This is a genomic window from Thermus altitudinis, assembly GCF_022760835.1.
Taxonomy (GTDB): domain Bacteria; phylum Deinococcota; class Deinococci; order Deinococcales; family Thermaceae; genus Thermus; species Thermus altitudinis.
Genome location: NZ_JAKTNQ010000008.1, coordinates 1 through 53,024 on the forward strand (window position 1 = coordinate 1; position 53,024 = coordinate 53,024).

The following is a 53,024-nucleotide window of genomic DNA, read 5'->3' on the forward strand; positions in this document are numbered from 1 at the left end:
CTCTTGTGGTACTCTTCTCCATCGGGACGTGGCCGCGGCAGTGAACATCTTGGTTAAGGCCTGGACGGAGCCTTCGGTGACGGGTTTACACCTGGAGCCGAGAAGCCCCGCTCTTTAGAGCGGGGAGTCGTCACGGCATGGGATGGGCTAAGGCGAGCCGCCTAACCTCCTCCCTGAGGGCCTCGGAGGGTCCCTCCATCAGGGTGCGGTCAATGAGTTCCGCCACCAGGGGCATCTCCTCGGGGGTGAAGCCCCGGGTGGTGATGGCGGGGGTGCCGATGCGGATGCCCGAGGTGACCCGGGGGGGCTTGGGGTCAAAGGGGATGGCGTTCTTGTTGACGGTGATGCCCACGGCGTCCAGCCTCTCCTCCGCTTCCTTGCCCGTTAGGCCCTTGGGGCGTAGGTCCACCAGGAAAAGGTGGTTATCGGTGCCTCCGGTGACCATGCGGTAGCCCCTTTGGGCCAGCTCTTCCGCCAGGCGCTTGGCGTTTTCCACCACCAGGCGGCTATACTCCTGGAACTCGGGTTGCAGGGCCTCAAAGAAGGCCACCGCCTTGCCGGCGATCACGTGCTCTAAGGGCCCTCCTTGGATACCGGGGAAGATGAGCTTGTCTATCCTCTTGCCCAGCTCCGGATCGTTGGAAAGGATGAGCCCGCCCCTTGGCCCCCGGAGGGTCTTGTGGGTGGTGCTGGTGACCACGTGGGCGTGAGGGAGGGGATTCGGGTGGAGCCCGGCCGCCACCAAGCCGGCGAAGTGGGCCATGTCCACCACCAGGTAGGCCCCCACCTCCTCGGCGATCTCCCGGAAGGCCTGGAAGTCCCAGAAGCGGGGGTAGGCGCTGGCCCCGGCCACGATCACCTTGGGGCGGTGCTCCAGGGCCAAACGGCGCACCTCCTCCAGGTCAATGAGCTCGGTGTCGGGCCGGACCCCGTAGGAGACCACCCTATAGAGCTTTCCCGAGAAGTTCACCTTGGAGCCGTGGGTGAGGTGGCCCCCCGCGGCCAGGTCCATGCCCATGAGGGTATCCCCCGGCTCCATGAGGGCCATGTACACCGCCATGTTGGCCTGGGAGCCGGAGTGGGGCTGGACGTTGGCCCAGGCGGCACCGAAGAGCTCCTTGGCCCGCTCTATGGCCAGGCTTTCCACCTGGTCTATGATCTCGCACCCCCCGTAGTACCGGGCCCCGGGGTAACCTTCGGCATACTTGTTGGTGAGAACGCTTCCCACCGCCTCCCGCACCTGGGCGGAGACGAAGTTCTCGCTGGCAATGAGTTCCAGGCCTTCCCGCTGCCGCTTTTCCTCCAGGGCGATGAGCCGAAAGAGGGCCTCGTCCCTTAAGCTGGTCCTGACCATAGGCCGATTATAGGGCCTGGGCCAGGATGGGGCTAGGTTCCCCCTTCCTGGATCCCTTGCCTTAAGGGTTGGATGGACCCCAAGGAGGGCGCTTCCCTTGGTAAGCTGGGGTTATGAAAGGAAGTGTTCTTCCGATTTTGAAGTGGGGGCTTGCGCTGACCCTGGTTATCCTGCTCTTGGCCATTATCCTCATCAACTTCACCTCTAGCCGCGACCTACCGGAGCTGGTCCGGGTCCAGGTGGAGCGCTATGCGGTGTGCAGCTACTGGTTCTTCGGCTGGCACCTGGCCTCCACGGGCGCCTTTGCCTTTATCTTCCTCCTTTTGGGCTTCCTGGTGGGCCTGGGGACGGGGTTTTTCCTTAGGCGGGGCGTGGCCAGGGGGTAGCCCTTTGGCTAGAGGGTTTCCAGGGCCAGTTTTTCCCCTTCCAGGGGCACCCCGGCTGGGTAACGGCCGTTGAAGCAGGCCAGGCACACGGGGCTTCCTATGGCCCTCCTCACCCCTTCCTCGGAAAGGAAGACCAGGCTATCGGCCCCGATGTAGGCCCGGATCTCCTCCACGCTCTTTTGGGCGGCGATGAGCTCCTTGCGGGCGGCGGTGTCAATGCCGTAGTAGCAGGGGAAGCGGATGGGGGGGCTGGAGACCCGGAAGTGGACCTCCACGGCTCCGGCCTCCTTCAGCATGGCCACGATGTGACGGCTGGTGGTGCCCCGTACGATGGAATCGTCAATGAGCACCACCCGCTTACCCTTTACCGCCGAGGTGGGGGATAGCTTTAGGCGGGTTTTCAGGTCCCTAAGCTCCTGGGTGGGCTGGATAAAGGTACGGCCCGCATAGGGGTTCTTGTAGAGGCCGTACTCCAGGGGAAGGCCGCTAGAGCGGGCGTAGCCCACCGCGGCCCCGATGCCGGAATCGGGGACGGGTACCACCATGTCCGCCTCCGCCGGGGCCTCCCGGAAAAGCTCCATGCCCATGCGCACCCGGGCCTCGTAGGCTTCCACCCCATCCAGCAGGCTGTCGGGCCTTGCGAAGTAAATCCATTCAAAGGCGCAAGGGGCGGGATTTGGCGGGAGGGCTTGGAGGCTTTTGAGCTCGCCTTCCTCCACCCAGACCACCTCCCCCGGGCGCACGTCCCTTAGGTACTGGGCCCCCATGAGCTCCAAGGCCGGGGGCTCGGAGGCCAAGGCAAAGCCCTGGGGGAGTTTGCCGATGGCCAGGGGCCGGACCCCATGGGGGTCTCTCAGGGCCACCACGGTTTTGCGGTCCATGAGGAGGATGGCATACCCCCCTTCCAGGGCCTTCATGGCCTCGGCGGCCGCTTGGGGGAGGGGAAGGTGGCCCAAGCGGGCCAGGAGGAGGAGCATTACCTCGGTGTCCGAGGTGCTTTGGAAGGTGGCCCCTTCCTTAAGGAGCCGGTCACGAAGGGGCTTGGCGTTGGTGAAGTTGCCATTGTGGGCGATGGCCAAGACCCCGTGGGCGGTGCGGGCGGTGAGGGGCTGGGCGTTAAAGCGCAGGTTGGAGCCGGTGGTGGAGTAGCGGGTGTGGGCCAGGCCCAGCCTGGCCCCGGGAAGCCTCAGGCGGGAAAGCCTTTCCTCGGTGAAGACCTGGTTCACCAGGCCCAAATCCTTTTCCACCAAGAACTCCCTCCCGTCCGATACGGCTATGCCCGCGGCCTCCTGCCCCCGGTGCTGGAGGGCGAGGAGGCCCAGGTGCAAAAGCCCGGCCATGTCCAGGGGCTCTTGGCTATAGATTCCCAGGACCCCGCATTCTTCCCGTGGCTTATCCATCCAAGACCTCCCTGAGGGGCTTCTTCCAGGCCTCCACCAGGTCCTGCACCCTCCACTCTAGCACCCCTTCCGGGGTGAGGACCGTGAGGGTCTGCCCCCCGGTTTCCCCCAGCACCCGGTAGGGCAGGCCCAGCTCCTCCAGGCGGAAGGTGGCCTCCTTGAGGTGTTCTTTGGCCACGGTGAAGAGGATGCGGCTTGGGGCTTCCCCAAAGAGGGCCTTTAGGCCGGGGGTGCGCACCTCCACCGTGGCCCCTAGGCCATAGGGGAAGGTCATCTCCGCCAGGGCCACCAAAAACCCCCCTTCCGCCAGGTCGTGGGCGGTGCGGGTGAGGCCCAGGGCGATGAGCTCCCGGATGGCCTCCTGCACCCTTCTTTCCCGCTCCAGGTCCAGCCGGGGTGGATGGCCCGCCTCGAGGCCCGCAAGCAGGTACAAGACCTCGCTGCCCCCAAACTCTCCCCCTTCCTCCCCCAGGAGGACGATCACCTCTCCGGGGCGGCGGAAGCCCATCTCCGCCCGCCTCCTCACGTCCAAGACCCCCACCACCCCCACCATGGCCGTGGGGGGGATGCGCCGGCCCCCGCTTTCGTTGTAGAGGGAGACGTTCCCGGAAACCACCGGCACCCCCAGGGCCTCGCTGGCCTCGCGGAGGCCGGCGATGGTTTCCTGAAGCTCGTGGTACCCTTCTGGGGTCTCCGGGCTTCCCAGGTTGAGGCCGTCGGTGTAAGCCAAAGGCCTTGCCCCCACCACGCTCACGTTGCGGCAGGCCTCGGCCAGGGCGTGCATGGCCCCAAGCCGGGGATGGAGGCGGCTATACCGGGGGTTCTGGTCCACCTTGGCGGCCACGGCCAGGTGGGTGCCCTTGATCCAGAGGACCGCCGCATCCCCCTTGCCCGGCACCAGGGCGGTGCGGGTTCCCACCTGGTGGTCGTAGCGCTCGTAGACCGCCTCCCGGCTCGCCAGGTTGGGGGAGGCGAGGAGCCGGGGGAGGACCTCCTGGGGATCGGCGGTGAGGGGGGGAAGGGGCGTTTCCCGGAGCCTTTGGATCTCCGGGTCCTCCCTTCCTATGCGCACGTAGGTGGGGGCCTCGGCCAGGGCCTCGGTGGGGACTTCCGCCACCACCTCGCCCCGGTAGAGGACGCGGAAGACCCTTTCCGGGATGGTCCGGGCCACGGGCACGCAGTCCAGGCCCCACTTCTTAAAGATCTCCTCCAGCTCCTTTTCCTTGCCCTCCTTGGGCACCAGGACCATGCGCTCCTGGCTTTCGGAGAGGAGGAGTTCTATGGGCCCCATATCCCTTTCCCGGGTGGGGACGCGGTCCAGGTCCAGCTCCACCCCCAGGCCCGACTTGTGGGCCAGCTCCGAGAGGCTGCTGGTGAGCCCTGCGGCCCCCATGTCCTGGACGCCTTCCACCAGGTCCTTCTCAATGGCCTCCAGGGTGGCCTCCATGAGAAGCTTCCCCAAAAAGGGGTCCCCCACCTGGACCGCCGGCCGGTCCTCCTCCTTGTCCGCGGCCAGCTCCCGGCTGGCGAAGGCGGCCCCCCCGATCCCGTCCCTTCCCGTCTTGGCCCCCGCATAGTAGATGGGCCGGCCCAGGGAGGCCTGGCTCCGCCTAAGGTGCTCCTCCCGGAGAAGCCCCAGGCACATGGCGTTCACCAGGGGGTTTTCCCGGTAGCCCTCGTGGAAGTAGAGGTCCCCGCCCACCGTGGGCACCCCGATGGCGTTGCCATAGTGGGCGATGCCGGAAACCACCCCTTTGAGGAGGTAGCGGCTACGGGGATCCTCCGGGGGACCAAAGCGCAAGGAGTCCAAAAGGGCGATGGGCCGGGCCCCCATGCTCATGATGTCCCGGATGATCCCTCCCACCCCGGTGGCAGCTCCCTGGAATGGTTCCACTGCGGAGGGGTGGTTATGGCTTTCTATCTTGAAGGCCACGGCGAAGCCTTCCCCGATGCGCACCACGCCGGCGTTTTCCCCGGGGCCTTGGAGAACCGCCTCCCCCTCCTTGGGAAGCTGCTTCAGGAGGGGCCGGGAGTTCTTGTAGGCGCAGTGCTCGCTCCACATCACCTTGAAGAGGAAGAGCTCCACCTGGTTGGGCTCCCGCCCAAGCCGCTTCACCATTTCCCGGTACTCGGTTTCCGGGATGCCGATTTCCTGGGCCAGGGTCTCCATCACTGGAGAAGGGGAAGGAGTTCCCGGTGGCTTTTCACCTTGGCGGTGGGCTTGACCTCCCCATTCACCTCCCTTAAGCCCACGTACTGGACCGCCCAGGGGTAGCCGGTGGCGAAGGCCCCTTTGATGTCCGTCTGGGGCAGATCCCCCACGTGCAGGGCTTCCTCCGGGGGGATGCCTAGGGCCTCGAGGGCCACCTTAAAAGCTTCAGGCCGGGGCTTTACGTACCCGGTTTCGTCGGAGAAGCTGTAGGCCTGGAAGACGTCCAGCCCCTGCCGCCTTAGGTGCTCCCGGATGAGGCGGCCCGGGGTGAGGCCGGTGTCGGAAACCAAGGCCAGGGGGTACCTGCGGGCCAGCTCCTTCAAGACCTCTACTCCCGGAAGGGGCTCCAGGTCCACCAAAAGGGAGCTTTCCTCCAGCTTCCTGGCAGTTATGGCGATGAGCCCAGGGTCGTGGGGGGCCCCAAGGAGAGCGAAGATGCGGGCCACCCGGTCGTATACGGACATGTGCTCCCCGGCCTTCCACGCTTCCTCAAAGGCGATGGCCGCCTGCCGGTAGGCCTCCCGCACCTCGTGCTCCTCCGCCGGATGCCCAGCCTCGGAAAGAGCGTCCAGAAGGATCTCGTACCGGGCGGGCATGACCTTTTCCAAAAACGCCTTTCCCTCGGTGAAGAGGGTGCCCCAGAAGTCAAAGGTGATGGCCTTGGGTTTCATGCCGTTACCTCCTCTAAAAGACCTAAGAACAAGGGGAGCCCATCCGTACCGCCCAAAACCTCATCCACCGCCCGCTCGGGGTGGGGCATCATCCCCAGGACGTTGCCCCTTTCGTTGGTGATGCCGGCGATGTCGTTTAGGCTTCCGTTAGGGTTGTAATCCGCTTCCCCCCTTAAGGGGGCGTAGCGGAAGACCACCAGGCCTTCTCCCTCCAGCCGGGCCAGGGTTTCCGCATCCGCATAGTAGCGGCCCTCGGCGTGGGCGATGGGAAGCCTAAGCACCTGCCCCTTCTGGTAGAGGCGGGTGAAGGGGAGGTCCGTGCGCTCCACCCGCACCCCCACCTCCTTGCAGGTGAAGTGCAGGTTCAGGTTGGCCAGAAGGGCCCCGGGGAGGATCCCGGCCTCGGTGAGCACCTGGAAGCCGTTGCAGACCCCGAGCACCCAGCGGCCCTCCCGGGCAAAGCGCTTAACCTCCTCCATCACTGGGCTTTTGGCCGCCAGGGCCCCGGCCCTCAGGTAGTCCCCGTAGCTGAAGCCTCCCGGCAGGAAGACCCCGTCAAAGCCCTTTAGGCTGGTCTCCGTGTGCCAGACGTATTCCGCCTTTATGCCCGCCTTCTCCAAGGCGAAGCGGGCGTCCTCGTCGCAGTTGGAGCCGGGAAAGCGGACGATGGCCCACTTCATGGGAGTTCCTTTAGGGCCTCGAGGGTATAGACCTCCATCACCGGGTTGGTGAGGAGTCTTCCCATGGCCTTAGCCCTTTCCTCCGCCTCCAGGAGGGTTTCCGCGGGGAAGACAATCTCCAAAACCTTCCCCACCCGCACCGACTCCACGGGATGGCCCAGGTCCTGCAAGACCCCTTCCACCGCCCGGCCTTGCGGGTCCAGGATGCCGTCTTTCAGCTCAATGAGCAAAGTAGCCTGGTACCTGGGCATGGCTACACCTCTAGCACCCGCCTGAGGACCTCCTGGTAGGCCTCCTCCACACCCCCCAGGTCCTTGCGGAAGCGGTCCTTGTCCATGGGCTCCCCTGTCTTCTGGTCCCATAGGCGCATGGTGTCGGGGGAGATCTCGTCGGCCAGGAGGATCTCCCCATCCCGTTTCCCGAACTCCAGCTTGAAGTCCACCAGGTCCAGCCCCCTTTGGGCGAAGAAGGTCCGCAATAGCTCCCCCACCTTCAGGGTGGTGGCCCTCACCTGGGCAAGCTCCTCCTCCCTGGCCAGGCCCAGGGCCAGGATGGCCTCAGGGCAGATCAGGGGGTCGCCCAGGGGGTCGCTCTTAAGGGAGAACTCCACCAAGGGGGTCTTTAGGGGGGTGCCCTCCTTTACCCCGTAGCGCTTGGCGAAGCTCCCCGCTGCCCGGAAGCGGAGGATGATCTCTAAGGGAAGGATCTCCACCCTTAAGACCCGCATCTCCCGGTCGGAAAGTTCCTCCAGGAAGTGGGTCTTTACCCCATGGGCCTCCAGGTAGCGGAAGAGGGCAGCCGAAACCTTGTTGTTCACCACCCCTTTCCCAGGGATGATCCCCCGCTTTTGCGCATTGAAGGCCGTGGCCTCGTCCTTGAAGTAGACCCGAAGGGTGTCTGGCCCTTCGGGGTAGAGGATTTTTGCCTTCCCCTCGTATAGCTTTTCCATGTGCCTCCAGTTTGGGACCCCCGTCCCGTCTGGCCTTCATTTTAAGCCCAAGGGATGCCAGAATCGGGAAGGCCTGGCCCCACCCCTGGACCTTTTGCGTCCTGTAGGGGGGAGGAAGCTTTAGCTCCTTTGGGAGCGGAATCCCGGCTGTCCGTTTGGGGGGGTTGCCGGAGGGGAGGCTTGGGGTGGGTTCCTGGGAAGGGCAAAGCGGCCAGCGGGGCCATCCCGTCCCCTGACACCTCTTGGGTTGAAGGGGGGCGCGGGGAAGCCTTGTCGGAGGAGGAAAGGGAAGGCTATTCCTCTGGACCCGGAGCTTCCCGGACCTGCCCTCCGCCTACCCCCTTGGGGCAGGGTTTTCCCCGGAGGCCTGCTTCCCGCCTCCACCCAGGCGCTCCCGTTAGAGCCCAAAGCGGGCGTAGATGGCGTCCACGTGCTTGAGGAAGGGGGCCGGGTCAAAGAGGGCCCTTAGCCTTTCCCCCTCGAGGGGATTGTCCGGGTCCTTTTCCAAAAGCTCGGCGAAGCTTTGCCCCTCCTCCCAGCTCCTTAGGGCATTGCGCTGCACGATGGCGTAGGCCTTGTCCCGAGGGAGGCCCTCCGCGATGAGGGCGTTCAGCACCTGCTGGGAGTAGACCAGGCCCCGGGTGAGGTCCAGGTTCCTTTTCAGGTTTTCTTCAAAGACCACCAGGCCCTTCAGGATTCCCCGAAGCCGCCTTAGGGCGTAATGGCCGGCGGTGGTGGCGTCGGGGAGGACCACCCGCTCCACCGAGGAGTGGGAGATGTCCCGCTCGTGCCACAAGGCGATGTTTTCCAGGGCTGGTCCCAGGTAGCCCCTTAGGAGCCTCGCCATCCCGGTGAGGTTTTCCAGGCCCACAGGGTTTTTCTTGTGGGGCATGCTGGAGCTTCCCGTCTGCCCTTCCCTAAAGGGTTCCTGGACTTCCAGGACCTCTGTGCGCTGCAGGTGCCTTAGCTCCACCGCCACCCGCTCCAGGTTCCCTCCCAGGATGGCCAAAGCGGCCAGGGCCTCGGCGTGCCGGTCCCGGGGCACCACCTGGGTGGAGAGGGGTTCGGGGCTGAGGCCAAGCCGCCGGGCCACATGGGCCTCCACCTCTGGGGGCACGTGGGCGTAGTTGCCCACCGAGCCCGAGAGCATGGCCACGCCCATGGTCTTCTGGGCCCGCTTTAGCCTTTCCTCGTCCCTCTGAAAAGCGGCGTAGAAGCTCAGGAAACGGAGGCCGAAGCTGGTGGGCTCGGCATGGACCCCGTGGGTGCGGGCAATGGCGGGGGTGTGCTTGTACTGGAGGGCTAGCCGCTTGAGCTCCTCCTGCACCCCGGCCAGCTCCTCAAGGATCAGGTCCAAGGCCTTCACCAGAAGGGCGTTTTGTGCCGTGTCCACGATGTCCGAGCTGGTGAGGCCCAGGTGCAGGTAGCGCCCCACCTCCTCGTCCCCGGTCCACTCCACCAGGGCCCGGGTGAAGGCCACCAGGTCGTGGCGGGTCACCTCCTCCAGCTCCGCCACCCTCTGGGCGAAGCGGGCGTCCAGGGGGTGCGCCTCCAGGTGGCGCAAAAGCCTTTGGGCAAGGCCCTGGGGCACCTGGCCCAGGGCCTCCCAGGCCTCGAGGGCATAGGCCTCCACCAAAGCCCACATGCGGTAGCGGTTTTCCTCCGACCACAGCCCGGCCATCTCTGGGGTCTGGTAACGGGGGACCATGCCTTAAGGGTACTAAAGGGTTGTGGTTCCCGCACCCTATAGCGGGCTTCCCCAGCGGCCACCCCCAAGCTTTGGGCCAGGGCCGGGACCCGTAAGCGTAGGAAGAGTGCCCACCTACCCCCTTTAGGGTCCCATTGAAAGGGGCCTGGAGGGGGGCTGGGTATAGACTGGGACCATGGTCCAGGCGGTTTTCTTTGATGTGGGCAACACCTTAATCCTGGCAAGCCCCCGGTTTTGGCTGCTGCCCTTTTTACAGGAAAGGGGGCTAAAGCCCAGGAAGGACCCCAAGGGGGCGGCCTTGGCGGCCTTTCGCTTTTACGAGGAACACCATTTGGAAGCCCGCGACCTGGAGACCGCCTTGGGGCTTTGGCGGGAGTTCCACCGCAGGCTCTTTACGGGGATGGGCCTCGAGGAGCACGCCGAGGCCCTGAGCCGGGAGTTGGTGGAAAACTGGAAAGATCCCCGTTTTTGGCCCCTAACCCCGGGGGCTAAGGAAACATTGCAAGCGCTACGGGAGCGGGGTTATGCCCTGGCGGTGGTCTCCAACTGGGATGCCACCTTGCCGGAGATCCTGGAGGTGGTGGGCCTAAGGCCCTACTTTCAGCACCTTTCCGTAAGCGCCCTCTCCGGGGTGGCCAAGCCCGATCCCAGGCTCTTCCAGGAAGCCCTTTCGGCCCTGGGGGTTAGGCCGGAGGAAGCCCTGCACGTGGGGGATTCGGAGGCGGATGTGGCCGGGGCCAGGGGAGCTGGGGTTAAGCCTCTCCTCTTTGATCCCCTGGGGGAGAACCCAGAGGCCCTCCATCGTCTGGAAGGGGTGCTAGACTACCTGCCATGAGCGTGCGGCGGGCCATCTGGGGGGAGAAGGAGGAGGCCATAGAAAAGGCCCTCAAGGAGGTGGACGAGGACCTTTTCCGCTACATCCGCGATTTCGCCTACGAGGAGGTTCTGGCCCGGCCGGGGTTGGACCTCAAGACCCGGGAGCTTCTGGCCATCACCGCCCTCATCGCCTTGGGTAGCCCCAAGGAGCTGGCCACCCATCTGGAGGGGGCCTTGCGGGTGGGGGCCAAGGAGGAGGAGGTGCGGGAGGCCATCCTGCAGGCCGCCATTTTCCTGGGGTTCCCCCAGGCCCTGGCGGCCATGAAGCTTTTCCATAAGGTGCTGAAGGGCCGTGGTCCTGCTCACCCGGGGGAAGGATAGGGCGCTTTTAGAAAGGCTCCGCGCCTTAGGGGTGGAGGCGGCGGAGGTGGCCCTTTTGGAACAGGTGGACCTGCCGGGTCTTGAGGCACTTCCCGGGAGGCTTCTTAGGGCCGACTGGGTGGCGGTTACCTCCAAGGAGGGGGCAAAGCGGCTTCTTTGGGCTTGGGAAAGCGTGGGGAGGCCTCTGCTGAAGGTGGCGGCGGTGGGGGAGGGGACGGGGGAGGTGTTGCGCCAGGGGGGGCTCACCCCGGCCTACACCTCCCCCCGGGCCACGGCCCGGGACCTGGCCCTGGGGTTCCCCCAGGCGGAAAGGGTGCTTTTTGTGGCCGGGGACCTGGCGGGGAAGGACCTCGAGGAAGGCCTGAGGGCCCGAGGGGTGGAGGTGGAAAGACTGGAGGTCTACGCCACCCGGGAGCGGGCCCTGGCCCCAAAGGAGGTGGCCCTTTTGCCAAAGGCCCAGGTGGTGGCCTTTTTCAGCCCAAGCGGCGTCCGGGCCTATGCCCGTTGGACCGAGAGGCGACCCAAGGCGGCTTGCATTGGCCCCAGCACCGCCAAGGAGGCCCGGGCCTGGGGCTTCCCCGTGGTGGAGGCCAAGGAGCCGGGCCTCGAGGGCCTCTTCCAGGCCATCCTGCGGGCGCTCCCATAGGATTTCGGTTAAGGCTTGTTCCCAAGCAGGTTTTGTGCCCCTGTGCGGGTGGCGTATACTGACGGAAGCCTATGGCCCTGCCCCTTTACTTGGTGGGCCTTTCCCACAAGACCGCTCCCCTGGAGGTGCGGGAGCGGGCGGCCTTGGACCCCGTGGTGGCCCTGCCTGCAGCCCTGGCCACCCTGGGCAAGGCGGTGGTGCTTTCCACCTGTAACCGCACGGAGATCTACGGGGTGGGTAGCGCCCAGGAGGCCAAGGCCCTTCTTTTCTCCCGGGGGGTGGAAGCCCAGCACCTCTATCAGAAGGAAGGGATGGAGGCCCTGCGGCACCTCTTCCGGGTGGCAGCAGGCTTGGATTCCCTGGTGATGGGGGAGGCCCAGATCCTAAGCCAGGTGCGGGAGGCCCTGTTCCTGGCCCGCAAATATGGGGCCACGGAAAGCCTCTTGGAGAAGGCCTTCCAGTCGGCCATCGCCCTGGGCAAAAGGGCCCGGAGCGAGACCGCCATTGGGGCCGGGGCGGTGAGCGTGGCCTATGCCGCCTTGGACCTGGCCTTGGCGGTCTATGGGGACCTGACCGGCCTGGCGGTGGCGGTCTTGGGAGCTGGGGAGATGGCGGAGCTCTTCCTCACCCACCTGAAGGCCCACGGGGTGGGGAGGGTCTTGGTGGTGAACCGCACGGTGGAAAGGGCCAAGGCTTTGGCGGAGCGGTTTGGTGGCCAGGCCTTTGGCCTGGAGGCCCTGCCCCAGGTCCTGCGCCAGGCGGATCTGGTGGTGGCCTCGGCGGCTGCTCCCCATTACCTGGTGCGTCCGGAGGACCTCCCCAGGAGGTCCAAGCCCCTTTTCCTCATTGACATCGCCCTACCCCGGAACATCGATCCGCGGGTGGGGCGCCTTTCCCAGGCCTACCTCTACAACCTGGACGACCTGAAGCGGGTGGTGGAGAAGAACCTAAGGGCCCGCCAGGGGGAGGTACCCAAGGTGGAAGCCCTCATTGAGAGGGCCCTAGGGGAGTACCTGGAGTGGTACGCTGGCCACCGGGTGCGGGAGGCCATCCGGGCCCTGGAGGGCTGGGCCTATAGGGTGGTGGTGCGGGAATACCCTGAGGCCGATCCCCTTACCTGGCACAAGGAGGCGGGGCGTAGGGCCCATCCTTGGATCCTGGCGGTGAAGGCGCGGACCCAGGAGTTCCTGCAGGGCCCTCCATGCCCCAGGGAGTGTCCCCTCCTGGCCTTCCGTCCCCCACGGCTATGACCGGTGCTTCCCTTTTGGCCTTGGTGGGGGTCCTCCTCTTGGCCGTGGGTTTGTTCTGGCCTCGAGGGCTTTCCCTAGGGGCCTTCCTTTACCTGGGAGCTGCCTTGGCCGATGCCCTGGCCAAGGGGTTTTTCTCCGGGCCAGCCCAGCCCGCCCTGGTCCTGGGGGGGCTTTTGGCCTTACGTGGGGAAAGCCTCCTCCTTAGACCCCGGCTGACCCCCTTGCGCCGCTATCTGGTCCTCCTGGCCATGCTTTTGGGCCTCTTTGCCCTCAAGGCCTTGCCCCATCCGGGCGGGAGTCTGCCTCCCCTTCTTACCTTGGTGCATGCCGGGGCTTTCCTGGTAGCCTACCTGGCCCTGGCAGTGGGGGTGGGAGCGGGGGTGATGTGCGCCCTTCAGGACCTACGCCTGCGGTCGGTGCCGGAAAAGGCCTTGCTCTCCGCTCCCCTTTGGAGCCTGAAGCGGCTGGAGCAGGGGTACTTGCGGGTGGGGTATCTGGCCACCACCTTGGGCTTGACCAGCGGCATGGCCTGGGCCTGGGGTTATTTCGGCAGTCCCTTGGCCTTGGATCCCAAGGAGATCTCTGTGCTGTTGGGTTGGTTTGGCCTTACCCTGTACTTTTTGCTGGAGGAAAGGCTCCGGGGCTATGTGCGCATGGCCCTCCTCCTTTCGGCCTATGCCCTTTTGCTCTTTGCCTTTATAGGTGCCCCCTTCCTGGGTTCCCGCCATCCCTCGGGGTTAGGTTTCTAATATGTTAACTTATACTTGACAACATGTAAAGCTCCGGTTTATAATCCCTGATAAGGAGGCAGGGATGTGGTGCCTGTGGTGGGACCCGGAAGCGATGGGGAGGCGGCATGAGGAACTCCTCCAGGAGGCGGAGCGGGAAAGGCTTCTTAAGCCTCTTCGCTTCCCCTGGCGTCTAAAGCTGGGCCGGCTCCTCCTCGGCTGGGGCCAGCGGCTGGCCCCGGAGCTTGCGGCAGAGCCCCCGGAGGTTTCCTATGGAGGATAGGAAAAGGGAAAAGACGTTGGTGTCGGACTCCTGCCCCTTCCGGCCAAGGCTGGGCTCTGGTCCAGGTACGGCCAGGCTTGGGGCTTGGGTGAGTAAGCACCAGCGGCAACTGGAGGTTTAGAATGGAAGAGAAGCGGCGGATTCTAGAGATGGTGCGCTCGGGGGAGATCGGGGTGGAGGAGGCCTTGGCTCTCCTTCAGGCGTTGGAGGAACCTAGGGCCCAGGCCCAGGCTTCAGCTAGGCTTCTTCGCGTGAGGATTAATGCCCAGGATAAGGGCAAGCCCGTGCGGGTCCAAGTGAACCTACCCCTGGCCTTGGCGGAGCTTTTGGAGAAGTTCCTTCCCGAAGAGGCCAAGCTCACCCTGGAGGACCGGGGGGTTCATCTGAAGGACCTTTTGCGCCTGGTGCGGGAAGGGGTTCCTGAGGGGAAGCTGGTGGAGATTGAGGCGGAGGAGGAGGGCCATCCGGTGCAAGTACTGGTGGAGGTGGTGTGAGGCCAAAAAGGGTACCCCTGCGCCCCCGCTTCCTCTACCTTTGCCTTTGGGTGCGGGGGCCTTGGCCCCTGCCCCTGGTCCTCATCCTTCCCCTTTTCGCCCTGGAGTGGGGCCTGATGCTGGCGGTTCTGCTCCAGAAAACCCGGAGGCTTTCCCGGCCAGTGCCCTTTGGGGCCTTTTTCGCCCTGAGGTCTCTCCCTCCCGTGGCCCTGGTATGGGTTCAGGCGGAGGGGGTGGAGGTAAAGGTGGGCCTATGGTGACCAAACCCATGCCCGTACGCTGTCCGGCCTGCGAGGCCCCTTTGGCGGTGAGGGTCCTGTACTGCCCCTCCTGCGGCAGTGAGGTACATGGCCGCTTCCAGCCCAATGAGTTCGCCCTATTGCCCAAGGAGCACCTGGATTTCCTTCGGCTTTTCGTGAAGACCCGGGGGAACCTGAAGGAGGTGGAAAGGATCCTCGGGGTCTCCTACCCCACGGTGCGGGCCCGGCTGGATGCCCTCTTGAGGGCCTTGGGCTACGAGGCGGAGGAGGGGGAGGGAGGGGATAGGCTTAAGGTTTTGGAGGCCTTGCGCCGGGGGGAGATCAGCGTGGAGGAGGCGGTGGCGCGGCTGAAGGGAGGGAAAAGCTGAAGGCCGTGCCTTTGCCCACCTCGCTTTCCACCCAGATCTCCCCCCCGTGGGCCTCGAGGATGGCCTTCACGATAGCCAGGCCCAGCCCCGACCCCCCCCGCTCCCGGTCCCGGGCCTTGTCCACCCGGTAGAAGCGCTCAAAAAGGTGGGGAAGGTGCTCCTTAGGGATGCCCTCCCCATCGTCCTCCACCCGGACCACCACCTTTTCCCCCAGGTCAAAGGCCCTAAGCCAGATGTGCCGGGCCCTGGCCTTGATGGCGTTGGAAAGCAGGTTGGCCAGGACCTGGTGGAGCCGGTCGGGGTCGCCTTGCACCCAAAGCTCCGGGGAGGTTTCCACCTCTATGGCTCCCTCAAAGCTTTTGGCAAACTCTTCCTTTACCTCCTCCAAGAGGTCCAGCACCCGCACCGGGGCAGGTTCCATGCGCCAGGTGCCGCTTTGGGAGAGCTCCAGAAGGTCGGAAACCAGCTTCCCCATGCGCTCCGCTTCCCGCTTCACCACCTCGAGGCTTTCCCTTTGGGCTTCCGTGAGGGGGGTACGCCTTAGGAGGTAGCCCACGTGGCCCAGGATGGCGGTGATGGGGGTCCTGAGCTCGTGGGAGGCGTCCTGCAAGAAGCGGGTCTGGGCCACAAAGGCCTCCTGCATCCGGGAGAGCATCCCGTTCAGGGTCCGCACCAGGGTGGCCACCTCATCCCGCCCTTCAGGTTCCGGCAAGGGTTCGGGGCGGGTGGTGATGGCCTCGGCCCGCTTGGCCACCCACTCCAAGGGCTCCAGGGCCCGGGCCACCAGGTTCCTGGCCAGGAGGATGGCGAGGAGGAGGACCAGAAGCGCCGTCCCCGTATAGATGCGGGCGAACTGGGTGAGGGTGCTCTCCAGGCTTTCCACAGGCCTTCCCACCAGGAGGGCTCCTTTCCACACGGTTCCCCCCAGGTTCACCTCCACCTGTCGGGCATGGACCAGAAGCCTGAGGGGGGGTCCTTCCCGGGGTAGCTCGGCGTAGGCCCAGGCCTCGCCCCGCTGCAAAAGGGCGCGGTAGTCCGCCTCCTTTAGGAGGAGGCGCTGGGCTCCCAGGGCGGGGCTTTTTTGCAGGCTGATCCCGCCTTCCTGAGCCAGAAGGGCGGGGTTTTCCTCGGGGAGGAGGATCAGCTCCGCATACAGGTTCGCGGGAAGCCCCGCTTCCAAAAGGGCTTGTCCGCCCAGGTTCAGAAGGCGCACCACTTGGTTGCTGGCCTCCTGGAGCTCCTGGCGGAGGGAGCGGTAGAGGAAGTTGCGTAAAAGACCCTCCAGGGCAAGTCCCAAGACCAAGAGGGCCACCAAGAGCAGGCCTGCGGTGAGGAGGGTGATGCGGAAGCGCAGGGTCATACCGCCCCGCCCTGGCTTCGCCCCGGTGGGGCCCCCGGCGAAGGGGTGCGGGGGGAGCGCATCCGAACCCCCTCTAGGCTAGCCAGGGTCTTCCTGACCAGGGGCATGGCGGATGGCGCCTCAGTCCTCGCGGAGTACGTAGCCCACACCCCGCACCGTGTGGATGAGGCGCCTTTCCCCCCCGGCTTCCAGCTTCTTGCGCAGGTAGCCGATGTAGACGTCCACCACGTTGCTCCCACCTTGGTAACCAGGCCAGACCTTCTCCTCTATCTCGTAGCGGCTGAAGACCTTGCCCGGATTTCTGGCCAGGAGTTCCAGGAGCTCAAACTCTTTGTTGGAAAGCTCTATGCGCCTTCCGCTGCGGAAGACCTCCCTTCCTTCCAGGTTGATGATGAGGTCGGCCACCCGGATCTCCCCGGTGATGGCCGGGCTCACCCGGCGCAGGTGGGCCCGCACCCGGGCGAGAAGCTCCTCAATGGAAAAGGGCTTCACCAGGTAGTCGTCGGCCCCAGCATCCAGGCCTTCCACCTTGTCCTCCACGCGGTCCTTGGCGGTGAGGATGAGGATGGGGACGTTGGAGGTCTTGCGGATGCGCTTGGCCACCTCAATCCCGTCCATGACGGGAAGCATCAGGTCCAGGATCACCAGGTTGGGGTTCACCTCCCGGAAGCGGGAAAGGCCCGTGATGCCGTCGTAGGCCACCTCGGTGCGGTAGCCTTCGGCTTGGAGTTCCAGTTCTATGAAGCGGGCAATATCCTTCTCGTCCTCCACGATTAGGATTAGAGGGGGTTCCATACCCCCTAGGATACTCACTTTCTCATGAGAAAGCTAGGTGTACAGGCTTAGAACCGCCAGGTACATACAAAGGCTTCCCAGGAGGACCAGGAGGTGCCACAGACCGTGAAATCCCATGCGCTCCGGCCAGGGGTTGGGTTTCCGCTTCCCGTACACCCAGGCCCCCAAGGTGTAGAAGGTCCCGGAGAAGGCCATCAGGGTGAAGGTGGGAAGGGGCAGGTGGAGCTTGGGGAGAAAAAGGACGGAAAGCCATCCCAGGACCAGGTAAGCCAGGGTATAAAGCCAACGGGGCGCCCGCAGGAAGAAAAGGCGGAAACCCACACCTAGGAGGGCTAGGCCCCACACCAGGCCTAGGGCGAAGGGCTTCCAGCTTTCCTGGAGGCCTTCCACTAGAAAGGGAGTGTAGCTTCCGGCGATGAAGAGGAAGATGGCCGCATGGTCCAGCCGCCTGAGCCAGGCCAGGGCCCGATTCCCCACCCGAAGGGCGTGGTAAAGGGCGCTGGCCCCAAACATCAGGGCCATGGTGAGCCCAAAGGCCAAAAGGCCCGGCCAAGACTCCTTAGGGGCATGCAGGAGAAGAAAAGCGCTTCCCAGAAAGGCCAGGGGTACTCCCAGGGCATGGCTCAAGGCGTTAAAGGGTTCACGGACCATGCCCCAGGGTACCCCATCGGGCCTCAGGAGCCTGGGCCCAGGGCAGCTTCGATCTCCGCCACCTTCTTCACCGTGCGCAGGAGGGCGTCGGGGTTGAGGCTTAGGGAGTCTATGCCCTTTTCCACCAGGAAAGCGGCGAACTCCGGGTAATCGGAGGGACCCTGGCCGCAGATCCCCACCTTCTTCCCCTTGGCGTGGGCTTTTTCCAAAAGCATGGCGCAGAGGGCCTTGACCGTCTCCCGCCTTTCGTCAAAGAGCCAGGCTACCCTTTCCGAATCCCGGTCCAGGCCCAAGGCCAGCTGGGTGAGGTCGTTGGAGCCGATGGAAAACCCGTCAAAGAGCTCGGCAAAGGCCTCGGCCTCGAGGATGTTGGAGGGGATCTCCGCCATCACGTAGACCTCCAGCCCCCCCTCTCCCCGCCTCAAGCCCCCTTCCGCCATCACCTCCAAGACCCTGGCCCCCTCCTCCGGGGTGCGGCAGAAGGGCACCATGACCATGAGGTTCTTCAAGCCCATCTCCTCCCGCACCTTCCTCACCGCCTGCACCTCGAGGAGAAAGCCCTCCTTGTAATCAGGATGGTAGTAGCGGCTGGCCCCCCGCCAGCCCAGCATGGGGTTTTCCTCCTTGGGCTCAAAGAGGTGCCCCCCGAGGAGGCGGGCGTACTCGTTGGTCTTGAAGTCGGAGAAGCGGAGGATTACGGGCCTGGGGTAGAAGGCGGCGGCGATGAGGCCAATGCCCTGGGCCAGGGTGTCCACGAAGTAGGCCCGCTTGTCCGGGTAGGCCTCCGTGAGCTCCTCCACCTGGCGCTGGACCTCCTTGGGCAGGGTTTCAAAGCGGGTTAAGGCCAAGGGGTGGATGCGCACGTGGCTGGCGAAGACGAACTCCATGCGCAAAAGCCCCACCCCATCCGTGGGTAGGAGGCTTACCCTGAGGGCCTCCTCCGGGGTGCCCACATTCACCATGATCCGGGTGCGGGTTTGGGGCAGGGTTTCGGGCCGGACCTCCTCCACCTCAAAGGGCAGGGCCCCCCGGTAGATGCGCCCCACCTCCCCCTCGGCGCAGGACACCGTGACCACCTCCCCCTCGGGGATGAGGCGGGTGGCCCCCAAGGCCCCCACCACCGCGGGCACCCCCAGCTCCCGGGCCACGATGGCGGCGTGGGAGGTGCGCCCGCCCCGCTCGGTGACGATGGCTGAGGCCCGCTTCATGATGGGCTCCCAGTCGGGGTTGGTGGTTTCCGTGACCAGGACCTCGCCTTCCTGGAAGCGATCCATCTCCTTGGGGTCTTGGAGCACCCGGGCCCTTCCCGTGGCGATGGCCTCGCCCACGGCCAGGCCTTCGGCCAGGACCTCCCCCCTTTGCAAAAGGCGGTAGATGCGGAGCACCGGGGCCTTTTGCGAGTGGACGGTTTCGGGGCGGGCCTGCAGGATGAAAAGCTCCCCCGTGGGCCCGTCCTTGGCCCACTCAATGTCCATAGGGGTGGGCGCTCCCCGTTTTTTGCTGTAATGCTCTTCAATCTTGAGGGACCAGTCGGCCAGGAGGAGAGCCTCGTGGTCGGAAAGGGCAAACTGCTTGCGAAGGTAGGGGGGAGTGGGGCGGTTTCTGAGGCGGCCTTCCCTGGGGTCAAGGGCCAGGGTAAGCTCCTTGGGGCCCAGCTTTTTGTGCACCAGGGCCCGGTAGCCCGCCTTCAGGGTTTCCTTGTGCACGTAGTAGGCGTCGGGCCCCACCCGCCCCTGGACGATGTTTTCCCCAAGGCCGTAGATGGCGGTGATGTAGACAAAGCCCCGGTGGCCGGTGTCGGGGTCCAGGGTGAAGATCACCCCGCTGGTGCCGGTATCGGCCCGCACCATGCGCTGCACCCCCACGGAAAGGGCCACCTTCAGGTGGTCAAAGCCCATGTGGGCCCGGTAGCTGATGGCCCGGGCGGTGAAGAGGCTGGCCATGGCCCGCTTCACGTGGAGAAGGAGGTCTTCTTCCCCTTGCACGTAGAGGTAGCTTTCCTGCTGCCCGGCGAAGCTGGCGGTGGGGAGGTCCTCGGCGGTGGCGCTGCTGCGCACGGCCACGGGGAGGGCCTCTTCCCCCGCCTCTTGGGAAAGCTGCCGGTAGGCCAGGCGGATCTCCTCCTCCAGGTCCTTCGGGTATACCCCCTTCAGGATCAGGTTCCGCAGGCGGCGGCTGGCCTTTTGCAAGGCCAGGGGGTCGTCGGGGTCTAGGTTCTTGAGTTCCTGGCGGATGGCCTCCTCGAGGCCATTGGCCTTGAGGAAGTACCCGTAGGCCTCGCTGGTGGTGGCAAACCCCCCGGGCACCTTTACCCCCAAGGGGGCAAGCTCCCGGATCATCTCCCCCAAGGAAGCGTTCTTGCCCCCCACCAAGGGGACGTCCTCGAGGCCCACCTCCTGGAAAAACCGTATCCAGCGCATACCCTTCCTCCTTTCTTAGGGAATGCCCCCCTTTTTGAGCAGCTGCTTTAGGATTTCCTCGGGGCTTTCCCCCTCGTAAAGGGCTTCTTCCGTGAGGAAAAGCCGGTGGGGAAGGGCCAAAAAGGCGGCGTCCTTAAGCTCCTTCCAGTCCACCAAGGGTTTTCCCCTTAGGTAGGCCAGGGCCCGGGCCAGGGCCAGCCAGGCCTTGGCCCCCCGGGGGGAGAGGCCCATGCGCAGGCGGCCATCCTCCCCGCTCAGGAAGGCCACGTGGGTGATGGCCTCCAGGGCCTCCTTGGCCACTCGCACTGCCTGGGCCTCCTTTTGCGCCTTTAGGAAGTCCACGGGCAGGGGTTCGGGAAGATGGGGTTCTTCCGTCAGAATCCTGAGCCACACCTCCCGCCTGGGGGGGCGGAAGGGGATTCGGGCGGTGAAGCGGTCCAGCTGGGCCTCCGGGAGGGGGTAGGTGCCCTCAAGCTCCAGGGGGTTTTGCGTAGCCACCACGAAGAAGGGCTCAGGGAGGGGGTAGCGTACCCCTCCTATGGTTACCGCCCGCTCCTGCATGGCCTCGAGGAGGGCCGACTGCACCTTGGGCGGGGCCCGGTTGATCTCGTCCGCCAGGACCACCTGGGCGAAGAGGGGTCCTTTGATGAACTCAAACCGTCCCTCGCGAAAAATCTCGCTGCCCGTGAGGTCCTGGGGGAGGAGGTCGGGGGTGAACTGGATGCGCTTGTAGCTGAGGCCGCTGGCCCGGGCGAAGCCCTCCGCCAAAAGGGTTTTCCCCAGGCCTGGCACCCCCTCCATGAGGGCGTGCCCCCGTCCCAGGAGGGTGGCGAGAAGGGCCTCAATCACCTCCTCCTGCCCGAAGAGGACTTGGCCAAGGGCTTTTTGGATGGCGGAAAGCTCTCCCTCCACCTTTCCCCCTACCCTTCCGCCGCCTTGCGCTCCTGGATCACCTTCTGGGCCAGGTGAGGGGGGACCTCGGCGTAGTGGCTGAACTCCAGGGTGTAGGCCCCAGCTCCCCCGGTGAGGCTGGGAAGGGCCTTGTAGTATTCCAGCACCTCAGCCAAGGGGACCTCGGCCCTCACCGCCGCCAAGGCCCCCTCCTGCTCCATGCCCAGGATCCGCCCCCGCCTTGCCTGGAGGTCGGAGAGGATATCCCCCACCCGCTCCTGGGGGGCGATCACCTTGATCTGGTAGATGGGCTCCAGGAGTACCGGGCTGGCCTGCTCCATCACCTTTTTGAAGGCCATGCTGGCGGCGATCTGGAAGGCGAGGTCCGAGGAGTCCACCTCGTGGTAGGAGCCGTTATACACGATGGCCTTGAAGCCCATCACCGGATACCCCGCCAGAACCCCCTTCTTGGCGGCCTCGAGGATCCCCTCCTCAATGGCCTCCTGGTACTTGCTGGGGATCACCCCCCCAGTGATGCGCCACTCAAAGCTGTACTCGGGGGCGGGCTCCAGCCGGAGCCACACGTCCCCGTACTGGCCGTGGCCTCCGGTTTGCTTCTTGTACTTGCCCTGGCCCTCCGCCACCTTGCGGATGGTTTCCCGGTAGGGCACCTTGGGCACGGAGAACTCCACCTCCACCCCGTAGTCCGCCAGGCGCTCCTTGGCGGTGGTGAGGTGGAGCTCCCCATGCCCCCAAAGGAGGAGCTCCCCCGTCTCCTCCTGGCGCTCCAGCCTTAAGCTGGGGTCCTCCTCCAAAAGTTTTCTCAAGGCCTCCCCCAGCTTGGCCTCGTCGGTTTTGCCCTTGGGCCGGATGGCCACGGGCACGTTGGGCTCAGGTAAACGGGCGAAGGGTACGGCCTCGCTTTCCGGCCTTTCCCCTTGCCAAAGCACCATGCCCCGGTGGAGGGTTTCCGCCTTAGGAAGGCCCAGGATAAACCCCCCTTCCGCCTCTTCCACCTCCAGGAGGTCCTTGCCCATGGGCACATAGAGGTGGGGAAGGCGCACGGGGCCCGCCTCGCTGGAGAGGGTATCCCCCGGCTTTAGCCTTCCTCGGTAGAGGCGCAGGTAGGCCACCTGGCCCATGAAGGGGTCCACCTGCACCTTGAAGACCTTGGCCAGGGCAGGGCCCTGGCCAAAGCGCTCCTCCGGGGAGGGGAGGGCTTCCAGGACCAGGTCCAAAAGGGGTAGGACCCCGATGCCCTCCGTGCCCGAGGCCAGGGCCACGGGGTAGAGGAGGCCCTGGCGCACCGCCTCGTGGAAGGCCCTTTCCAGGGCCTCCCCGGTCACCTCCTCCCCTTCCAGGTACTTTTCCAGGAGGGCCTCGTCGGTTTCCACGATGGCCTCGAGGACCTCCTGGCGGAAGCGCTCCACCCGTTCCCGTTCCTCCTCGGGCACGGGCACCTCCACCTCCTGGCCGTTTTGGTACCGGTAGGCCTTGCCGTGAAACACGTCAATGAGACCCACCCAGCGCCCCCCGGCGAAGAGGGGCAGGTCAATGGGCAGGATGTGGCCTAGGGTGGCCCGGAGATCCTCCAAAAGGGCGTAGTAATCCCCGCCCTTGTCCAGCTTGGTGACCACCACCATGCGGGCGAGTCCCAGCCGCTCCGCCACGGTCCAGGCCCTTTCCGTGCCCACCTGGACTCCGTTTTCCGCAGAGACCAACACCATGGCGGCATCCGCGGCCTCCAAGGCCCCCCGTATCTCTCCCACGAAATCCCCGTAGCCGGGGGCGTCCAGGAGGAAGATGCGGTGGCCCTTGTACTGTAGGGGGGCTACCCCGGTGCGCACCGTGGTGCGGTGGAGTTTGGCCTCGGGGGTGTAGTCGGTGGTGGTGGTGCCGTCCTCCACCCGGCCCATGCGCTCCTTGGCCCCGGTTCGGAAAAGCAGGGCCTCGGTCAAGGTGGTCTTGCCGCTTCCCGCATGGCCCACCAGGGCCACGGTTCGGATGGGAGAGGTTCCTGGGATCATCTTCCCTCCTTCTTGGTGCCCATAGTATAGGCCTAAGGAGGGGGCGATTGTCCCAAGTGCTCTACGTGCCCAGGAGGCTTCTGGAGGAAACCCGCACCCACCTGGATAAGGAGGTGCCCAGGGAGGGGGTGGGGCTTTGGGCGGGCAGGCGGGAGGTGGAACGGGTCATCCCCTTGCCCAACGTCCACCCTGAGCCCTTGACGGGGTATTTGGCGGAACCCCTGGCCCTGCTTCGGGCCTTGAAGGAGTTGGAAAGGGAAGGCCTTAGCCTTCTGGCCATCTACCACTCCCACCCCAAAGGGCCTGCCCTTCCCAGCCCCACCGACATTCGCGAGGCCCGCTGGCGGGTACCCTACGTGATCTTCGGCACCGATGGGGTCAGGGCCTTCCTCCTTCCGGAGGGTAGGGAGGTGCCCCTAAGCCTCCTCCCTTAACCCCCGTAGAACCAGCCCGTGTCCCACAGGATGAGGGGCTTGGCCTCCTCCCTCACCCCAGCCTCCACCACCTCGGCCACCACCAGGCTGTGGTCCCCGCCCTCCAGGAGGTGGCGCACCTCGGCCTCGAGCCAGTAGGGAAGCTCGGTGAGGAGGGGAAGGCCAAAGGTGGGGGAGGGTTCAAAGGGATGGCCGTTGAGGGAGTTCCCCTCCCGCACCGTGGGCTTGAAGAAGTCCTGGGCGATCCCTTTCTGGTGGTGGGCCAGGGTCATGAGGGCCAGCTTCCCCGTGCGCGCAATAAGCTCGTGCAGGCGGCTATCCCGCTTCACCCCCAGGGCGATGAGGGGTGGGGTGAAGGAGGCCTGGGTCACCCAGTTCACGGTGCCGGCGGCGTAGTCCTCCCCGTCCTTGGCCGTGAGGATGTAAAGGCCATAGGTGAAGCTGCGCAGGACTTTCTTCTTGGCCTCGAGGTCCATGCCCCCTATTTTAGCGGCCCAGGAGGGTCTGGATCAGGGCCTCGTGGATCTCGCCGTTGGTGGCCACGATGTAGCGGTGTCCCAGGCGGTAGGGCCGGCCTTCTAGGTCCGTCACCTTGCCCCCTGCCTCCTCCACGATGAGCCAGCCCGCCGCCACGTCCCAAGGGTTTAGCTTCACCTCCCAGAATCCTTCCAGCCTCCCAGCGGCCACATAGACCAGGTCCAAAGCCGCCGCCCCAGGCCGGCGCACCAGAAGCCCTTGGGAGAGGGCCCGGTGGAAGTAGGTGAGGTTTTCCGGGTCCTTGGCCACATCGTAAGGGAAGCCGGTGGCCAGGAGGCTTCCCAAAAGCTCCTTGCGCTTTGTGACCCGGATGGGCCTCCCGTTTAGGAAAGCGCCTTCTCCCCGCACCGCATAGAAGGCCTCGTCCCGGCTGGTGTCCAGCACCACGCCCACCTGGATCTTCCCCTCCACCTCGAGGGCGATGGAAACCCCATAGAAAGGGAAGCCGTGGGCGTAGTTCACCGTGCCGTCCAAAGGGTCCACGATGAAGCGGAGGGCCTTTCCTCCCTCGCTTCCCCCTTCCTCCCCCAAAAAGCCCGCCTCGGGGAAGTGGGAGAGGAGAAGGTCTTTAATGGCCTCCTCCGACTCATGGTCCGCCTGGGTCACCAGGTCCGTGGGTCCGGACTTGGTGCCGTGGGTGAAGCCCTTTTCCAAGTAGTAGGCGTGGATGCCCTTGGCCAGGTGGGCGGCCTCCAGCATGGCGGCCAGAAAGGGGTAGTAGGGGTGGTTCCTGCCGATCACCCCTCCATCATACGGGGCCGTACCCACCAAGGCGCCTGGCCTTGGCAAAAAGCGCCCGTAACTTCTCCTCGTCCTTTACCCCGGGGGCCCGTTCCACCCCGCTGGCGAGGTCCAGGGCGTAGGGCCTTAACGCCAGAACCTCCTCCAGGTTTTCCGGGGTGATGCCCCCGGCCAGGATTACCCGCTTCCCGGTTTGCAAAAGGGGCCGGGCCCAGTCCCTTGGGTAGGCCTGGCCGCTTCCCGGGGCCTTGCCGTCCAGAAGGAGGGCGCTGGCGGGGTAGTCCTTCCAGGCGGGGTCTGCGGGGCCGGTAAGGGAAAAGGCTTTGATGACGGGGTAGTGCTGGCCGATGGCCTCCGCCCACTCCGGAGGCTCTTGGCCATGGAGCTGGACCACCTGGAGCCCTGCCCTTTCCATGAGGGAAAGCACCTCCTCCGGCTCCTGATCTTGAAACACCCCCACCCGCACCACCAAGGGCCCCAGGGCCTGGGAGAGGCTGCGGGCGGCCTCCGGGGTAAGCCGCCTCTTGGAGGCGGGGGCGAAGACAAAGCCTAGGGCATAGGCCCCTAAGGCCTCGGCCAAAAGGGCGTCTTGGGTCCGGGTGATGCCGCAGATCTTGATGCGGATCAAGGCAGAATCTCCCTGACGGCAAAGAAAACCTGGGGGAAGGCCAAGGGGGCAAGGGCCTCCTCAGGCCTAGGCTTTCCCACCCCCGGACAAGCCCCTTCTAGGGGCTTCCGGTAGGCTTTCTCCTGGTTTTCCTCCAGGTTCACCAGCCAGACTTTGGGAACCCCGGTTCGGACGTAGGGGGGGAGCTTCACCTGGCGGTCGTAGGCCGAGGAGGCCTCGGCCATCTCTCCAGGAAGGAGGAGGTCCTCGAAGCTAGGGTGGTCCTGGGCGTAGAAGTCGGGGCGCACCTTCAGGGGGACCAGGTCCGGCGGGCGCTGGGAAAGGGGGGAAAGCCTTAGGGGGTCCTGGACCCCCTCCAAGGCCTGCTCCCCCAGGGCTTGGTGGAAAGGGGCGTCGGGCGTTTTGACCAGGGCCGGATACCGGCTTCCTGTGGGGCTCATTTCCCTCATGGAGCCCGGGATGGGCTCCACCCTTTCCCCCTGCGGGATTACCCCGGCCTCCAGGGGGCGGTGGTCCTCCTCCCGGGTGAAGCGCCGGGGCTGGACCATGCCCTTAGTCTAAGGCCCCACCGGCCTAACCGGTGAGGCCAGGTATCCTAGGCCCCTAACCGCACTTGGAGTAGCCGCAGACTTGGCACTTGAAGCACCCTTCCTCCCGTACCAAGGCCTTTTCCCCGCAAGAAGGGCAGGTGATGGCCCCCGCCAGGGCCAAGCCCCCTCCCGAAAGGGAGGGAACGGGCTCGAGGGAAGCCCCTTTGGAGTAGGCCTCCCCCTTTAGGACCTCGGGGACCGTTTCCAGGGCCACGGCGATCAGGTCCGCCTTGCTGGAGACCAGCCTCCCCTGGTAGGTGCCATAGAGCCCGCCGTTGATGCCCCTCAGGGTGCGCACGATGGCCTCCGGGGGTACCCCGTACTGGAGGGCGATGGAGACCACCCGGCCCAGGGCCTCGGAATCGGCGTTGGCCTCGTCCCCCGCCTTGCCCGAGGTGAGGATGACCTCAATGGGCCGGCCTTCCCACATGTTCACCGTGACCAAAAAGCTCCGCTTGCCCCCATCGGGGGAGAGGAGCTTGACCATATCGGTGAAGCCCATGAGCCTCCCCGGGCGCTCGTAGACGGGTGTACCCATTTGCGATGCCGGTAGAGGAGCCTGGAGCGCTGCTGGCGGGGGAGTCTCGGAATCCCGGACCTCTTCCTTCTTATGGTTGGGGTTCACCTTCTCCTCCTTCTTTTCCTCCTTCTTCACCGTCAGCACCTGGAACTCCCTAGACCCGTCCCGGTAGACGGTGATGCCCTTGCACCCCGTGCGGTAGGCCTCCAGGTAGGCTTCCTCCACCTCTTCCACGGTGGCGTGGTTGGGCAGGTTGATCGTCTTGGAGAGGGAGTTGCCCGCATACCCTTCGGCGTCAAAGGCCCTTTGGATGGCCCCCTGCATGCGCACGTGGTCCAGGGGCGGGATGTCGTGGGCGCACTGGAAGACCTGGCGGATGGGCTCGGGGACGAAGTGAAGCCCTTGCACCGAGCCGTGGCCGTCCTCCTGGATGGCGGCGATGATCCTCTCCCAGTCCCACTTCCCCTCCTTCTCGTACTCGGGATGAGGCGGGTAGGCCTCCATGAGCTCCACGAAGAGGGGGTGGAGGAGGGGCTTGTATTCTCCGCCGATCCTGCGCCACACGAAGGGGCTGAAGACGGGCTCAATGCCGCTAGAAACTCCCATGAGCATGCTGGTGGTGCCCGTGGGGGCCACGGTGAGGAGGGCCACGTTGCGCCTGGGCCTAACCCCTAAGGCCTGGAAGTATTCCCGGTGCTCCTCGTAAAGGGGGAAGGGGCCCCTCTCCTGGGCCAGGGCCTCCGAGGCCTTGATGGCCTCCTCCCGCATGGCCGAGGCGATGGCGTAGGCCTTTTCCCTGGCGGCTTCCGAAGCGTAAGGGAGGCCCATCTTGATGAGGGCATCCGCCAGGCCCATAAGCCCCAGGCCTAGCCGGCGGAGCTTCCTCGCCGCCTCTTCGTTGTCGGGGAGGGCGTACTGGTTCACGTCCAGGACGTTGTCCAGGAAGCGGATGGCGGTGTGCACGTCATGGCGGAACTCCTCCATCTGGAACTCCCCGCCCTTCACGTAAGCGGCCAGGTTCAGGGCTCCCAGGTTGCAGGATTCGCCCACCGTGAGGGGGATTTCCCCGCAGGGGTTAGTGGAACGGATCTGGTACTTGGGCCCAAGCCCTTTTAGGGCCGAGAGCTCGTTGATGCGGTCAATGAAGATAAGCCCCGGCTCCCCCGTGGCCCAGGCGTGCCAGGCGATCTCGTGCCAAAGCCAACGGGCCGGGACCTTGCCCCCGAAGAGGGGGATGGGCTTGGCCCCATCCTCCCGTTCCGGCAGGCTGGGGATATGGCCCGTGTAGCCCCCCTCCACGGGGTAGGGGTAGTACTTGCCCGGCACCTCAATGGGGGTTACGGGCCAGAGGGTATCCCCCTCTACTGCCCGGATGAAGGCCTCCGTGGCCAGGATGGAGATGTTGAAGGTGGAGATGTCCCCTTCTGCCTTCTCCCGGTCCAGGTCTTTGGCGGTGAGGAAGTCCAGGAGGTCAGGGTGCTCAATGGAGAGGGTGGCCATGCCCGCGCCGCGGCGGGTGCCGCCCTGCCTCACCACCCGCAGCACTGGGGCGTATACATACCTCAAGGTGGCCACGGGGCCCGCATTCTCCCCACCCAAGGCGGCCCACTCCAGGAAGTTATCAAAGATCTCCACCAGGAAGCTGACGGGGCCGGAGCTGGTTCCTCCCGAACCACGGATGGGGGCTCCCTCGGGCCGCAAGGAGGAGAAGTCCACATGGGGCGTCAGGCCTTTGAGGGCCAAGGCGGTGGCCTCCTTGGCTGCCTCTACAATCCCCCCCATGTCGTCGGGCACCCGGATGGCCTCCGGAGGGGGTGCCTTGAGGATGCCCACCCCGTAGCGCTCCGCCAGGGACCTAAGCTCGGGGGAAACCTCCCCGTAAACGGCCCTTTTGAAGTTCTTTAGGGCGATCTCCTCCTTTTCCCCTTCTGGGTTGGTGGGGGGGCGCATGAGGCCCCGGATGAAGTCGGCCACATCGGGATGACTAGCGGAGAGGTAGGCCATCCCTCGCACTGTCCGGCGCTTGCGGTTCCCCTTGGAGCGGTAAGGATCCAGGTTGACCCCATTCCCCCCGCCCACCTTGGTGACCAGGGCCAGTTTCTTGGCCACCTCCATGATGCCTTCAAAGCTTTCCGGCGGGTTATCCGTGGCCCCTTGCACAAAGCAGTTCAGCAGGTTGCCGTGGGCGGTGCCGGCCCCCGCCAGGATCCGCCCCCCGGGGGAGAAGCGCTTGGAGGCCATGAGATGGTAAAACTTTTCCTCCCAGAAGGCGCGCTCCTCCGGCTTCTCGGGCTTGGCGATCTCCTGGGCCACCCGGCGGAACATACCCAGGATGTCCCCATCCCCTTCTTGCAGATACTGGCGTTTGGCGATGGCCTGTGCGTGCTCATCAAACAAGTGCTCCATAAATCCTCCCTGAGTACTTGAGTGGACAAGACCGCTGGCCCCAAGGGCTTTCCCCTATATCTTGGGGCAGGCGGAGGTGATGCTACAACCCCTGGGGTTTTCACCGCAAGTGGGGGGGATCACACTCTGCCCCCGCTTGTTGACTTGGTCCCCTTAGCCTACCAGAATGGAAAGGATGCGCGCGGCCTTCCGCACCCTGGGGTGCAAGGTGAACCAGGTGGAGACCGAGGCCCTTTTGGGTTTCCTTAAGGCCTTGGAGCCGGAGGTGGTTCCCCTCGAGGCGGGGGCCGACCTGGTGGTCATCAACACCTGCGCCGTGACCACCACCGCCGAGGCCGACGCCCGTAAGGAGATCCGCCGGGCCAGGAGGGCTAATCCCAAGGCCTTCATCGTGGTCACGGGATGCTATGCCGAGCTGGCTCCTGAGGAGGTGCGGGAACTGGGTGCCGACGCCGTGGTGCCCAACACCCGCAAGGCGGAGCTTCCCAAGGTGATCCTGGAGCACTTTGGCCTCCCCGCGGACCCCATCACCACCCCCCCCAACGAGTTCTGGGGGGCGGGGGAAAGGGGGCTTTTGAATAGTCGGGTGCGGGCCTTTTTGAAGGTGCAGGATGGCTGCCAGGTGGGCTGCGCCTACTGCATCATCCCCCGCCTCCGGGGCAAGGAGCGGCACCGGGATTACCGGGAGGCCCTAGGGGAGGCGGAGGTGCTTCTCCGCATGGGCATCAAGGAAATCGTGCTCACGGGGGTGCGGCTGGGAAGCTACCGGGGCCATCCCAAGGGCCTTGCGGGGTTGGTGGAGGACCTCCACCACCTGGGGGCAAGGGTGCGGCTTTCCTCCATTGAGCCCGAGGACGTGGGGGAGGATCTCCTTGGGGTCATGGCCCGCTATGCCCCCAAGGTGCGGCCCCACTTGCACCTTTCCCTGCAGACGGGTTCGGACCGCCTCCTAAGGCTTATGGGCCGCCGCTACGACAAGGCCTACTACCGCCACCTGGTGGAAAGGGCCTATGAGCTCATCCCCGGCTTTGCCCTCACCACGGATGTCATCGCTGGGTTGCCCACGGAGACCGAGGAGGAGCACCAAGAAACCCTGGCCTTTTTAGAGGAGCTTAGGCCCACCCGGGTCCACGCCTTCACCTACACCCCCAGGCCCAAGACCCGGGCGGCCTCCATGCCCCAGGTGCCCCCAGAGGTGCGCAAGCGGCGCACCAAGGAGATCATCGCCTTGGCCCAGCGCCTGGCGGAGGAGCGCATAAGGCCCAAGCTGGGAAGCCAGGTGGAGGTTTTGGTGGAGAGGATCCAGGGCGGTTTGGCCCTGGGCCACACCCCGGACTATTACGAGGCCCGGCTTTCCGGGCCTGCCCGGCCCGGGGACACGGTTTTGGCCCGGGTGGAGGGGGCGGAGGGGTACACCCTTTTGGGCCGGGTGGAGGCGGTAGTGGAAGGCCACCCGCTTCCTGTGGAGCTTCCCTTAAGGTAGACTTTCCCCATGGAGTGCGTGTTCTGCCGCATCATCGCCGGAGAGCTTCCTTCCCGGAAGGTCTACGAGGATGCGGGCTTTGTGGCCTTCCACGACATAAGGCCTAAGGCCCCGGTGCATGTTTTGGTGGTGCCCAAGGAGCACATCGCGAAGCTTTCCGACTACCCCGACACGGAGGAGGGGGAGAGGAAGCTCGGGGCCCTTTTCCGCACCGCCAACCGGGTGGCGCGGTCCTTGGGGCTAGAGGGCTACAAGGTCCAGGTGCACGTGGGGGAGAAGGGGGGGCAGGAGGTCTTTCACGTGCACGTCCACGTCATGGGGAGCCCTTCCTAAGGACAAAGCGATCCAGCACCCGGCCGCTGGGGTCCAAGGCCAAGCCCACCAGGGTTTTCCCTTCCGCCTCCAGGAAGAGGGCATGGTGGGCTACCGCCAGGGCCTGGGTGTAGGGGGAAGGGGGTTTGGTGGGGTAAAGGCTGGCTCCCCCTCCTCCCACCACCAGGTGGGTGGTGGGGCCCACCTGGAGGCGTTCATAGTGGTGGTCGTGGCCCGCCAGGACCAGGGGTATACGGTGCTGGCGTAAGAGAGGCTCGAGAAGGCTTCGTAGGCTCGGGCTCCCCCCGTGTAGCCCCGAGGAGTACAGGGGACGGTGGAGGATCAGCGCCGTCCAAGCAGCTTGGCTGTGGCTAAGGGCCTGGGCTAGCCAGGCCCGCTGGGCCCTGAGGTTTCCTTCCGTGTAGAGGACCAGGAACTCTATTGCTCCCAGGCGCACCTGGTAGTAGGGCCGTTCCAGGTGGAAGCGCCGGAGTTGCTCCTCCAGGTGGGGAGTGTCATGGTTGCCAAAGGCGGGGTAGAGGGGCACGGGGGGAAGCTCCCGGAGAAAGCCCTCCACCACCTGCCCCCGGGGGTAGAAATTGTCCCCCGCGGTAAGAAGGGCAGCGAGGGGCTTGCGGGCATGCTCCGCCCGAAAGAGCCGGGCCACCTGCAGGCGGCCGGGGGTGTCCTGGCCCCAATCCCCTATGACCGCCAGGCGCTGGCCCAAGGCCAGCCCCAGGAAAAGCAGGAGGAGAAGGGCCCTTTGCACTAGGCTTCCGCTGCTCCGTGGGGCTTTAGGCTAGCCTCCTCCACCCCGGCTTTTTCCACCACCTCCTCCGCCACCAGGATGGGGGCCCCGGCCCTTAGGGCCAGGGCCATGGCGTCGGAGGGCCTGGCGTCCACCTCCAGCTCAATGCCCCGGTGCTCCAGGATGAGGCGAGCGTAGAAGGTTCCGTCTCGCAGGTCAATGATTTCCACGCGAAGAAGTTTTCCCTGGAGCATTTCCATCACGGACAGCAGAAGGTCTGGGGTTAAGGGGCGGGGGGGCTTTTCCCCTTGCAGGGCCACCACGATGTGGTGGGCCTCGAGGGGACCGATGACGATGGGAAGGAGTTTGTCGTTCTCCGTCCTGAGCAGAACCACCACGCTCCCGTTCTGGGGGTCCACGCCCAGGGTTTCAATCTTGGCGCTTAGCATACCTAGAGTATAGACTAGCGGCGTGAGGACCTACCCTGTGGAGATCGCTGGGGTTCGGCGCGAGCTTCCCATCGTCCAGGTGGGCCCGGATGTGGCGGTGGCCCTTTTGAACCTTCTGGGGGACACCGAGCTCACCGAGGCCGCCGCCGAGGAGCTGGCCAAGCACCTTCCCCCCGAGGCGGAAACCCTGGTTACCCCGGAGGTCAAGGCGGTGCCCTTGGCCCACGCCCTTTCCCGGATTACCAAGAGGCCCTACGTGGTAGCCCGGAAGACGGAAAAGCCCTACATGATCAACCCCGTGAGCCGTCAGGTGCTTTCCATCACCACGGGCAAGCCGCAGCTTTTGGTGCTGGATGGGGCGGACATCCCCCTCATCCGGGGGCGGAAGGTGGCCATTGTGGACGACGTGGTGTCCACAGGGTCCACCCTTTCCGGTCTTAGGGAACTCATTGAGAGCGTGGGGGGCCAGGTGGTGGCGGTTCTGGCGGTCTTCACTGAGGGTACGCCCCGCCAGGATGTCATCGCCTTGGGTCATCTGCCTCTCTTTCGGCCGGAATAGGAGGTTCTATGGAAACTTATCCCATTGCCATCGGTGGTGTTACCCGGCATGTGCCCCTCATCGAGCCCTTACCAGGACGGCGCATCCCCCTGGTGGAGTTTTTGGGGGACCCTGAGTTGGTGCGGGCGGCGGCCCAGGCCTTAAAGCCTTTGGTGCCTGCGGGCACGGAGGTGCTTTTTACCACGGAAACCAGCCCCATTCCCCTCACCCATGTGCTGGCGGAGGAGATGGGCCTGCCCTATGTGGTGGCCAGAAGGCGCCGCCGCCCCTATATGGAGGATCCCATCATCCAGGAGGTACAGACCCTCACCCTAGGGGTGGGGGAGGTGCTCTGGCTGGACCGGCGTTTTGCTGAAAAGCTTCTCAACCAGAAGGTGACCCTGGTCTCCGATGTGGTGTCAAGCGGCGAAACCATGAAGGCCATGGAGCGGATGGTGCTCCGGGCGGGAGGGCATGTGGTGGGGCGGCTTGCCGTCTTCCGCCAAGGGGTTTCAGCGGTAGATGTGGTCACCGTGGCCGAGCTTCCCGTGCTTTAGACTTTGGAATCCGAGAGGGGTCTGGACAGGATCCGGACCCCTCGGTTATTCTTTGCCAAGGGGTCTTTATGAAGTGGACTGGAGTTGGGTTGCTTTTTTTGGCAGGCTTGTCTTTGGCGGCTTTCTCTGATATCCCCTCAGGTCCCTTGGCCGAACAGGTGGAGCGGGTGGTGGGGGCTGGTTGGATGCAGGGCTATCCTGATGGTACTTTCCGTGGTCAGGAGCCTTTAAATCGCTACCAGCTGGCTACGGCCTTGGGGCGGGTGCTTAAGGACATGGGGGCAGAAGCCCGAGAGGTGAGGTTTCGGGATGTGCCTCAGGGGCACTGGGCATTAGAGTCCTTGGCTTTGGTGGTTTCCTGGGGGCTGGTCACGGGATATCCCGATGGCACCTTTCGCGGCACTGAGCCCTTGACCCGGGGAGCGCTAGCGGTGGTGTTGGCCAAGCTTTTGGACAAACTTTCCTTGGCTAAGGAGGCACCCCTTCCTTGGGATGTGCCGGCCTCCCACTGGGCGGCGAAAGCGGTGCAAAAGGTGTTGGGTACAGGCTTGATGGATCCCAATCCCGACGGCTCGTTTGGCTTTGAGGCGCAGGTTAACCGATACCAGTTGGCCCGGGCTTTGGCTGCTTTGCACTCCCTGGTGGGTTCCCAGCTGTCCAAGGTTCCTGGGCCTCCTTCCCAACCCGGGGTTCCGGCTTCTTCCAGGGAGGAGGCTAAGGTGGAGAACCTGGAAGTAGCTGGCCGGTGGTTGGGTACCCGTTTGGGGCATACCGTGGTGCTCACAGAGGAGAAGGTTTACCAGTTAACCCCTACGGGGCTCCAGGAAATCGGGAGTGCCTCGGGTGCTTTGGCGGCGGTTCCCCCTTGGGTTTTGAAGGTGGGCGCCCTAGAAGATGGGGGGCAACGTTATGTGCCTGTGGGTGCCCCTGGGGGCAAGGGGGTTTTGCCGCCGGTATTTAAGAGCTTGCGGGAGGGCCACCTGGCCCTGGATCCTTCTGGGAACTACTTGCTCCTGGTCAATGCTGAACCCCTTTGCAACTGCCCAAGCCGGGTTGTGCGTCTGGTCCTCCTCTTAACCAACCCTGTAGGTCTTTATGCGGAATATGTGTACCTGCTGGATGAAGTGGGGGCTCGGGTGGCTGGAGTAGCCTGGGCGGACCCCAAAAGCCTCCTGGTCTTGGAAACGGTTGGCCAAAAGGGCCGCCTCTATCGGATTAATCTTAATGCTGGCGAGGACATAGCCTTTAGCGCCTGGGATGAAGGGGGACTGGAGGAGAGAAGCCCCGTACCTGTGCGTCCCGTGGCCAAGGTTTTGCTGCTGGAGGTACCCGTTGCCGAAGCCTGGGGACTGGGTGTGGAAGCCTCGGACCGCCTGCTTACCGGGGTGGGGGGGAAGATCCTCCGGATTCAGTTGCCCAGCGCCCTTTGGTAGACGTTGTATACCTCAGCCCGCAGGCCTAGCCTGCGGGCCGCTTCCACGTTTTCCGGATCGTCGTCCAGATAAAGGGTCTCCTCGGGGGCTAGGCCCAGGCCCTTTAGGGCCATCTGAAACGCCTTAGGGTCAGGCTTGGCTACCCCCAGGGAGCAGGAGGCGAAGAAGCCATCCACGTACCGGTCTAGGCCATGGTAGGCCAGGCTCTCCCAAAGGCTTGGCAGGGTGTTGGAGAGGACGCCCACCTTGAGCCCTCGTTCTTTCAGACTCCGGAGCAGGGCTTCCGCCCCCGGGGCTTTGCGCATGAAGTGGTAATAGCGCCAGGAGAGGAGCTCTGCGGATAAGGGGGTTTTAGCGGAACCGGAAAGCCCAAGCCCCTCGGCCACCTTCTGGGCCAGGACGTTCCAGAAAGCGGCTTCCTCCTCGAGGGTCCGCACCCTTAGGGTACGGACCGCTTCGTTGACCTCCCGCACCGCCCAGGCCAGGACGGCCAAGGTTTTGTCAAGCCCGGCTCCATGGAGGGAAAGCTCCAGGGCTCTCTTGTAAAGGGCTTCCTCGTCCATCAGGAGCAGAACCCCGTCCCGGTCCAGAAGGGCTCCTTGCATGGGCCTAAGTGTAGCATCCCCAGGCTTGACCCATGGGTCATCCCACCGGATGTACCCCCTCCTCCGTGGCCAAGGAGCCTACCGGCACATCCCAAGGGTCCCGGGGGAGGCGAGGAAACAGAAGGGCCTTGGGGATCACTCCCAGCTTCTCGGCCCGGATCGTGGCCAGGAAGCGGTCATAGTACCCCTTGCCGTGCCCCAGGCGGTAGCCTTCCTGGTCAAAGGCTAACCCAGGAACCACCACCAGCTCCAGGACCTCAGGGTCCACCGGTTGGGTGGTGGGTTCCAAAAGGCCGAAGGGCCCGGGGGCCAAGGGGCCCAGGGGGTGTACCGTGAGCCCCAGGCCAGCCACCTTGGGCAGGTAGTAGCGGGCGGGGTAAAGCTGGGTGAGGGAAAGGAGGTTGAGCTCGTGGGGCAGGGGATGGTAAAGGAGGATCTCCTGGAAGCCCCGCCCCTTCAGCCAAGGCACCAGGGTCTCCGCCACCTGCCGGGAAAGGCTCTCTCGGTCCAGGGTCCGCCAAAGGCGAAGGCAGTGGCGGCGCAGGCTGGGCTTGTCCACGGGGGAAGGGTACCATTCCCCCCTCTTGACACTCAAGCTAGTTGAGTGTCAAAATGGGCAAACAGGAGGGTGGGTATGCCGGTTTACGTCTACAAGGGCTTGGAGACGGGTAACTACTACGAGTTTGAACAGGGCTTCCACGATGAGCCTCTTAAGGCGCACCCGGAGACCGGGGAGCCCTTGAAGCGGGTTATCACCCCACCCGCCATCATCTTCAAGGGTTCGGGGTGGCACGTGAAGGATTACGCCAAGAAGGATTCCTCTTCCAAAGCGGAAGGTGGGGAGTCCACGAGCGGCGGCAAGGATAGCGACTAAGGGCCTTGGGAAGGGTTCGGGATAAGGCGGTTTAGGGAAGCACCCGATCCCCTGGTTCCAGCCTCAACACCCCGCTTCGGACCTCTAAAAGCCCCCGGTAGGCGAGGCCGGGGGCGTAGCTCTTTCCTGGCTCCAGCTGGACCACCTGCAGCACCCGGCCATGGGCATCCAGGAAGGCCAGGAGCACGGGAAAACGGTAGCCTTCGGTGCTAAAAGGGGCGTCGGTGGCCTCGGGAAAAAGGTAGAGGAGGGCCTGCAGGTCCTCGCCCCGCACCCCCAGGCCTCGGCGCCAGGCCTCGGGGGTGCGGGCTAGGCGGGCCTTCAAGGTGTGGGTGCCCCCTTTCGTTTCCACCACGATCCGTTGGGGGGGAGGGGGGGTCTGGAGCCTTCGGGCTGCCAGCATGTACCCCAGGAAGGAGACCACGGAAAGCCCGATGATCAGGATGAAGGCGGCGATGGGAAGAAAGGGATTCCGTTCCACTATCGGGGCCAGAACTTCAGGGCCTCGCCGCCCACCCGGGCCCCGGGGGTGAGGCCCCTTTTGTGGAACCAGCCTTGGTTCACCTCGAGGGCCCCTTGGTAGACCACCCCAGGGTAGTACACGGGGCAGGGATCCTTGGGGCAGGGTTCCATGTCCAGGATGCGCAAGATGACCCCCTGCCGGTCGAAGAAGGCGATGGAAAGGGGAATGAGGGTGTTTTTCATCCAGAAGCCCCCGGCCGTGGGGGTGGGGAAGAGGAAAACCATACCCTCGTCCTCCCCCAGGCCTTTGCGGAACATGAGGCCCTGGGCCTGGCGCTCCGGGGTGTCGGCCACCTCCACCTTGAGGACGTGGCGCCTTCCCCCTTGCTCCACGTAAAGGGTGCTCTTGGGAAAGGATAGGCCCTGGGCCAGGGCCACCAGCCCCAGGACCCAGGGGGCCAGCCACCGGGCGGGAAGGATGCGCATAGGATCATTATGGCAGATGGAGATGCCCTTCCCTCAGGGGAAGAGCTGGGGGATGCTGGACCGGATGGCCGCTTGCACCTCCGCCACCGGCCGGGTGGCGTCCACCACCCGGAAGCGCTCGGGCTCCGCTTCCGCCAGCCTCAGGTAGCCTTCCCTGACCCGCCGGAAGAACTCCAGCCCCGTCCTTTCCAGGCGGTCGGGGGTGGCTACCCGCCCAAGGGCCTCCTCCGGGGGCAGGTCCAGGAGGAAGGTGAGGCGGGGTTTCAGGTCCAAGGTGGCCCGTTTGGCCACCTCTAGAAGCCAAGGGAGGGGAAGGCCATGGCCATAGCCCTGGTAGGCCAGGCTGGAGTCCAGGTAGCGGTCGGATATGACCCAGTAACCCTCTTCCAAGGCGGGAAGGATGACCTTGCGCACGTGTTCCGCCCGGTCGGCGCTGAAGAGGAGGTACTCGGCTTCCGGAGAGAGGGCCTCTCCCTCTAGGAGAAGGTCCCGCACCCCCTTAAGCCCCCCGCCGGGCTCCCGGGTCAGGCGGACCCGGATGCCTTTCTCTTCCAGGAACCGGGCCAGGAGCCGGGCCTGGGTGGTCTTACCCGAGCCGTCCAGGCCCTCGAGGGTGAGGAAAAAGCCCTTCATAGCCCCGTGGGATGGTCCAGGAAAACCCAGGGTAGGCCAAAGCGGGCTTCCAGGTGCTGGGCCAGGGCCTTGACCCCGAAGACCTCGGTGTCGTAGTGGCCGGCGTAGATGACGTTAAGGCCCCGCTCAAAGGTTTCGTGAAAGACGCTGTGCTTGGGTTCCCCGGTGATGAAGAGTTCCGTGTGCACCTGGCCTATCAGGCTGGCCGCCCCGCCGGATACGATGGTTACCGTCTCTACCAGGCCTTTGCCCCCTTGATGGACCAAAGGCTGCATCCCGGTGAGTTGCCCCAGCATGTCCGCCACCTGGGCCAAGGGGGTGGGCAGGGGAAAGCGGCCCTTTACCCCCACGTCAAAGGGTTCCAGCTCCACCAGACCCAGAGCCCGGGCCAGCTGGTGGTTGTTGCCCACCTCGGGGTGAGCGTCTAGGGGAAGGTGGGCGGCGTAGAGGTTGATCCCTCCCTGGAGGAGGAGCTCCAGCCGGCGCTTGTGGTGGCCCACGATGGGGAAGGGTTTTCCCCAGAAAAGGCCGTGGTGGACCAGGAGGAAGTCCACTCCCTCCTCCCTGGCCTTTTGGAAGATGGCCTCGGCGGCGTCCACCGCCGCCCCAACCTTTCGCACCTCCTTCTTCCCCTCCACCTGCAGGCCGTTTAGCGAGGCATCCTGGGGGAAGTCCCCTAGGCGCAGGTACGTGTCCAGGTAGCGCACCAGCTCGTCCCGGTCCATGGCGCCCAGCTTACCGGAAAGGCGGGCCTGGGGACAGGCGAATGACCGGTCAGTATTATGGGGGTATGGGACCGGAAATCCTCCTTAAGCTCCGTTTCCTGTCGGACCTTACCCCTGGCCCTGAGGGCTTTCCCCTTTTCCTCCTTACCGACGTCCAGGAGGGGGACCCTCCCCGCTACCGTTCGCGGCTGGCCCTTTTTGACGGGGCCTTGCGCTTTCTCACCCAGGAGGAGGCCAAAAAGCCCCGCTATGCCCATCCTTACGTCTACTTCCTGCGCAAGGTGGGGGAGGTCCAGGAGCTTTTCCGCCTGGACCTAAGGGGTGGGGAGGCGGAGAGGCTTACGGAAACCCCGGGGGTCTTGGACTACGCCCTGGGTCCTGAAGGGGAGGTGTTTTTCCTGGCTCTGAAGGAGGCTCCCAAGCCGGGAAGCCCCCGCATGTACGAGGGATGGCCCTTCAAGTTTGATGGCCGGGGCCTCCTGCCCGAGGGGAATGTGGCCCTTTATGCCCTCGAGGGGGGTCAGAAGCAGCTTCTATTGGACCGCTTTCCCGCTCCCAAGGAAATGGTGCCCTCCCCCGAGGGACTTTACCTGGTGATGGCCGAGGATGTGCAGGCCCAGGCGGAGTGGCGGGACACCCTATACCGCCTTAGGGATGGGTCGCTGGAGAAGGTTTACGGGGGCTTTGGCCCCATCTTCGCCCTGGAGTGGAGCCCGGAAGGGCTCTTCTTCCTAGGGCACGCCTTTGAGCGGGGTGGGGGTACGGAGGCCCGGCTTTACCACCTACGTGGGGGCCAAGCCCGGGTCCTTCTTGAGGGGAGCCTACACAACTCCCTCAACTCGGATCTCCGCTTTGGCGCCCACCCCCAAGGACCTAAGTGGGGTGGGGACGGGGTTTATGTCGTGCGCACCGAGGAGGGGATGGCCCGGCTTTACCGGGTCGGGCTAGAGGGAAAGGCTGAGGTGGTGGCCGCGGAAGGTAGCGTTCTTTCCTTCGCCATAACCGAGCGGGGCCTCTTTTTCCTTACCGAGGACTTCACCCGTCCGGCCCGCCTCGAGGGGCCCCTGGGCCTCTTTGACCCCAACGAGGGCGTTATCTCCCCTTTGGCCGAGCCCGTGTACACCCAGTGGCCAAGCCCCGAGGGGCACCGGGTTCCGGGCTGGGTGTTGCTTCCGCAAGGGGAGGGCCCCCATCCGCTGATCCTCTACATCCACGGGGGGCCCCACACCGCCTTTGGCCGGGCCCCCATGCTGGAGTTCCAGCTTTTTCGCCAGGCAGGGTATGCCGTGGCTTTTTGTAATCCTCGAGGGTCCACGGGCTACGGCCAGGACTTCGCCCTCCTGGAAGGGATGTGGGGGGAACGGGACGAGCGGGACCTCCTGGGCTTTTTGGATCACGTTCTGACCCATTTTCCCTTGGACCCAGCCCGGGTGGGGGTGGCGGGGGGTAGCTACGGGGGGTATATGGTGAACTGGCTCACCGCCCGCCATCCGGAGCGCTTCCGAGCGGCGGTCACCGACCGCAGCATCTGCAACTGGTTCAGCTTCTTTGGGGCCAGCGACATCGGCCCCCGCTTCACCTTCATGGAACTTTTCGCCAAGCCCTGGGAGAGGCCCGAGGTGCTGTGGGAAAAAAGCCCCCTGCGCCACGTCCACCAGGTGAGGACGCCCACCCTGGTGGTCCACTCCGAGCAGGACCACCGCTGCCCCATAGACCAGGGGGAAACCTGGTACACCGCCCTCCTCCACCTGGGAGTAAAGACCCGGTTCTTCCGCGTGCCCGAGGAGGGGCACGAACTTTCCCGCTCCGGCAGGCCAGACCGCCGCATGGCCCGGCTCGAGGCCTACCTGGACTGGTGGCGGGAAAACCTCCAATAAGGATCCCCACCTGGGCGGAAACCCGGGTGGGGGTCCCGTGGCCCTGATCCCTAGGCCTGGCTTTCCGCCACCGGCTCAGGGATGGGGCCGAAGGTTTCCTCGTACCGGGCCACGTTTTCCGCCAGGCTCCGGAGCAGGGCCTTGGCGTGCTGCGGGCTGGTGATCACCCGGCTCACCACTATGGCCCCCCCCTGGGGTTGCAGCAGGGCGAAGTCCAGGATGAACTCGTTCTTGGTGTGGGCGATGAGGGCCAGGTTGGTGTACCGGCCCAGGGCGATGTCCTTGTCGATTTGGATATCCAGCTTTAGCTCGCTCATCTAAGCGCCTCCTCTAGCTTGGGCACGGCCCTTTTCAAGGCCAGACGTACCCGTCCCAGGCTGCGCACGCTGTCCAGGAGAAGGAGCAGGTGGTAGCCGGGAAGGGGCACCAAAAGCAGGGCCCCCTCAGGGTACTCTACCATGACCTCCTCCACCCCCTCCTGGCCCAGGGTCTGGGCCAAGGCCTTGGCGGTGCCCAACGCCGTGGCGGCCCGGGCGGAAAGGAGGCTGGCTTCGGGGGCCTCCATCTCCCTGGCCTCTTCCACCACGAACCCATCCTCGCTGAGGAGGGCCGCCACCCGCACCCCTTTGATGGCCTGGAGTTCCTGTAGGACTTCCTCCACCATGCCTCCTTATACCAGCTCAGAGGTTTTGCACCCTAAGGGCGATGCGGGAAAGCTCCTGGCCGATGGCCTTGCGGTCCATGCCCCGCTCCACCACCGCCCCCAGGACGTACTCCCCTACCCGTAGGGCCAGGATCTCGTGGGTGTCCGTGGCCAGGGTGAACCGGCGCACCTCTCCGGAGAGGGCCTCCGCCAAGGGGGTCATGTGGCGCACCAGGGAGGCCAGCTCCGCCGCCAGGACCTCGGCCGGGGGGTGGCCCCGGCCTAGGGCCTCTATGACCAGGCCGTCCAAGCCCGTAAGCACCGCCCGCTTGACGCCAAAGGGCGCCAGGCTTTCTAGGTAAGCCATCCCGCCACCTCCGCCAGTTTTTCCGCGGTTTTGGCCGTTTGCAAGCGCGCCTGGCCCAGGTTGGCCTCCGGCTTCATCAGGAGAAGGAGAAAGAGTTCCTCGTGGCCTTGCCCTTGAGGAAAGGCACCTTGAGGTCTGGGGCTGGCTTTGCGCACCATCTGGGCGTAGCCTACCACGGGGTGGCCCCCCACCAGGAGCTCCTGCACCCGAGGGGTGCCCAAACTTCCGGCGTAAGCGGCCTTGGCCTGGCGCAGGAGGGCGGCATGTTCGGCCACGGCCGCCTCCAGGTCCACCCGCTTACGCCGCACCCCCTCCACCAGAAGGCCATCCAGGGTGCCGATGGCCGCGGCAAAAGCCCCTTCTACTTGGTCCAAGAGATGGTGCAAAACCTCCTCCATACTGCCCTTATACCGTTTTTACCATCCCCTTCTTCACGTTCCTCCGAAAAGAGGCCAAAGATGAGCCCCACCCCCGTGCAAACCAGGGTGGGATGCTCCTACAGGGCCTTCCTCCCCTCCAGGGCCCGGCCCAAGGTTACCTCGTCCACGTACTCCAGGCTTCCCCCCACGGGAAGGCCGTAGGCCAGGCGGCTGGCCTTGACCCCCCGGCGCTTGAGCTCCTCCGCCAGGTACAGGGCCGTGGCCTCCCCCTCCACGGTCATGGAGGTGGCCAGGACCACTTCCTCCACCCCTGGGAGCCTGGGCCAGAGGCTTTCCAGGTTGAGCTCCCTTGGCCCCACCCCTTCTAGGGGGTTCAGGGCCCCGCCCAGCACGTGGTAAAGCCCGTGGAACTCGCCGCTCCTTTCCAGGGCATAGAGGTCGGAAACCGTTTCCACCACGGCGATCACCGAGCGGTCCCGGGTTTCGTCCTGGCAGATGGGGCAAAGTTCCCCTTCCGCCAGGTTGCCGCAGATCCGGCAGACGCCCAAGGCCTCGAGCCCGGCCAAGGCCCTTTCCAGTTCCGCAGCCTCCTCTCGGTGGAAGGCCAGATGGAGGGAAAGCTTCTGGGCGGTTTTGGGGCCGATTCCCGGCAGGCGGGAGAGGGCGCGGGTGAGCTTGAGGAGGCTTTCCGGGTACCGCATCCTAGAAAAGCTTGCCCAGCACCTGGCCCACGCCCCCCAGCTCCCGGGCCATCTCCTTTTCCGAAAGCTCGTGGGCCTTCTTCTGGGCGTCCTGGATGGCCACCAGCAGGAGGTCCTCCAGGCCCTCGAGGTCCTCCTGGAAGGCGGTGAGCACCTCGGGCTTCAGGCGGACGGCCAGGATCTTGCCGTGGCCGTTGGCCTCCACTTCCACCAGGCCCTGGGCCGTGCCCACCACGGTCATGGTCTCTAGCCTCTCTTGCACCTCAGCGGCCTTTTTCTGGGCCTTTTGCGCTTCCTTCAAGAGCTTCTGCAGGTTCATGCTCCCTCCTCCCTGAGTATAGTGGAAGGCATGGAGCGCCCAAGAAGGCTGCGTTCGCCCCTTCTCCGGCCCCTGGTGGCCGAGGTGGAGCTTAGCCCCAGGCACCTGATCCTACCGGTCTTTGTGAAGGAGGAGGGGGAGCCGGAGGAGGTTTCCTCCATGCCCGGGGTCTTCCGCCATCCCCTGGCCCACCTTCCCCGCCTGGGGGAGGAGGTGCTGAAGGCGGGCCTGGGTGGGATCATCCTCTTCGGCGTATTACCCGAGGAGGAAAAGGATGCCTTGGGGCACGGGGCGTATGCGGAAGAAGGGATCGTCCAGCGGGCCATCCGCCTTTTGAAGCGGGAGTTTCCGGAGCTTTTGGTCATGGCCGACACCTGCCTTTGTGAGTACACGGACCACGGCCACTGCGGGGTGGTGCGGGAAGGCCCCTTGGGATTCCACGTGGATAACGACGCCACCCTCCAGCTTTTGGCCAAAACGGCCCTTTCCCAGGCCCAGGCGGGGGCGGATGTGGTGGCCCCCAGCGCCATGATGGATGGGCAGGTTAGGGCCATCCGGGAGGCCTTGGACCGGGGGGGGTTCGTCCACGTGCCCATCCTCTCCTATGCGGTGAAGTATGCCTCCGCCTTCTATGGGCCTTTCCGGGAGGCGGCAGGGAGCGCCCCCCAGTTTGGCGACCGGGCTGGGTACCAGATGGACCCCAGGGCGGGCCTCTGGGATGCCTTGCGGGAGGCGGGGCTGGATGACCTCGAGGGGGCCGACATGCTCATGGTCAAGCCCGCCCTGCCCTACCTGGACGTGCTCTTGGCCCTTAAGGGGCGGTTTTCCAAGCCCCTTTTCGCCTACCAGGTGTCCGGGGAGTACGCCATGCTGAAGGCGGCAAGCCTCAAGGGCTGGCTGGACGAGAGGCGGGCGGTTCTGGAAAGCCTTTACGCCTTAAGGCGGGCTGGGGCCCAGGGGATCCTCACCTACTACGCCCTGGAGGCGGCCCGCTGGCTGAGGGAAGCCTAGCTAGGCTTCTTGGGTGGGAGGGGTTTCCTTGGGGGCGGGGATGCCCCCGGTAAGGAGGGTGTAGGCCGCCGCCAGGCTCACCAGGCTCCCCGCCAAGAGGAACACCGTGGGGGCTCCTATGGGGCCTTCCAAGGCCCCGCCCCACATGGTCCCGAGAAGCACGGCAGCGTTCATCACCGCACCGAAGGCGGCGAAGATCCGCCCCCGCATCTCCTGGGGGGTGTTGAGCTGGAGGATGGAGCGGGCGGGGACGATGAAGGCCATGTTGAGGAAGCCGGTGATGAAGAAGGCCAGGAGCACCCAGGCGAAGAGGGGAAAGGCGCCGATGGAGGCTTCAAAGATGCCGTAGAGGAGAAGCCCCAGGAGGAAAAGCCTTTCCCGGGGGGTGTGCCTAAGGAGATAGGGGATGGCGAGGCCTCCCAGGATGGCCCCTAAGGCCATGGCGGCCTCCATAAAGCCAAACCCCGCCGAGCCCACCCCAAGCCACTTGATGGCCAGCACCACCCCCAAGGCGGTTTCCACAGAACCGAAAGCGGCGGCCACGAACAGGGTGCCCACCGCCCGGCGGAGGGCGGGGTGGCCCACCAGGTGGCCGATTCCCTCCTTCACCCGGGCGAAAAAGGCGGCTTTGGGAAGCCTTTGGGGCCTCAGGGAAGGGAGGCCCATCAGGATGAGCCCTGAGGCCAGGTAGGTGGCCGCATCCAGATAGAAGGCAAAGGCCGGGCCCACGGCGGCCACCAAGACCCCGGCGGCCCCCACGAAGAGCACCTCGGAAAGGCGGTCCGCCAGGAGGACCAGGCTGTTGGCCTCGTCCACCTCCTCCTTGGGTACCAGGTCGGGGACCACGGCGTTTTGGATGGGGTCGTGCAGGTCCCGCAGGAGCTCAATCAGGAAGACGAGAAGGAGCAGGATGGGGAGGCTCTTGGCCCCAAGAAGGGGGATGAGGGCCACAAGCGGCGCCCTAAGGAGATCGGACCAGACGAGGAGGCGCTTGCGGTCCTGGGTATCGGCCCAGGCGGAGAGGAGGGGGGAGAAGACCACCGTACCCAGAAGTTGGACCCCCAGGGTGAGGGAAACCCAAAGGGCGTTTTCCGTGAGCAGGTAGACCAGGACCAGAAGGGCTACCCGGTGTACCTTACTGCCCGCCTGGGAAACCAGGTAGGAGAGGATCAGGCGGGCGAAGGCCTTGTGTCGCAAAGTTTTCATAAAACCCCCTTGCCCGGGAGTATATCAAGAAATCCCTTATGTCAAGGGTTACCCATCACCAGATAGGCCAGCCGCCTTCCCTCCCGGGCCAGGACCACGGTTCCCTCCGCAAGGCGGTAGACCAGGAGGTCCTTGAGCCTGCGGGGTACCTCGCCCGCCTGGCCCACATAGAGGGCATCCTCCTGGGGGTTTTCCGAGGAAGCGTTCCTGGGACGTACGGAAAGGACGGTTTGCCCCACCTTGAGGGCCAGGGGTTCGGCCCCGATGGAAAGGAGGTGCACCTCCCCCCCGAGGGTTTCCCGGGTGGGGGGACGGCGGCCCAGGTATTCCTTTAGGGCATGCGCCAAGGCCAGGGCTGCCCGCTCCTGCCCCAGGGCCTGGCCCACCTCCTTTAGGAGTGGAAGGGGGTCGGTAGCGCCCAGGCGTTTGCTAGCGAGTTCCAGAACCTTCCGGGCAAAGTCTTGAAGCGCCTCAGGGGGGGCTTGTCGGTACTTTTCCGCCAGCTCCGGGCCAAAGGCCTGGGGGCTGAACTCCCCCTTAAGGCGGGCGGAGAGGGCCCGGAGGAGGCGTAGGTAGGCGTAGTCCTGGGTGGGATCCAGCAAAAGAGCCAGCACCCGCCCTTCGGAGAGGAGTTCGTAAAGCCTTAGCCCGCTTCGGGCCTCGAGCCTCAGGTGGAGCAAGTTTCCTTCCCGCACCGCCAGAACCTCGAGATCCTCCCAGGGGATCACCAAGGTGTCGTCCAGGATGTGGTCCTCGCCTGCCATCCCTAAGTGCCAGCTACCCTCCACCTGGCTTAGGGTGAGGGTGAGGGGGCCCAAGGTGATGCGGCCAGGCTTCAGGGGCAGGGTGAGAAGGCTTTCCTCCCCCTGGCCGGGCTCGGGGACCTTGGGCCAAGGGGTTTCCCCCTGGGGCGCAGGGAGGAGCTGGAGAAGGGAGAGCACCTTTTCCATCGCCACGTGGAAGCGGCGCCTTTCGTCCTCCAGGAGGAGTTCCCGCCGCCTTTCCTCCTGGGCTTCCCTCCGGAGGCGCTCCTCCAGGCGGGCGATCTCCTGGGTGCTGGCCCCTATGCGCTTGGCTTCCTCCAGGGCTTTTTTCAAGGGCAGGAGGTCCCGCCTGGGAGGAAGGCCATAGGCATCCTCCCACTCCAGGATGCGGTTCAGGAAGCGGCGTATATAGGTGCGGGTTTCCTCGGGGGGCAAGGGGAGGTCTTGGGGAAGGCGCAGGGCGGTTTCCAAAAACTCCAGCACCAAGGCCTCGGCCACCTTGGGATCCTCGAGGTCCATGAGGCTGTCGGAAAGAGAGGGGATGGGGTGGGTGGGGTGGAAGCGGGAGAGGTTGAAGTCCCGCTTGAAGGTTTCCTTCTCCCGGTAATCCAGGTAGTTTTGCAAGAAGGCATGGATGAGCCTTAGTTCCTCCCGTCTGCCGGTGAGAAACTCCTTGGCCCGGGCCCTCACCTCCCGTGCCGTCAGGAGGCGCCATACCTTTAAGGCCATGGCCCGCAAGGGGGAGGTATCCGGGCTGGGTTCCTCGGGGGTTTCCGGTATGGCGATGGGAAGGTCCAGGGGAAGGGTTTCCCCGGGCTGGGGAGGGCTTTGGCTTGGCCGCAAGGCCCTAAAACGGGCATCGGCCTGGCGGAAGCGTTTGGCCAGGGCGCCGGGCAGGCGGGACTGGATCAGGAAGGCCCGGAGTGCCAAAAGGGCCTTCTTGCCCCCCTTGGGGGTGCGCCCTGCCACCAGGTCCTCCACCCGGTACTCGTAGAGGTCCACCAGGTCGGCCAGGTGTTCCACCTACTCATCCTATAATGGGTCCGATGCGCCTTGCCCCCCGTTACACCGTGGCTGCGGTTTCCCATGTGGGCCGTCGCCAGAACAATGAGGATTTCCACCGGGTGATGCGCCTGGAGGTTCCCCAGGGCAACCTTCTCCTCCTGGCGGTAGCCGACGGCATGGGGGGGATGGAGGCGGGGGAGTGGGCCAGCAAGGTGGCCATTGAGGCCCTCTCCGAGGCGGTACGGGCCTATGCCGAGCACCTGAGGAGTGGACGCCCGGCGGTGGGCCTGGCCAAGGTAATGGAAAAGGCCTTTACCCTGGCGGCCAAGCGGGTGGAAAAGGAGGCGGAAAGGCTAGGCAAGAAGGGCATGGGCACCACCCTCACCGCCTTTCTCTATGCGGACTGGCTCAAGGAGGGGGTGGTGGGGCATATCGGGGATTCCCGCGCTTACCATCTCACGGCCAAGGGGCTGAAGCGGCTCACCGAGGACCACTCCTGGGTGGCGGAACGCTTAAGGGAAGGGGTTCTTACCCCTACCGAGGCCGAGCGCCACCCTTACCGCAACATCCTTACCCGAGCCCTGGGTCTGCCCGAGGCCCGCTTTGATCTGAAGGAGGTGCGCCTCGCCCCAGGGGAAGGGGTGCTTTTGGTCACGGACGGGCTCTACGGCCTGCTCCCCGAGGAGGAGTGGCTTTTGGGCAAGGACCTCCAGGCGAGCCTCGAGGGCCTCATGGCCGAGGCTTTGCGCCGGGGCGGGGACGATAACGTGACCGCCATCGCCTTACGGGTGGAGTGATGCAGGGGCTTCTGGCCTTCCTCCTGGTTCTCCTTACCGCGGCCTTGGCCTCACGCCTCTCCCCTTGGCCCCTCGGGTTTCTCTTGCTTTTCCTCTCGGGAGCTGCCTGGGCCACGGGGGTACGGCCGGATGTGATCTTCCCCTGGCTTCTCCTGGGCCTGGGGGTCCTGGCGGCCCCCCGGGTGTACCTGGGTTCCCGGCGACGGTTCCCAAGGCGTCCCCGCACCCAGGGGCGGCCTTCCTCCGCCTCCAAGACCACCGAGGAGGCCCGGGCTCTGGAAAAGCAGTACGAGATCCTGGAAAAGGTGGGCGTGGGGGGCATGGCCACCGTTTACAAGGCCAAGGACAAGAAAACGGGCCGCCTGGTGGCCCTAAAGGTTCCCCAGGAGCGCTTTCTGGGCGACCCCCGTTTTGTGCGCCGTTTCCACCGGGAGGCGGAGGTCTTGGCCAAGATGGACCACCCCAACATCGTCAAGGTGTACGACCACGGCCAGGTGGATGGGGTCCACTATATCGCCATGGAGTACCTGGAGGGGGAGGGCCTGGACAAGCTCATTGAGGAAAGGCGCCTTTCCCTTAGGCAGGCGGCGGCCATCCTGGCCCGGGTGGCCGACGCTCTGAGGCACATCCACGCCCAAGGCATCGTCCACCGGGACATCAAGCCCGGCAACATCATGATCCTCAAGGGGGCCTTAAGGGAGGAGGGGGTGGACCCCAGGGGGGTGCGGCTCATGGATTTCGGCATCGCCGCCGGCAAGGTCCTCACCCGCCTCACCATCACCGGGGCCCGGATCGGCACCCCGGTCTACATGAGCCCAGAACAGGCCAAGGGGCAAAAGCTGGACCACCGCTCGGATATTTACTCCCTGGGGATCGTCCTTTACGAGGCCTTAACCGGCCAGCCCCCCTTCACCGGCGGGTACGAGACCGTGATCCACCAGCAGATCTTCCAGGTGCCCACCCCTCCCAAGCAGCTCAATCCCCAGATTCCCCAGGTTCTTTCCGATCTGGTCCTGAAGATGCTGGAGAAGGACCCCGCCAAGCGGCCCACCCTGGACGAGGTGGTCCAGGTGCTCTCCGGCTCCTGGGAGGAGGAAAAGGGGTTGCCCCATCCCTTCTACCTCTTGGTGGGGGTGGAGGCCAAAAAGGGCACGGTGCGGCTTCTGGACCTTTCGGGTACCGCCGCCCGGCTCATCTCCGGCATCGGCTCGGGCCCCGGCTACTTCCCGGCCCCGCCTTTGGCGGTGGCCGCCGATCCCGAAGGGGGGATCTGGATGGCGGTTTTTGAGCATGGGGCCAAGCTCCTCCACCGCTTTTCCCCCGAGGGCCAGCTTCTCCTATCCACCGGCCCCTATGGGATGAAGCCTGGGGAGTTCCTTTTTCCCACAGCTCTGGCGGTGGCGGATGGTAGCCTTTTCGTTCTGGATTCGGAAACCGCCACGGTGAGCCGGCTGGACCTAGAGGGCCAGTACCAGGAGCGCTTTGGCGGTCAGGGAATGGGCCGGGGCACCTTCCAAGACCCCAAGGCTCTGGTGGCCACCTCGGAGTTCCTCTTCGTGTTGGACTACGGCAACCGGCAGGTGCAGCGCCTCTCCTTGGATGGCCGCTACCTATCCCGCTATGCCTTCCGCCGCTCTAAGGAAAGCGAGGAGCTAAGGCTCCTTGGCGGGGTGGGGGTGGAGGGGGAGAGGCTTTACCTCTACGATGTGGAGGCGGCCAAGGTGCGGGTGGTGGACCTTTCCGGAAGGCTTTTGGCTTCCCATGTCCTGCCCCTTTTGGAAGGAGAGGACCCCAGGAGCCTGGTGGAGCTTCTGCCCTTCGGGGGCATCCTCTATGCTGCCCGGCGCGGGGCGAGCCGCATCCAGCGCATAGACCTGAAGACCGGGGAGGCCTTGCCGCCTTTGGAGGTCTACGCCCCGGTGCGGGCCCTGGCCCTTTGGCGGAATCCGGCATGAGGGTGCTCTTGGTGGAGGACGACCCCGGGGTACGGGAGGCCTTGGAGCTGGGCCTGGCCTTGGAGGGGCACGAGGTACGGTCCACGGAAAACCCTAAGGAGGCCCTAAGCCTTCTGCCCTGGGCAGAGGTGGTGGTTTTGGACGTGCTTTTGCCGGAAGGGGATGGCTTTTCCCTCCTTAAGGAGATCCGCGCCCGGTCAGAGGTGCCGGTGCTGATGCTCACCGCCTTGGATGCCGTGGAGTGGCGGGTGAAGGGCCTAAGGGAGGGGGCCGACGACTACCTGGTCAAGCCCTATAGCCTTTCCGAGCTCCTGGCCCGCCTCGAGGCCCTGGTGCGCCGGACCAAGGGTCCCTCTGAGGTGCTGGCCTACAAGGACCTCAGGCTTTACCCAAAGCGCATGGAAGCCTTCCGCGGCGAAAGGCGGCTTTCCCTTCCCCCCAAGGCCTTTCTCCTCCTGAAGGCCTTTTTGGAGTCACCGGAGGAGGTGCTTTCCAAAGAGGCCCTGATGCATAGGGTATGGGGGGAGGAGGTGGAGCCCGCCACCTTAGAGGTGCACCTTTCCCTCTTGAGGAAGGCCCTGGGGGAGCCCAATCCCATCCAGACGGTGCGCGGCTATGGCTACCGCCTTTTCCTCCCTTAGGGGCAGGCTTTTCGCCCTTCTTTTCTTGGCCCTTGTGCTTTTGGCCCTGCCCCTAGCCTTCCTTTCCGCCAGGGAGGCGGAAAGGGCCGCCAGCGAGGACCTGCGCCGGGCCCTTTACACTCGCCTCTACCTTCTGGGGGAGGAGGGGGCGAGGGAAGAGGAGGCCTTGCTCTTGGAACTTTTCCGCCTGGCCCAGGTTTATGGCGGTGGGGTAGGGTTTGTGGTGGAAAGGGGGCGGGTGGCCTACTCCGAGGTGGGTACCTGGCCTTTGCCCAAGAACCTCCTGCAGGCCTTGGCGGAGGGAAGGGTTTACCAGGGGGTAAGGGACGGGACCTTGTACGTGGCCCTACCTAAGGAGGAAGGAGGGTTTGGGCTGGCGGTGCCCTTAGAAGGGGTTAGGGGTTTGGGAAGGCGGCTTCTTTTCCTCTACCTCACCTGGGGGGGTGGGGTGCTTCTTGGGGTGTTCCTCCTTTCGGCCTTGGGGCTTTCCTGGGCCCTTCGCCCTCTGGCCAGGCTTACCCAGCTCCTCCAGGCGCGGAGGCCTGAGGACCTAAGCCCTCTTCCCGATCCCGGTGTGGCGGAGTTGGGGCCTTTGGTGAAGGCGTTGAACCTCCGCCTAGCCCAGGTGGCGGGGCTCATCCGGGAGCTTTCGGAAAAGGAGGAGGCGGCAAGGCGCTTTGCCCACCATGCCTCCCACGAGCTGCGCAACCCCTTGGCGGCGCTCAAGGGGTATCTGGAGGTGCTGTTGCGCCAGCCTGAACCCAGGGCCTTTCACGGGGCCTTGCGGGAAGCGGAGCGCATGGAGGCTTTGCTCTCGGGGCTTCTGCGGTTATCCCGCCTGGAGGCCACGCCCCCCCGGCCTAGCCTTCTGGACCCCAAGGTCTTTTTGGCGGAGTGGGACGTAAGGGTGGAGGGGGAGGAAAGGCTTTGGGCGGACCCTGAGCTTTTGGCCTTGGCCGTGGAAAACGTGGTGGATAACGCCCGCCGTCACGGGAGGCTTCCCCTAAGGGCGGAGCTGCGGAAGGAGGGGGAAGGGGTGTGGCTTTGGCTGGTGGACTCAGGCCCGGGTTTTCCCCCAGAACTCCTGCCGAAAGCCTTGGAACCCTTTGTCCATGGGGGAAAGGGCACGGGGTTGGGCCTGGCCCTAGTGGCGGCGGTGGCCCGGGCCCATGGGGGAAAGGCGGCGGTGGAGAACCGGGGTGGGGCGGCGGTGGGGCTTTTTCTGCCTTTAGCTTCCCTTAAGGTTTCCCCCGATGCGCCCTTTAGCCAGGGGGGCTAGGCTCCCTTTGGAGGTGATGGGAATGCGGAGGATGTTGGCGGGTGTGTTGCTTCTGGCGGCGGGCCTTTCCCTGGCCCAGGCCACCGATTACCGGCAGGCGGCCAAGGCGGCAGCGGCCTTGGCCCGGCTGGAAACGGTGGCCCAAGGGGCCACGGGGGAAGAGAAGCTTCTCTCCTGGGCCAAGGAGGTGAAGGCCCGGGCGGAGAAGAGCTACGAGGCCAAGAACTACTTCAAGGCGGCACGGGAGGCCCAGGCGGCCCTTCTCCTCTTCCGGGCTGCCCCAGGGGAGCCCCAGGTGCGGGCCCGGGTGGAAAGGCCCGTGCCCCATAGGGGCCTGGGGATGCACCACCCCTATGGGCCTAGGGGCCACGCCTTGCCCCCGGGTAAAGGGCAAGACCCAGGTGCCCGCTTGGCCCAAAGGGCCCCGGTGGCGGTGGACCGGGCGGAGAAGGAGCTGGCCTACTACCGGGCCCAGGACAACCTGGTGAAGGACCTGGTGGCCGAGGCCAAGAATAGGCTCTCCAAGGAACCTGGCCGGGCCCTCTTGTTGGCGCGGGCGGCCTTGGCCCTGATCTCGGCGGAGCGCGGCTTCTAACCCTACCCTACCCGGGCAGGGCCCGATTACCATGGCGGCATGATGCGGTGGCTTGGGGTCCTCCTCCTCGGCCTTGGGGGTTTGGCCCTGGGGGAGGGGGGCCCTAAGGCCCTGGTTTTGGCCCCGGAAGAGGTCCTAAACCGCTGCGGGGCCCTGGTGCGGGTCCTCGAGGTCCAGGCCCTTTACCGGGAAGGGGATACCTTTTTGCTGGTTCTGGGCCAGAAGGAGCCCTTGCTCCTCTTGGCCCTGGAAGGGGATAGGCCCATGCCCCACATGGGCCCCCCCAGGGGCCGGCCCATACGTAAGCGGCCTTTTCCCTTTTTGCGGGAGCTTTCCCTGGCCCGGTGGGTGGTGGTCCTGCCGGGGGAGTACCGGTGCTTCATCCTCCACCGGGGACGGGTGGTGGGGGTGTTGCGCCTGGGCCAGGACCTTTCCCCCCTACCCCTTCCTGCCGGGGATACCCCTTAAGACCACCCCCTGGCTTCAGCAAGAGGGACGCCGGCGGAGCCCCCTAGGGAGCTCATAACCCAGGGCAAAAGGGCATAGCAGGCCCTGAGGCTTAGTGCAGGGCAAATGCCCTGCGGTTTTAAAATGTTCCCATATGAAGCCCGGCCTTTATCCCCTTCTGGGCCCTCCGGCCTCGGGGAAAACCTCTTTGGCCCGGGAGTGGGCCTTGGAGGTGCTAAGGCGACGGGGAAGGGTTTACTGGGTGGGCCTGCCCCACCAAAGGGCTTATGTCTACCGTCTTTTCGGCGGGCAGGAGGCGGTGCTGGGCCTGGAGTTCATGTCCTTCCAGGCCCTGTACTACCGGGTGCTGGCCGAGGTGGGCCGGCTTGGGCCCTTGCTTCCCGGGGCGGGAAGGGTGGCCCTGGTGGGGGAGGCCTTAAGGAGCCTCTACGGGGAGGGGATCGCCCCGGGGGAGGCGCGGTTATTTGCCCGGGCCATCGCTGAACTCAAACGCTATGGCCTTTCCCCCTTGGCCCTGCCCAAGGAGGGGGAGGCGGGAAGGCTCAGGCAGGTCTACTTCGCCTACCAACGCCTTAAGGGGCAGGCCCTGGACTACGATGACTTCCGCCACCGGGCAGGCCGGGTGCCCCTTCGCCTTTTCCCCAAGCCCGATCTGGTGGTGGTGGATGGCTTTCGGGAGGTGGGTCCTTTGGACCTCCGCTTCCTCAGGCGCCTGGCCCAGCAGGTGCCGGTCCTCCTCACGGCGGAACTCCTCCCAGAAGGGCTTGTGCCCTGGAAAGCCCTTTCCCCTAGGCCGGTAAAAAAGGAGGTCCTGGCCCTGGCCAACCCCGTGGAGGAGGTCCGCTACCTCCTTAGGGCCTTAAAGCGGGCCCTGGCCCCCAAGGCGCTGGGTGGGGAAGGCCTGGATCCCTGGGAGGTCCTGGTGGTGGCTCCCGAGGAGCGCATCGGGGGGCTTCTCCTCCTCAAGGACGAGTACGGCCTGCCCCTTTACGATGGCCGGGAAAGGGCCTTGGCCGACACGGAGGAAGGAGAGAGGGTGCTGGCCCTTGTAAACCCCTTCCCCACGGGGCGGGACCTTCTGGCCTTGGGGTTTCCCGCCTTGGGGAGGAAGGCCCTGAGGCTGGG

Annotated in this window: 61 protein-coding genes (1 of these 61 running past the window's edge); 26 read left to right on the forward strand and 35 right to left on the reverse strand. The window is 65.2% G+C overall.

The window, feature by feature from the left end; translation table 11 throughout:
- Nucleotides 1-130: 130 nt before the first annotated feature.
- Nucleotides 131-1,354: a serine hydroxymethyltransferase gene (gene glyA / locus L0D16_RS04220; protein WP_243030198.1), complete on the reverse strand. Its 1,224-nt coding sequence runs from the start codon at nt 1,352-1,354 to the stop codon at nt 131-133.
- Between the two features lie 113 nt (nt 1,355-1,467).
- On the opposite strand from glyA, the gene L0D16_RS04225 reads away from it, so the two are divergent.
- The gene (locus L0D16_RS04225; protein WP_243027461.1) at nt 1,468-1,740 is read left to right on the forward strand and encodes a hypothetical protein; all 273 of its coding nucleotides are present in this window, start codon (nt 1,468-1,470) and stop codon (nt 1,738-1,740) included.
- An 8-nt stretch (nt 1,741-1,748) separates the two neighbouring features.
- On the opposite strand, the gene purF is transcribed toward L0D16_RS04225, so the two are convergent.
- The 7 genes from purF to purB form a co-directional block, all read right to left on the reverse strand.
- Nucleotides 1,749-3,140: an amidophosphoribosyltransferase gene (gene purF, locus L0D16_RS04230; RefSeq protein ID WP_243030199.1), complete on the reverse strand. Its 1,392-nt coding sequence runs from the start codon at nt 3,138-3,140 to the stop codon at nt 1,749-1,751.
- A complete protein-coding gene (gene purL / locus L0D16_RS04235) occupies nt 3,133-5,310 on the reverse strand; it encodes a phosphoribosylformylglycinamidine synthase subunit PurL (protein WP_243030200.1) in 2,178 nt (725 codons plus the stop codon). Before purL ends, purF begins: the two co-directional genes overlap by 8 nt.
- A complete protein-coding gene (locus L0D16_RS04240; protein ID WP_243030201.1) occupies nt 5,310-6,023 on the reverse strand; it encodes an HAD family hydrolase in 714 nt (237 codons plus the stop codon). The genes purL and L0D16_RS04240 overlap by 1 nt, the downstream gene beginning before the upstream one ends.
- Nucleotides 6,020-6,703: a phosphoribosylformylglycinamidine synthase subunit PurQ gene (purQ, locus tag L0D16_RS04245; RefSeq protein ID WP_243030202.1), complete on the reverse strand. Its 684-nt coding sequence runs from the start codon at nt 6,701-6,703 to the stop codon at nt 6,020-6,022. The genes L0D16_RS04240 and purQ overlap by 4 nt, the downstream gene beginning before the upstream one ends.
- Entirely contained in the window at nt 6,700-6,954 is a 255-nt protein-coding gene (gene purS / locus L0D16_RS04250) for a phosphoribosylformylglycinamidine synthase subunit PurS (RefSeq protein WP_243030203.1), read from the reverse strand. The genes purQ and purS overlap by 4 nt, the downstream gene beginning before the upstream one ends.
- A gap of 2 nt (nt 6,955-6,956) precedes the next feature.
- Entirely contained in the window at nt 6,957-7,652 is a 696-nt protein-coding gene (gene purC / locus L0D16_RS04255; protein ID WP_243030204.1) for a phosphoribosylaminoimidazolesuccinocarboxamide synthase, read from the reverse strand.
- A gap of 397 nt (nt 7,653-8,049) precedes the next feature.
- The gene (purB, locus tag L0D16_RS04260) at nt 8,050-9,360 is read right to left on the reverse strand and encodes an adenylosuccinate lyase (RefSeq protein ID WP_243030205.1); all 1,311 of its coding nucleotides are present in this window, start codon (nt 9,358-9,360) and stop codon (nt 8,050-8,052) included.
- Between the two features lie 175 nt (nt 9,361-9,535).
- On the opposite strand from purB, the gene L0D16_RS04265 reads away from it, so the two are divergent.
- From L0D16_RS04265 to L0D16_RS04305, 9 genes are all read left to right on the forward strand, one after another.
- Nucleotides 9,536-10,195 carry an HAD family hydrolase gene (locus tag L0D16_RS04265; protein ID WP_243030206.1) on the forward strand — a complete coding sequence of 220 codons (660 nt, stop codon included), beginning with the start codon at nt 9,536-9,538 and terminating at the stop codon, nt 10,193-10,195.
- Nucleotides 10,192-10,557, forward strand: coding sequence for a carboxymuconolactone decarboxylase family protein (locus L0D16_RS04270; RefSeq protein WP_243030207.1), 366 nt, complete (start codon nt 10,192-10,194; stop codon nt 10,555-10,557). Before L0D16_RS04265 ends, L0D16_RS04270 begins: the two co-directional genes overlap by 4 nt.
- Entirely contained in the window at nt 10,529-11,203 is a 675-nt protein-coding gene (locus L0D16_RS04275; protein WP_243030208.1) for a uroporphyrinogen-III synthase, read from the forward strand. The genes L0D16_RS04270 and L0D16_RS04275 overlap by 29 nt, the downstream gene beginning before the upstream one ends.
- Nucleotides 11,204-11,274: 71 nt before the next feature.
- Nucleotides 11,275-12,453, forward strand: coding sequence for a glutamyl-tRNA reductase (gene hemA / locus L0D16_RS04280; protein WP_243030209.1), 1,179 nt, complete (start codon nt 11,275-11,277; stop codon nt 12,451-12,453).
- Entirely contained in the window at nt 12,450-13,202 is a 753-nt protein-coding gene (gene ccsA / locus L0D16_RS04285) for a cytochrome c biogenesis protein CcsA (protein ID WP_243030210.1), read from the forward strand. The genes hemA and ccsA overlap by 4 nt, the downstream gene beginning before the upstream one ends.
- A 64-nt stretch (nt 13,203-13,266) precedes the next feature.
- On the forward strand, nt 13,267-13,464 hold the full coding sequence (locus tag L0D16_RS04290) for a hypothetical protein (protein WP_243030211.1): 198 nt from the start codon (nt 13,267-13,269) through the stop codon (nt 13,462-13,464).
- 122 nt (nt 13,465-13,586) lie between these two features.
- Entirely contained in the window at nt 13,587-13,958 is a 372-nt protein-coding gene (locus L0D16_RS04295) for a DUF2089 domain-containing protein (protein WP_243030212.1), read from the forward strand.
- A complete protein-coding gene (locus tag L0D16_RS04300) occupies nt 13,955-14,218 on the forward strand; it encodes a hypothetical protein (protein WP_243030213.1) in 264 nt (87 codons plus the stop codon). Before L0D16_RS04295 ends, L0D16_RS04300 begins: the two co-directional genes overlap by 4 nt.
- Complete coding sequence (locus L0D16_RS04305; RefSeq protein WP_243030214.1) at nt 14,212-14,586, forward strand: DUF2089 domain-containing protein; 375 nt, start codon at nt 14,212-14,214, stop codon at nt 14,584-14,586. The genes L0D16_RS04300 and L0D16_RS04305 overlap by 7 nt, the downstream gene beginning before the upstream one ends.
- On the opposite strand, the gene L0D16_RS04310 is transcribed toward L0D16_RS04305, so the two are convergent.
- From L0D16_RS04310 to L0D16_RS04335, 6 genes are all read right to left on the reverse strand, one after another.
- Nucleotides 14,540-15,946, reverse strand: a complete 1,407-nt coding sequence (locus tag L0D16_RS04310; RefSeq protein WP_243030215.1) for a sensor histidine kinase — start codon at nt 15,944-15,946, stop codon at nt 14,540-14,542. The genes L0D16_RS04305 and L0D16_RS04310 overlap by 47 nt on opposite strands.
- Nucleotides 15,947-16,066: 120 nt before the next feature.
- Nucleotides 16,067-16,741 carry a response regulator transcription factor gene (locus L0D16_RS04315; protein WP_114312932.1) on the reverse strand — a complete coding sequence of 225 codons (675 nt, stop codon included), beginning with the start codon at nt 16,739-16,741 and terminating at the stop codon, nt 16,067-16,069.
- A gap of 33 nt (nt 16,742-16,774) precedes the next feature.
- The gene (trhA, locus tag L0D16_RS04320) at nt 16,775-17,392 is read right to left on the reverse strand and encodes a PAQR family membrane homeostasis protein TrhA (RefSeq protein ID WP_243030216.1); all 618 of its coding nucleotides are present in this window, start codon (nt 17,390-17,392) and stop codon (nt 16,775-16,777) included.
- A 23-nt stretch (nt 17,393-17,415) separates the two neighbouring features.
- The gene (gene ppsA / locus L0D16_RS04325; RefSeq protein WP_243030217.1) at nt 17,416-19,812 is read right to left on the reverse strand and encodes a phosphoenolpyruvate synthase; all 2,397 of its coding nucleotides are present in this window, start codon (nt 19,810-19,812) and stop codon (nt 17,416-17,418) included.
- Nucleotides 19,813-19,827: 15 nt separating this feature from the next.
- Nucleotides 19,828-20,724 (reverse strand): AAA family ATPase, encoded by an 897-nt coding sequence (locus tag L0D16_RS04330; protein WP_243030218.1) that lies wholly within the window; start codon nt 20,722-20,724, stop codon nt 19,828-19,830.
- 8 nt (nt 20,725-20,732) lie between these two features.
- The gene (locus tag L0D16_RS04335; RefSeq protein WP_243030219.1) at nt 20,733-22,730 is read right to left on the reverse strand and encodes an elongation factor G; all 1,998 of its coding nucleotides are present in this window, start codon (nt 22,728-22,730) and stop codon (nt 20,733-20,735) included.
- Between the two features lie 47 nt (nt 22,731-22,777).
- On the opposite strand from L0D16_RS04335, the gene L0D16_RS04340 reads away from it, so the two are divergent.
- Nucleotides 22,778-23,164 carry a M67 family metallopeptidase gene (locus L0D16_RS04340; RefSeq protein ID WP_243030220.1) on the forward strand — a complete coding sequence of 129 codons (387 nt, stop codon included), beginning with the start codon at nt 22,778-22,780 and terminating at the stop codon, nt 23,162-23,164.
- On the opposite strand, the gene L0D16_RS04345 is transcribed toward L0D16_RS04340, so the two are convergent.
- Genes L0D16_RS04345 through L0D16_RS04365 form a run of 5 tightly spaced genes read right to left on the reverse strand, consistent with a single transcriptional unit; the run spans nt 23,161 to nt 28,586 of the window.
- Entirely contained in the window at nt 23,161-23,640 is a 480-nt protein-coding gene (locus L0D16_RS04345) for a flavin reductase family protein (RefSeq protein ID WP_243030221.1), read from the reverse strand. The genes L0D16_RS04340 and L0D16_RS04345 overlap by 4 nt on opposite strands.
- A 10-nt stretch (nt 23,641-23,650) precedes the next feature.
- Complete coding sequence (locus L0D16_RS04350; protein ID WP_243030222.1) at nt 23,651-24,442, reverse strand: inositol monophosphatase family protein; 792 nt, start codon at nt 24,440-24,442, stop codon at nt 23,651-23,653.
- A gap of 7 nt (nt 24,443-24,449) precedes the next feature.
- Nucleotides 24,450-25,067 carry a phosphoribosylanthranilate isomerase gene (locus L0D16_RS04355; RefSeq protein ID WP_243030282.1) on the reverse strand — a complete coding sequence of 206 codons (618 nt, stop codon included), beginning with the start codon at nt 25,065-25,067 and terminating at the stop codon, nt 24,450-24,452.
- Nucleotides 25,067-25,618 carry a Uma2 family endonuclease gene (locus tag L0D16_RS04360; RefSeq protein ID WP_243030223.1) on the reverse strand — a complete coding sequence of 184 codons (552 nt, stop codon included), beginning with the start codon at nt 25,616-25,618 and terminating at the stop codon, nt 25,067-25,069. Before L0D16_RS04360 ends, L0D16_RS04355 begins: the two co-directional genes overlap by 1 nt.
- Nucleotides 25,619-25,673: 55 nt before the next feature.
- A complete protein-coding gene (locus L0D16_RS04365) occupies nt 25,674-28,586 on the reverse strand; it encodes an adenosylcobalamin-dependent ribonucleoside-diphosphate reductase (protein ID WP_243030224.1) in 2,913 nt (970 codons plus the stop codon).
- A 175-nt stretch (nt 28,587-28,761) separates the two neighbouring features.
- Between L0D16_RS04365 and L0D16_RS04370 the strand changes: the two genes are divergently transcribed.
- Nucleotides 28,762-30,069 (forward strand): MiaB/RimO family radical SAM methylthiotransferase, encoded by a 1,308-nt coding sequence (locus L0D16_RS04370; RefSeq protein ID WP_243030283.1) that lies wholly within the window; start codon nt 28,762-28,764, stop codon nt 30,067-30,069.
- Between the two features lie 9 nt (nt 30,070-30,078).
- Nucleotides 30,079-30,402 (forward strand): histidine triad nucleotide-binding protein, encoded by a 324-nt coding sequence (locus L0D16_RS04375; protein WP_243030225.1) that lies wholly within the window; start codon nt 30,079-30,081, stop codon nt 30,400-30,402.
- On the opposite strand, the gene L0D16_RS04380 is transcribed toward L0D16_RS04375, so the two are convergent.
- Together L0D16_RS04380 and L0D16_RS04385 are read right to left on the reverse strand one after the other, a co-directional pair.
- Nucleotides 30,383-31,150, reverse strand: a complete 768-nt coding sequence (locus L0D16_RS04380; protein WP_243030226.1) for a metallophosphoesterase family protein — start codon at nt 31,148-31,150, stop codon at nt 30,383-30,385. The genes L0D16_RS04375 and L0D16_RS04380 overlap by 20 nt on opposite strands.
- Nucleotides 31,150-31,578, reverse strand: coding sequence for a bifunctional nuclease family protein (locus L0D16_RS04385; RefSeq protein WP_038058217.1), 429 nt, complete (start codon nt 31,576-31,578; stop codon nt 31,150-31,152). Before L0D16_RS04385 ends, L0D16_RS04380 begins: the two co-directional genes overlap by 1 nt.
- Nucleotides 31,579-31,600: 22 nt before the next feature.
- Between L0D16_RS04385 and L0D16_RS04390 the strand changes: the two genes are divergently transcribed.
- The 3 genes from L0D16_RS04390 to L0D16_RS04400 all read left to right on the forward strand — a co-directional run bounded on the left by L0D16_RS04390 (nt 31,601) and on the right by L0D16_RS04400 (nt 34,106).
- The gene (locus L0D16_RS04390) at nt 31,601-32,137 is read left to right on the forward strand and encodes a phosphoribosyltransferase family protein (RefSeq protein ID WP_243030227.1); all 537 of its coding nucleotides are present in this window, start codon (nt 31,601-31,603) and stop codon (nt 32,135-32,137) included.
- A gap of 8 nt (nt 32,138-32,145) precedes the next feature.
- On the forward strand, nt 32,146-32,673 hold the full coding sequence (locus L0D16_RS04395) for a type I phosphoribosyltransferase (protein ID WP_243030228.1): 528 nt from the start codon (nt 32,146-32,148) through the stop codon (nt 32,671-32,673).
- Between the two features lie 146 nt (nt 32,674-32,819).
- Nucleotides 32,820-34,106, forward strand: a complete 1,287-nt coding sequence (locus L0D16_RS04400; RefSeq protein ID WP_243030229.1) for an S-layer homology domain-containing protein — start codon at nt 32,820-32,822, stop codon at nt 34,104-34,106.
- On the opposite strand, the gene L0D16_RS04405 is transcribed toward L0D16_RS04400, so the two are convergent.
- Together L0D16_RS04405 and L0D16_RS04410 are read right to left on the reverse strand one after the other, a co-directional pair.
- Nucleotides 34,082-34,711, reverse strand: a complete 630-nt coding sequence (locus tag L0D16_RS04405; protein ID WP_243030230.1) for an HAD family hydrolase — start codon at nt 34,709-34,711, stop codon at nt 34,082-34,084. The two genes, L0D16_RS04400 and L0D16_RS04405, sit on opposite strands and share 25 nt — an antisense overlap.
- A 37-nt stretch (nt 34,712-34,748) precedes the next feature.
- Nucleotides 34,749-35,270, reverse strand: coding sequence for a 5-formyltetrahydrofolate cyclo-ligase (locus tag L0D16_RS04410; protein WP_243030231.1), 522 nt, complete (start codon nt 35,268-35,270; stop codon nt 34,749-34,751).
- A gap of 75 nt (nt 35,271-35,345) precedes the next feature.
- Here L0D16_RS04410 and L0D16_RS04415 point away from each other — a divergent pair, with 75 nt between their 5' ends.
- Nucleotides 35,346-35,585, forward strand: a complete 240-nt coding sequence (locus L0D16_RS04415) for an FmdB family zinc ribbon protein (RefSeq protein ID WP_243030232.1) — start codon at nt 35,346-35,348, stop codon at nt 35,583-35,585.
- Nucleotides 35,586-35,616: 31 nt separating this feature from the next.
- On the opposite strand, the gene L0D16_RS04420 is transcribed toward L0D16_RS04415, so the two are convergent.
- From L0D16_RS04420 to L0D16_RS04435, 4 genes are read right to left on the reverse strand one after another with little or no spacing between them, the layout of a single operon-like run.
- Nucleotides 35,617-36,066 carry a DUF192 domain-containing protein gene (locus L0D16_RS04420; protein WP_243030233.1) on the reverse strand — a complete coding sequence of 150 codons (450 nt, stop codon included), beginning with the start codon at nt 36,064-36,066 and terminating at the stop codon, nt 35,617-35,619.
- Nucleotides 36,066-36,533 carry a DUF192 domain-containing protein gene (locus L0D16_RS04425; protein ID WP_243030234.1) on the reverse strand — a complete coding sequence of 156 codons (468 nt, stop codon included), beginning with the start codon at nt 36,531-36,533 and terminating at the stop codon, nt 36,066-36,068. Before L0D16_RS04425 ends, L0D16_RS04420 begins: the two co-directional genes overlap by 1 nt.
- Before the next feature lie 33 nt (nt 36,534-36,566).
- Nucleotides 36,567-37,166, reverse strand: coding sequence for a dTMP kinase (gene tmk, locus L0D16_RS04430; RefSeq protein ID WP_243030235.1), 600 nt, complete (start codon nt 37,164-37,166; stop codon nt 36,567-36,569).
- On the reverse strand, nt 37,163-37,891 hold the full coding sequence (locus L0D16_RS04435; RefSeq protein ID WP_243030236.1) for a Nif3-like dinuclear metal center hexameric protein: 729 nt from the start codon (nt 37,889-37,891) through the stop codon (nt 37,163-37,165). The genes tmk and L0D16_RS04435 overlap by 4 nt, the downstream gene beginning before the upstream one ends.
- A gap of 65 nt (nt 37,892-37,956) precedes the next feature.
- On the opposite strand from L0D16_RS04435, the gene L0D16_RS04440 reads away from it, so the two are divergent.
- Complete coding sequence (locus tag L0D16_RS04440; RefSeq protein ID WP_243030237.1) at nt 37,957-39,768, forward strand: S9 family peptidase; 1,812 nt, start codon at nt 37,957-37,959, stop codon at nt 39,766-39,768.
- 50 nt (nt 39,769-39,818) lie between these two features.
- Here the strand turns inward: L0D16_RS04440 and L0D16_RS04445 are convergent, their stop codons facing one another.
- From L0D16_RS04445 to L0D16_RS04470, 6 genes are all read right to left on the reverse strand, one after another.
- A complete protein-coding gene (locus tag L0D16_RS04445) occupies nt 39,819-40,085 on the reverse strand; it encodes a DUF3467 domain-containing protein (RefSeq protein ID WP_243027513.1) in 267 nt (88 codons plus the stop codon).
- Complete coding sequence (locus L0D16_RS04450; protein WP_243030284.1) at nt 40,082-40,429, reverse strand: roadblock/LC7 domain-containing protein; 348 nt, start codon at nt 40,427-40,429, stop codon at nt 40,082-40,084. The genes L0D16_RS04445 and L0D16_RS04450 overlap by 4 nt, the downstream gene beginning before the upstream one ends.
- 19 nt (nt 40,430-40,448) lie before the next feature.
- Nucleotides 40,449-40,778, reverse strand: coding sequence for a roadblock/LC7 domain-containing protein (locus L0D16_RS04455; RefSeq protein WP_114312908.1), 330 nt, complete (start codon nt 40,776-40,778; stop codon nt 40,449-40,451).
- Nucleotides 40,766-41,176 (reverse strand): roadblock/LC7 domain-containing protein, encoded by a 411-nt coding sequence (locus L0D16_RS04460; RefSeq protein WP_243030238.1) that lies wholly within the window; start codon nt 41,174-41,176, stop codon nt 40,766-40,768. Before L0D16_RS04460 ends, L0D16_RS04455 begins: the two co-directional genes overlap by 13 nt.
- A 98-nt stretch (nt 41,177-41,274) precedes the next feature.
- A complete protein-coding gene (gene recR / locus L0D16_RS04465) occupies nt 41,275-41,859 on the reverse strand; it encodes a recombination mediator RecR (protein ID WP_243030239.1) in 585 nt (194 codons plus the stop codon).
- Nucleotide 41,860: 1 nt separating this feature from the next.
- On the reverse strand, nt 41,861-42,178 hold the full coding sequence (locus L0D16_RS04470; protein WP_243030240.1) for a YbaB/EbfC family nucleoid-associated protein: 318 nt from the start codon (nt 42,176-42,178) through the stop codon (nt 41,861-41,863).
- 30 nt (nt 42,179-42,208) lie between these two features.
- Between L0D16_RS04470 and hemB the strand changes: the two genes are divergently transcribed.
- On the forward strand, nt 42,209-43,189 hold the full coding sequence (gene hemB / locus L0D16_RS04475; protein WP_243030241.1) for a porphobilinogen synthase: 981 nt from the start codon (nt 42,209-42,211) through the stop codon (nt 43,187-43,189).
- Here hemB and L0D16_RS04480 read toward each other — a convergent pair whose 3' ends face one another.
- Both L0D16_RS04480 and L0D16_RS04485 read right to left on the reverse strand, forming a co-directional pair.
- Nucleotides 43,190-44,395, reverse strand: a complete 1,206-nt coding sequence (locus L0D16_RS04480; RefSeq protein ID WP_243030242.1) for an MFS transporter — start codon at nt 44,393-44,395, stop codon at nt 43,190-43,192.
- 41 nt (nt 44,396-44,436) lie between these two features.
- Complete coding sequence (locus tag L0D16_RS04485) at nt 44,437-46,182, reverse strand: hypothetical protein (RefSeq protein WP_243030243.1); 1,746 nt, start codon at nt 46,180-46,182, stop codon at nt 44,437-44,439.
- A 23-nt stretch (nt 46,183-46,205) separates the two neighbouring features.
- Here L0D16_RS04485 and L0D16_RS04490 point away from each other — a divergent pair, with 23 nt between their 5' ends.
- The 7 genes from L0D16_RS04490 to L0D16_RS04520 form a co-directional block, all read left to right on the forward strand.
- Nucleotides 46,206-46,961, forward strand: a complete 756-nt coding sequence (locus tag L0D16_RS04490; protein WP_243030244.1) for a PP2C family protein-serine/threonine phosphatase — start codon at nt 46,206-46,208, stop codon at nt 46,959-46,961.
- Nucleotides 46,961-48,916: a protein kinase domain-containing protein gene (locus L0D16_RS04495; protein ID WP_243030245.1), complete on the forward strand. Its 1,956-nt coding sequence runs from the start codon at nt 46,961-46,963 to the stop codon at nt 48,914-48,916. Before L0D16_RS04490 ends, L0D16_RS04495 begins: the two co-directional genes overlap by 1 nt.
- Complete coding sequence (locus tag L0D16_RS04500) at nt 48,913-49,557, forward strand: response regulator transcription factor (RefSeq protein WP_243030246.1); 645 nt, start codon at nt 48,913-48,915, stop codon at nt 49,555-49,557. Before L0D16_RS04495 ends, L0D16_RS04500 begins: the two co-directional genes overlap by 4 nt.
- On the forward strand, nt 49,532-50,836 hold the full coding sequence (locus L0D16_RS04505) for a sensor histidine kinase (RefSeq protein WP_243030247.1): 1,305 nt from the start codon (nt 49,532-49,534) through the stop codon (nt 50,834-50,836). The genes L0D16_RS04500 and L0D16_RS04505 overlap by 26 nt, the downstream gene beginning before the upstream one ends.
- 22 nt (nt 50,837-50,858) lie before the next feature.
- Nucleotides 50,859-51,431, forward strand: coding sequence for a hypothetical protein (locus L0D16_RS04510; protein ID WP_243030248.1), 573 nt, complete (start codon nt 50,859-50,861; stop codon nt 51,429-51,431).
- Nucleotides 51,432-51,473: 42 nt separating this feature from the next.
- Complete coding sequence (locus L0D16_RS04515) at nt 51,474-51,899, forward strand: hypothetical protein (RefSeq protein WP_243030285.1); 426 nt, start codon at nt 51,474-51,476, stop codon at nt 51,897-51,899.
- Nucleotides 51,900-52,032: 133 nt separating this feature from the next.
- Nucleotides 52,033-53,024, forward strand: partial view of a PD-(D/E)XK nuclease family protein gene (locus tag L0D16_RS04520; RefSeq protein WP_243030249.1) — the 5' end (the start) only. Its footprint extends 1,204 nt past the window's final position; only the first 992 of its 2,196 coding nucleotides appear in the window; its start codon is at nt 52,033-52,035; the stop codon falls past the right edge of the window.

Coding starts and splice junctions, on each gene's coding strand:
- L0D16_RS04315 (WP_114312932.1), bottom strand. CDS start 16,741: ATGGAACCCCCTCTAATCCTAATCGTGGAGGACGAGAAGGATATTGCC.
- purB (WP_243030205.1), bottom strand. CDS start 9,360: ATGGTCCCCCGTTACCAGACCCCAGAGATGGCCGGGCTGTGGTCGGAG.
- L0D16_RS04500 (WP_243030246.1), top strand. CDS start 48,913: ATGAGGGTGCTCTTGGTGGAGGACGACCCCGGGGTACGGGAGGCCTTG.
- L0D16_RS04490 (WP_243030244.1), top strand. CDS start 46,206: ATGCGCCTTGCCCCCCGTTACACCGTGGCTGCGGTTTCCCATGTGGGC.
- purC (WP_243030204.1), bottom strand. CDS start 7,652: ATGGAAAAGCTATACGAGGGGAAGGCAAAAATCCTCTACCCCGAAGGG.
- L0D16_RS04335 (WP_243030219.1), bottom strand. CDS start 22,730: ATGATCCCAGGAACCTCTCCCATCCGAACCGTGGCCCTGGTGGGCCAT.
- L0D16_RS04415 (WP_243030232.1), top strand. CDS start 35,346: ATGCCGGTTTACGTCTACAAGGGCTTGGAGACGGGTAACTACTACGAG.
- L0D16_RS04495 (WP_243030245.1), top strand. CDS start 46,961: ATGCAGGGGCTTCTGGCCTTCCTCCTGGTTCTCCTTACCGCGGCCTTG.
- L0D16_RS04265 (WP_243030206.1), top strand. CDS start 9,536: ATGGTCCAGGCGGTTTTCTTTGATGTGGGCAACACCTTAATCCTGGCA.
- L0D16_RS04365 (WP_243030224.1), bottom strand. CDS start 28,586: ATGGAGCACTTGTTTGATGAGCACGCACAGGCCATCGCCAAACGCCAG.
- recR (WP_243030239.1), bottom strand. CDS start 41,859: ATGCGGTACCCGGAAAGCCTCCTCAAGCTCACCCGCGCCCTCTCCCGC.
- ccsA (WP_243030210.1), top strand. CDS start 12,450: ATGACCGGTGCTTCCCTTTTGGCCTTGGTGGGGGTCCTCCTCTTGGCC.
- L0D16_RS04405 (WP_243030230.1), bottom strand. CDS start 34,711: ATGCAAGGAGCCCTTCTGGACCGGGACGGGGTTCTGCTCCTGATGGAC.
- purF (WP_243030199.1), bottom strand. CDS start 3,140: ATGGATAAGCCACGGGAAGAATGCGGGGTCCTGGGAATCTATAGCCAA.
- purQ (WP_243030202.1), bottom strand. CDS start 6,703: ATGAAGTGGGCCATCGTCCGCTTTCCCGGCTCCAACTGCGACGAGGAC.
- L0D16_RS04290 (WP_243030211.1), top strand. CDS start 13,267: ATGTGGTGCCTGTGGTGGGACCCGGAAGCGATGGGGAGGCGGCATGAG.
- L0D16_RS04295 (WP_243030212.1), top strand. CDS start 13,587: ATGGAAGAGAAGCGGCGGATTCTAGAGATGGTGCGCTCGGGGGAGATC.
- purS (WP_243030203.1), bottom strand. CDS start 6,954: ATGCCCAGGTACCAGGCTACTTTGCTCATTGAGCTGAAAGACGGCATC.
- purL (WP_243030200.1), bottom strand. CDS start 5,310: ATGGAGACCCTGGCCCAGGAAATCGGCATCCCGGAAACCGAGTACCGG.
- L0D16_RS04445 (WP_243027513.1), bottom strand. CDS start 40,085: ATGAGCGAGCTAAAGCTGGATATCCAAATCGACAAGGACATCGCCCTG.
- L0D16_RS04510 (WP_243030248.1), top strand. CDS start 50,859: ATGCGGAGGATGTTGGCGGGTGTGTTGCTTCTGGCGGCGGGCCTTTCC.
- L0D16_RS04435 (WP_243030236.1), bottom strand. CDS start 37,891: ATGGACCGGGACGAGCTGGTGCGCTACCTGGACACGTACCTGCGCCTA.
- L0D16_RS04505 (WP_243030247.1), top strand. CDS start 49,532: ATGGCTACCGCCTTTTCCTCCCTTAGGGGCAGGCTTTTCGCCCTTCTT.
- L0D16_RS04515 (WP_243030285.1), top strand. CDS start 51,474: ATGCGGTGGCTTGGGGTCCTCCTCCTCGGCCTTGGGGGTTTGGCCCTG.
- L0D16_RS04225 (WP_243027461.1), top strand. CDS start 1,468: ATGAAAGGAAGTGTTCTTCCGATTTTGAAGTGGGGGCTTGCGCTGACC.
- L0D16_RS04270 (WP_243030207.1), top strand. CDS start 10,192: ATGAGCGTGCGGCGGGCCATCTGGGGGGAGAAGGAGGAGGCCATAGAA.
- L0D16_RS04460 (WP_243030238.1), bottom strand. CDS start 41,176: ATGGAGGAGGTTTTGCACCATCTCTTGGACCAAGTAGAAGGGGCTTTT.
- L0D16_RS04305 (WP_243030214.1), top strand. CDS start 14,212: ATGGTGACCAAACCCATGCCCGTACGCTGTCCGGCCTGCGAGGCCCCT.
- L0D16_RS04240 (WP_243030201.1), bottom strand. CDS start 6,023: ATGAAACCCAAGGCCATCACCTTTGACTTCTGGGGCACCCTCTTCACC.
- L0D16_RS04360 (WP_243030223.1), bottom strand. CDS start 25,618: ATGGTCCAGCCCCGGCGCTTCACCCGGGAGGAGGACCACCGCCCCCTG.
- hemB (WP_243030241.1), top strand. CDS start 42,209: ATGGAGCGCCCAAGAAGGCTGCGTTCGCCCCTTCTCCGGCCCCTGGTG.
- trhA (WP_243030216.1), bottom strand. CDS start 17,392: ATGGTCCGTGAACCCTTTAACGCCTTGAGCCATGCCCTGGGAGTACCC.
- hemA (WP_243030209.1), top strand. CDS start 11,275: ATGGCCCTGCCCCTTTACTTGGTGGGCCTTTCCCACAAGACCGCTCCC.
- L0D16_RS04310 (WP_243030215.1), bottom strand. CDS start 15,946: ATGACCCTGCGCTTCCGCATCACCCTCCTCACCGCAGGCCTGCTCTTG.
- L0D16_RS04480 (WP_243030242.1), bottom strand. CDS start 44,395: ATGAAAACTTTGCGACACAAGGCCTTCGCCCGCCTGATCCTCTCCTAC.
- ppsA (WP_243030217.1), bottom strand. CDS start 19,812: ATGCGCTGGATACGGTTTTTCCAGGAGGTGGGCCTCGAGGACGTCCCC.
- L0D16_RS04345 (WP_243030221.1), bottom strand. CDS start 23,640: ATGGACCTCGAGGCCAAGAAGAAAGTCCTGCGCAGCTTCACCTATGGC.
- L0D16_RS04385 (WP_038058217.1), bottom strand. CDS start 31,578: ATGCTAAGCGCCAAGATTGAAACCCTGGGCGTGGACCCCCAGAACGGG.
- glyA (WP_243030198.1), bottom strand. CDS start 1,354: ATGGTCAGGACCAGCTTAAGGGACGAGGCCCTCTTTCGGCTCATCGCC.
- L0D16_RS04455 (WP_114312908.1), bottom strand. CDS start 40,778: ATGGCTTACCTAGAAAGCCTGGCGCCCTTTGGCGTCAAGCGGGCGGTG.
- L0D16_RS04370 (WP_243030283.1), top strand. CDS start 28,762: ATGCGCGCGGCCTTCCGCACCCTGGGGTGCAAGGTGAACCAGGTGGAG.
- tmk (WP_243030235.1), bottom strand. CDS start 37,166: ATGAAGGGCTTTTTCCTCACCCTCGAGGGCCTGGACGGCTCGGGTAAG.
- L0D16_RS04440 (WP_243030237.1), top strand. CDS start 37,957: ATGGGACCGGAAATCCTCCTTAAGCTCCGTTTCCTGTCGGACCTTACC.
- L0D16_RS04425 (WP_243030234.1), bottom strand. CDS start 36,533: ATGCGCATCCTTCCCGCCCGGTGGCTGGCCCCCTGGGTCCTGGGGCTG.
- L0D16_RS04470 (WP_243030240.1), bottom strand. CDS start 42,178: ATGAACCTGCAGAAGCTCTTGAAGGAAGCGCAAAAGGCCCAGAAAAAG.
- L0D16_RS04395 (WP_243030228.1), top strand. CDS start 32,146: ATGGAAACTTATCCCATTGCCATCGGTGGTGTTACCCGGCATGTGCCC.
- L0D16_RS04375 (WP_243030225.1), top strand. CDS start 30,079: ATGGAGTGCGTGTTCTGCCGCATCATCGCCGGAGAGCTTCCTTCCCGG.